Source organism: Lactococcus fujiensis JCM 16395 (assembly GCF_002441655.1).
Taxonomy (GTDB): Bacteria; Bacillota; Bacilli; order Lactobacillales; family Streptococcaceae; genus Lactococcus; species Lactococcus fujiensis.
In genome coordinates, this window is sequence record NZ_JXJU01000002.1 from 173014 (window position 1) to 214027 (window position 41014).

Below are 41014 nucleotides of genomic sequence, written 5' to 3' on the forward strand. Positions count from 1 at the left end.
ATGGCACATGGTTTCGATTGGAAATCAATAAGTTGGAAAGAATCTTTCAAAATGTTTAAAGCAGATTTCTGGAAAGCCAATGCTTTATTTCTAATCACCCTTTTCTTTTTCTTATTATTAAGTTATAGCCTCTTTTTGTCAGTACAGATCAAAGGTTTAATTTTTTTCATCATTGATTTCATGCTCATTTTTGCGATTTTCATTTTATTTGTTGCATACGAATATGCTCTCATTATAGGTAGTCAGTATAGGATTGAGTTGATTAATCTGGTTAAAATGAGTATTATTTCATGTTTCTCTAGTTTTTCAACATTTTGGAAAATGACGATCGGATCATTTTGTATTTTAGTTTTAACATGGCAGTTTAAAGGCTTGATTTTATTTGGCATAGTGGGCTTGATGCAAATTTATAATGCTCATGTAACAAAAAAATGGCGCAACAAGATCGATGAAAAGTTAGACTCAGATTCTTTAACATAAAAATCATTTCAATTGAAATGATTTTTATTTTTAAAAAATAGAAAAAGTTATTAGTTATAATAATATATTTCTTGTGTTTCAATTTACAATCTAATCAAATAAACAAATGTCAAAATTTGTGTTAAAATAGTATGCGTTTACAAAAATGATAAAGGAGAACTGGTTTTGAAATTAGAATCATTGTTAGAAAAAAAAGAACAAATACAAGTTGATATCATTCGAACAATAATTCTAGAAAATGGAACAACCAATCTCCAGAACTTACTCAGTCAAGTCAGTATCTCACGTCCTTCCCTCGAATCCTATCTAGAAGATATCCATTATTTGGGGAAATCACTTGGGAAAAATTTCGAGATAATTCGTTACGATAATCGAATTGAATTGAAAATGGACGAGAGCTTAAACTTCAATACAATTATTAGCCATTTGTTGTGAGAAAGTATAAAATATTCTTTACTGAAGCATATTTTAGAAGAGCCGAATTTGTCTATCCTCGAACTTTCAGAAGTACTTTTAATAAGCGAATCGAAATTGTTTCGCAAAATTAAGGAATTAAATATTCTGCTAAAAGAATTTGGATTAACAATCAAGAACACACAAATCTTGGGCAATGAGGAGCAAATTCGATACCTTTATTATTCAATTTTTTCACTTTTTCACCCAAGCGAACGACCAGATTACCTCAATTTGAATGAACGAAATCAATATTTTGTGAATCGACTTGAGGAAAGTTTACGCTTAAAGTTCAATTCATCAACAAGAGATAAGATCAGCTGTTGGATTGGTATTTCAGATAAAAGAAGAAAAATTGGTGATTTTAAGATTGATTTTTTACTTAGACAGAAAAAAATTTATCAAGACGATCATCTCTATCAACTTTTAGATTCACTTTTTTATCAAGTTGTTTATGCAAATCAAGATAAAAATAACTGCGAAACAATACTCTTTTATGGTTTCTTTGTGTCATTTTATATTCTAGATAAAGAAAGTTATTACAAATACGATATTTTCCGTTCTAAAAAGATACCAGCGGTTATGCTGAACATTCGTATTAGGGAGAAATTGTTGAATTTCTATCGACATTATCGACTTGCTATTGATGAAGAAAAATCACTACAGTATCAATTGTCACAAATCAACAATAAATTTTACTTTTTTACCGGCACTTTAAGTAATTTTCAACAGAAAGATCTCCTTTTTAGGCAGTCACAATTAATGGAAGAATCGGTAACGGATCTCCTTGCACAACTTTGTAATGAAGCAGAGGTAGATTTCCAGAAAGGCAAACTTGCTAAAACATCATTGGATGAGTTAATGTTTGGTTATGGAAATGCCATATTATTATTGGAAATGATTTTTGCACCAAATATCACTATTTTATATGATTTGTCTGAAACACCGCTTTATCAAATTCCACTTGAGCAATTCATTAAAAATCACCTCCGAGGAATCGAAAATATTAAAATTGAGCCCTACCAAGAAGATATTACTTATGATTTATTAATTACCAGTAAGCGAAATGACGAACGTAAGGCAATGTACTACCTATCAGAGGTTGCAACCAATTATGATATCATTAGAATTAGTCAAAAAATTGAATCATTAAAACAAGAAAAAGCCAGTTTATATTAATCTGGTTTTTTTATATTGTTAAAACCACTTTCAAAAATTTTAAATAATTAAAAAAAATTGAAAGTTGATTTATTTATTAACATGTTATAATTAATTTGTAAAGAAAACGATTACAAAAAGGAGCAAAGCTATGCAAGAAAAAGCTTATATCATGGCAATTGACCAAGGGACAACTAGTTCTCGTGCGATTATCTTCGATAAACAAGGTAAACATATTGGAAGTTCACAAAAAGAATTTACTCAATACTTTCCACAAGAGGGCTGGGTTGAACACGACGCAAACGAGATTTGGAATTCTGTGCAGTCAGTAATTGCCGGCGCTTTTATTGAATCAGGAGTTAAACCAGATGAAATTGCTGGGATTGGGATTACGAATCAACGTGAAACAACAATTATTTGGGACAAGAAAACAGGACATCCAATATATCATGCCATCGTTTGGCAATCAAGACAATCTTCAGGCATTGCCAATGATTTAAAAGAAAAAGGTCTTGAAGAAATGATTCATAACAAAACGGGATTGGTTGTGGATTCATACTTTTCAGCAACAAAAATTCGTTGGATCCTCGATCATGTTGAGGGAGCCCAAGAAAAAGCTGAAAAAGGGGACTTGATGTTCGGTACGATTGATACTTGGCTCCTTTGGAAACTGACGGATGGTCAAGTTCACGCAACGGACTATTCAAATGCAAGTCGGACCATGCTATACAATATTCATGATTTTGATTGGGACCAAGAAATTCTCGATCTATTGAACATCCCACGAATTCTTCTTCCAAAAGTTGTTTCTAATTCAGAAGTTTATGGAAAAACAAAAGGTTTCCATTTCTTCGGATCAGAAGTACCTATCTCAGGTATGGCTGGTGACCAACAAGCAGCTTTGTTCGGACAAATGGCCTTTGAACCTGGAATGATTAAGAATACTTATGGAACTGGTTCATTCATCGTCATGAACACAGGGGAAAAACCTCAGCTTTCTAAAAATAACTTGTTGACAACTATTGGTTACGGAATAAACGGAAAAGTATATTATGCGCTTGAAGGTTCTATTTTCGTAGCGGGTTCATCGATTCAATGGCTCCGAGATGGTCTTAAGATGTTGAATAAAGCAAGTGATTCTGAAGAAGCAGCTCGTTCTTCTAAAAATCAAGATGAAGTTTATGTGGTTCCTGCTTTTGTAGGTCTTGGTGCACCTTATTGGGACCAAGAAGCTCGTGGTGCTATGTTCGGTTTGACACGCGGAACGACGAAAGAAGATATCATCAAAGCAACTTTACAAGGGATTGCATATCAAGTCCGTGACGTTGTCAACACAATGCAAGAAGACACAGGGATTGATATTCCAGTTCTAAAAGTTGATGGTGGTGCGGCCAATAACGAATATTTAATGCAATTCCAAGCAGACATTCTTGATATTCCGCTTCAACGCGCCAGCGATTTGGAAACGACAGCACTAGGCGCAGCATTCTTGGCTGGTTTGGCTGTAGGTTTCTGGAAAGACACGGATGAAATCAAGGAAAATTATGAAGCAGGTAAAATTTTCCAAGTAGAAATGGAAGAAGAACATCGTGAGCATCTTTATAAAGGTTGGAAAAAAGCAGTTGATGCAACACGTGCTTTTAAATAAGGAGATTTAAAATGACTTTTTCAAAAAAGACAAGGGAAGAAAATATTGAGGAAATTAAGAGCAATGAATTAGATGTCCTCATTATTGGAGGCGGGATAACAGGTGCTGGACTAGCTTTGCAAACGGCCGCATCTGGAATGAAAACCGCTGTCCTTGAAATGCAAGACTTTGCTGAAGGGACATCATCTCGTTCAACAAAATTAGTTCATGGTGGGATTCGTTATTTAAAAAACTTTGACGTCGAGGTTGTGTCGGATACTGTATCAGAACGTGCGGTGGTACAAGGAATTGCGCCACATATTCCTAAACCAGATCCTATGCTATTGCCTATTTATGATGATGAGGGTCCAACTACATTTGATATGTTCTCTGTAAAAGTGGCGATGGATTTGTACGACCACTTGTCAGGTGTTGAGGGAACTGAATATGCCAATTATACGATTTCTCCTGAAGAAGTCTTACGACGTGAACCATTAATTAAAAAAGAAGGCTTACAAGGGGCAGGAATTTATCTAGATTATCGAAACAACGATGCCCGTTTGGTTATTGATAATATTAAAAAAGCAGTAGAAGATGGCGCTTTTGCGGTAAGTAAAGTGAAAGTGACAGGCTTTCTCTATGAAGGTAAGAAAATTGTCGGGGTGAAGGCAAAGGATCTTTTAACTGGTGAAACTTTTGATGTTAAAGCGAAATTCGTTGTTAACACAAGTGGTCCATGGGTAGACAAAATTCGTTCGCTCAACTTCAATCGTGCGGTTGTTCCAAAAATGCGTCCAACAAAGGGAGTTCATTTGGTTGTTGATGCTAAAAAACTTCCTGTCCCACAACCTACTTATTTTGACACAGGAAAGAAAGACAAGCGGATGGTCTTTGCGATTCCTCGTGAAAATAAAACTTACTTTGGGACAACAGATACAGATTACAAAGGCGATTATGCAAATCCAAAAGTAACGCAAGAAGATGTCGATTACCTGCTTGATGTCATTAACTTCCGTTATCCAGAAGCTCATCTTACGATTGATGATATTGAATCATCTTGGGCTGGTTTACGGCCGTTGCTTGATGGAAATTCGGGTTCTGATTATAATGGCGGCGACAATGGTGCCATTTCAGACGAGAGTTTCAAAAAACTCATTGACGTAGTTGTTCAATTCCAAAATAAAACCGCTACAAAAGTTGAAGTTGAGAATGTTTTAAATCATTTAGAAGCCAGTTTAGTTGAAAAAAACACGGAAGCACCATCTTCGGTTTCACGTGGAAGTTCACTTGAACAAGAAGAAGATGGCTTAATTACACTTGCAGGTGGAAAAATTACAGACTATCGTAAAATGGCTGAGGGTGCTGTAAGTTTGATACGTGATTTACTTAAGAATGAGTATGGCTTGATCTACAGAACCATCGACTCAAAGCAGTATCAAGTCTCTGGCGGTGAATTTGATCCAACAAAAGTGGAAGAAACGGTTGCCAAAAACATGAAAACTGGTATTGAAGCGGGCTTGACCGATGCTGAAGCCACATATATTGCTGATTTTTATGGAATGAATTCGTTAAAAGTGTTTGCCAATGCAAAAGAGATGGAAGCATATCCAGGACTTTCACTTGCTGAATCAGCTTGTTTAAAATATGGACTCGAAGACGAACTTGTTTTAACACCAGACGATTATTTACTCCGTCGAACGAACCATATTTTATTCCAACGTGAAAGCCTTGATGACATCAAGGATGCCGTTATTACAGTTATGGCTGATCAACTGGATTGGTCAAAAGAAGAAAAAGATGAAAACGTAGCTAAGTTAAATCAAGTTGTTGCAGCTTCTGATTTAAAAGATTTAAAAACAAAAGAATAAGAATATATATTTAAGAATAGAGGTTTTTTATGCATTCAGAAACTGTCCAATTATTAGGAGAATTTTTAGGAACATTCGTTCTGATTTTATTAGGAAACGGTGTTGTCAGCGGTGTCGTTTTGAAGAAAACGAAAGCAACGGGTGCAGGATGGATTGCAATCACACTTGGTTGGGGCTTTGCTGTTATGATGGGGGTTTATGTTTCAGGATTTATGTCACCCGCACATCTTAATCCGGCTGTTACAATTGCCATGGCTTTGATCGGGAGCTTTAGTTGGAGTCTTGTCATTCCTTATATCATTGCCCAATTCCTGGGCGCCATGGTTGCCAGTATCATTATTTATTTGATGTACCTCCCTCACTATGCAGAGACGGATGAACCAGCTGATATCTTGGGAACTTTCTCAACTGGTCCAGCGATTCGTCATACGTTTTCAAATATGGTAAGTGAAATTGTTGGCACCGCAATATTGGTTATTGCTATCTTAGCTTTTGGGCAATATGATGTGACTAAAACAAGTGGCTTCTCGCCATTGCTCGTAGGTGCAGTCATCACTGCCATCGGTCTTTCATTGGGCTCAACAACAGGATATGCACTGAATCCTGCGCGTGACCTTGGTCCACGTATCATGCATGCAATTTTGCCAATTAAAGGCAAAGGTGGTTCTGATTGGTCATATTCATGGATTCCCGTGGTAGGCCCAATCATTGGTGCTGGTCTTGGTGCCGTCCTTTATCATGCAGTGATTACTTTCGTTAGCAAATAGTTTAGAACATTAAAAAGAACCAATGGTTCTTTTTTATATTGACCGGTGCAAAAGCAATTATTTTTTCAATCCTTTTAGCTTAAGTAAGCGGATACTATTATGGCATATGTTATAATGGGAGGAGTTATTAAAAGATAAGAGGAAATAGTTTGAAATTATCCGATGTTTTAGTCGTGAAACAAGAAAAAGTAACAGGAGTTTTCCGTGCAAATGCGAAGGGGTTTGGCTTTGTAAAACCACTTGATGCAACGAACCGTAAACAAGATGTTTTTATTGGTTCACGTAACACGTTGAATGCACTCGACGGTGACGAAGTGCTCGTTGAAATTTTGCATACTGCTGAACAATCAAAAAAAGGTGCCGATGGAAAAATTGTTAAAATTACAAAACGCGCAACCGTTGACACAGTAGGAACTTACATTCCATTTGCAACCAAAAATGAAGCAGGCTTGCTTGGACAAGTCCTTTTGTACAATGATAAAATCACTGCAGCACTTTATATCACTTCGTCAAATGCACCATTACTCGCAAATGATGTCGTTCGTGTTCACATTGATCAATATCCAAACAAAAAAGATGCTCAATCATTCCGTGGAGTGATTACTGAAGTGATTGGTCACCAAGGCGATGTGGGGCTTGATATCCTGGAAGTCCTTTGTGCGATGGGAATCCCCGAGTCATTTCCTGATGAAGTAATGGAACAAGCCAATGCGATTTCTGAAGCAATAAGTGATGAGGAACGCATCGGACGAGTTGATTACCGAGACGAAATCACTTATACCATTGATGGAGCTGATTCGAAAGATTTGGATGATGCCATTCACATCAAAAAATTGGGCAATGGAAATTATGAACTCGGAGTTCACATCGCTGATGTGGCACACTATGTTACTGAGGGATCCCCGCTCGACGAAGAAGCATTATCAAGAGCAACTTCCGTTTATGTGGCTGACCGTGTTGTTCCTATGCTCCCAGAACGTCTTTCTAATGGCATTTGTTCATTAAATGAAGGCGTGGAGCGCTTAACGCAATCTTGTGTGATGGAAATTTCTCCTCAAGGTAAAATTTTATCAGCAAAAATTAATCCTTCAATTATTAGAACGACCTACCGCATGACCTACGACGATGTCAATTTGATGATTGATAAAAATGCTGAAAAGCGTGCTCAGTTTTCAAAAATAAAGGAATCTGTTGAAATTGCTACTGAACTTCATGATATTCTCTATAATATGCGCTTAACTCGAGGTGCTATTGAATTTGACGATGCTGAATCAAAAATTATTTTAGATGATAAAGGCGTTCCGATTAATATTGTGAAACGTGAACGTGGTGTTGCTGAACGTATGATTGAATCATTTATGTTGGCTGCGAATGAAACCGTTGCGCACCATTTTATTAGTCACAAATTACCTGCGATATATCGTGTCCATGATGAACCAAAAAAAGAAGCGTTTGCTAAATTGATTGAATTTGCTGGAGACTTAGGCTATTCTATTTCTTCACCAAGTCATCAATCTCTTGAATACTTTATGGAGAGTATTCAAGAGACTCCCGAAGAAGCAGTTCTATCCACTATGCTTTTGCATACCATGTCAACTGCACTTTATTCTGAAGAAAATACCCACCATTTTGGACTTGCCGCAAATGATTACACTCACTTTACAAGTCCAATTCGTCGCTACCCAGACCTTTTAGTCCATCGCTTACTTCATTTTTATGGTGAAATTGGAAGCAGTCCTGAACAGAAAAAAGAATGGGAAGAAAAAATTCCGCCGATTGCTAAGCAATCGAGTGAAATGGAACGCCGTGAAGTGGTGACAGAGCGAATTGTAGATGCCATGAAGAAAGCCGAATATATGACCCAATTTATAGGAGATAGCTTCTATGGAACCATCAACGGAATTCAGAAATTTGGTATTTTTGTTCAATTAGATAACTCAGTCGAAGGGTTAATTCGTTTGAATTTACTCAAAGGGGAACAAGGCGACCGCTTCGAATTTGATGAGGACAATCAGGTGGTTATTGGCTCCAAGTCTAAGACGACATTCAAAATGGGACAACCCATCAAAGTCAAGGTGATTGCAACGAACAAACGTAAGGGTGCAGTTGATTTTGAACATCTATTGACCAATGACAAAGTTGAACAAGCAGGAAAATAATATTACAAATTAAAAAAGACAAAATGTCTTTTTTTTTACTTTATCTAATTCTTGACTTTAATTATTTGGACATTTGTGAGCACTGACAAAAAGATGATGATTTCCATGATTCAAAACATTGGTATAGGATTCATGGTTAAACTATAATTATTGTAATATTCTGTAATTGAAAAGATTTTTGAACTTAATAATAAAGGCAGAATATTTTCACTAATATTTCATAAAAAAATGTATAATAGCATAAATATCATATTGTTTACATTATTTATACGATATAAAAAATCTTGATTTTGAATTGGAGAGGTTATGGACCAACGATTAAAAGCATACGAGGAAAAAGTCCTTAGTAGTTCGAAGATTCCAATCGAATATTATGAAAAATACGATGTTAAAAAAGGTCTACGCGATATTAATGGCGTAGGCGTTTTAGCAGGTTTAACAAATATCTCAGCTGTTCATGCCACGGATAAAAATGGACATCAGATACCAGGGGTTCTGGAGTACCGTGCTTTCAATGTCAAGGATATCGTTGCCCAATTGCGGGAAGACAATCGCTTTGGGTTTGAGGAAGTAACTTATTTACTCTTATTTGGAGTGCTCCCTAACCAAAAGGAATTAAAGGAATTCCAAGCGCTCCTTTCTGAAAAAAGGGAATTACCTGTTGGTTTTGTTCGAGATGTTATTTTATCCCACCCCTCAGAGGATGTTATGAATCTGATGAGTCAATGTATTTTATCCTTAGCTAGTTATGATGAGAATGTTTCGGATATTTCAATTGCTAATGTGCTGCTGCAATCGATACAATTAATCGCTAATTTTCCAGTTATTGCAATTTATTCCTATCAGGCACATCAGCATTATAATAAGCACGAAAGCTTACATATTCACTATCCAAGCTCAGATCTGACAACAGCAGAGAACATTCTCCGTCTTCTTCGTCCGGATCAAAAATACAGTGATACAGAAGCAAAGGTTCTTGATGTAGCTTTAATCCTCCATATGGAACATGGTGGAGGAAATAATTCAACGTTTACCACCCACGTTGTTACATCATCTGGCTCGGATACATATGCCACAATTGCTGCAGCTTTATCCAGTTTAAAAGGACCAAAACATGGCGGAGCCAATATCAAGGCCGCAAAGATGCTTGAAAATATTAAGAAAAATGTGAGCAATCCAAATGATGATGAAGAGATTTCCAATTATTTGAAGCAGATTTTAAATAAAGAAGCTTTTGATCATAAAGGGCTACTTTATGGAATTGGTCATGCGATCTACACCATTTCCGATCCAAGATTTGAAATTTTCAAGACTTACGTTGCGGAATTGGCAGCCGAAAAAGGTCGACTAGAAGATTTGGAACTTTACGAGAAAGTCGAAGTTTTAGCCCCTCAAGTCATAGTTGAAGAGCGCAAAACCTATAAGACGATTTCACCCAACATTGATTTTTACTCTGGTTTTGTATACGAAATGTTGGGTATCCCGCAGGAACTATACACACCACTGTTTGCGATTGCTCGCATCGTTGGCTGGTCTGCTCATCGAACAGAAGAACTTATCAACATGAATAAAATTATTCGTCCAGCATATGAAAGTGTCATGGACCCAAAAGAATATATTGATATGAAGGTCAGAGAATGAAAAAATTACGCTTGCATGATCAAATTTATAACTATTTTGATATAAGTGAACTTCCAAATATTGATCAATACCCATACAGTTTAAGGATGCTCATTGAAAGTATCATTAGGCAAGAAAACGGCTCAACAATTAGCAAAAAGCATTTGGAAGTTGTATTTGATTACTTAAAAGGAAAAACAGGGGCGGAAACTTCGTTTTTACCTAGCCGTGTCGTTTTACAAGACTTTACGGGCGTTCCTGCCATTGTTGATTTGGCAGCGATGCGTGATGCGATGGTAAAATTGGGTAAAAACCCAAGTTTGATTAATCCAGAAATCCCAGTTGATTTAGTGATTGACCACTCTGTACAGGTTGATGAACAAGGAAACGAATGGGCAATTTTACGTAATTCACAAAAAGAGTTTGAACGTAATCATGAACGTTATGCCTTTTTAAAATGGGCTGAACAAAGTTTTGATAATTTTCGCGTTGTTCCGCCAGCGACTGGAATTATTCATCAGGTAAATATTGAATATTTAAGTCCGGTCATTCAAGAAAAAAATGGCTGCATCTATCCAGATAGTGTTTTTGGAACGGATAGTCACACGACAATGATTAATGGGTTAGGCGTTTTAGGGTGGGGCGTTGGTGGAATCGAAGCAGAGGCTGTGATGTTGGGAGAGCCTAGTGCGATACCAGTACCTGAAGTTATTGGCGTCAAACTCATTGGTCAACTTGGTTCATTTGCTACGGCAACTGACCTTGCCTTAACAGTGACAAAGGTTTTGCGTGATGAAAAAGTGGTAGGCAAATTTGTCGAATTTTTTGGCGAAGGACTTGCCCATTTATCACTAGCTGATCGAACAACTATTGCGAATATGGCTCCTGAATATGGTGCGACCTGTGGTTATTTTCCTATAGACTCGGAAACCTTACGTTATTTGAGGAGTACCAATCGAAGTGAACATCAGGTTGAACTCGTTGAAGCATACGCGAGGGCAAATAAACTTTTTTACGATGCACAAGTTGAACCGCATTACACGAAAGTAATTGAGCTTGATTTGACGACTATTACCACTCGTTTATCTGGACCTTCGCGCCCACAGGACACGGTTGAATTAGACCAATTAGCGCGTAATTTTGAAGGGTTTGTCATACAGCAAAATGGAGAAATTAAAGCGGATGATGGCCGAATTGCAATTGCAGCGATTACATCCTGTACAAACACTAGTAATCCTCATGTCATGATGATGGCCGGTCTATTAGCCAAAAAAGCGGTAGAGCGTGGCTTGACAGTTCCTGATTACGTTAAAACATCACTAGCTCCAGGATCAAAAGTGGTCACGAGCTACTTAGAAAAAGCAGGTTTGTTGCCTTATTTAGAAAAATTAGGGTTTAATGTTGTTGGTTATGGCTGTACCACTTGTATTGGTAACTCGGGTCCATTATTGCCTGACATGACGAAAGAAATTGTAAATAAAGAAATTATTGTTGCCAGTGTTTTGAGCGGGAATAGGAACTTTGAAGGGCGAATTCATCCCTTAGTAAAAGCAAATTATTTGGCTAGTCCGCCTCTTGTTGTGGCTTATGCATTAGCTGGGAATGTTCGAAAAGATTTAACAAAAACTTGCCTTGGAGTTGATCAAAATGGACTTGAAGTATTTTTAAAGGACATCATGCCTGAGGCAGCGGAAGTAGATGCTCTGGTCAATCAATATGTCACTAGAGATTTATTTGCTGAAAATTATGCCAAGATATTTGATGAAAATGAAGCGTGGAATGCGATTGAAACGACTCATAGTGAAGTTTACAAATGGCGTGATGACTCGACTTACATTGCTAACCCACCTTATTTTGAGACGCTTAAACAAGAGTTACCTACTATTCCAAAGCTTGATCATCTGCGCGTGATTGGAAAATTTGCTGATTCGATTACCACTGATCATATCAGTCCTGCTGGAAACATTCCTTTGAAATCTCCAGCGGGCTCCTTTTTGTCAGCTGCAGGGATTGAATACAAAGACTTTAATTCCTATGGTGCTCGACGAGGAAATGATAAAGTGATGACCCGGGGAACATTTACAAATGTCCGAATAAAAAATCAATTGGCTTCTGGGACAGAAGGTGGATATAGTACTTATGAAGGAGATATCCTTCCATTTTACGATGTCGCGATGGCCTACAAAAATAAGGGAGTGGGAACACTCATTTTGGCTGGAAAAGATTACGGAATGGGGTCAAGTCGTGACTGGGCTGCAAAAGGAACAAAACTATTAGGAATTCAAGCTGTCATTGCTGAGAGTTTTGAACGAATCCATCGAAGTAATTTGGTTATGATGGGCCTACTTCCCTTACAATTTATTGATGGACAAAATGCTGAATCACTCGGTTTAACGGGAAATGAGTCGTTCAGGATTGAACTACCAAGTCACCCACAAATCCTTGATAAAATTACTGTACATGCGGACGAAAAAACATTTGAAGTCATCCTCCGGTTTGATTCGCAAGCAGATTTAAATTACTATGCTAACGGCGGAATCATGCCTTATGTGATTCGAAATAAATAAAAGAAAGTGTTCTGTTAATGAAAATTGAGAAGAAATATGGAAAATTAATTGTTCCTGATGCACCGACCATCAATTACATTTCTGGTGATGGTGTAGGACAGGACATTTTTCCTCAAGCCAAACGCTTGTTTGACGTAGCTGTTGAACAAGTTTATGGAAATCATAAGAAAATCGAATGGCATCAATGTTTTGCTGGCCAAGAAAGTTTTGAAATGAACGGTCAATATTTGTCAGATGAAACAGTAGCAGAGATTTCCGAAAATTTAGTTACTTTGAAAGGGCCTTTAATGACCCCTGTGGGCGAAGGATTTCGGTCACTCAACGTCACTTTGAGACAAAAACTAGACTTGTACGCTTGTGTACGTCCAGTTGAGTACTTTGATGGTATTGAGTCTCCTATCAAAAATCCTCAAAATGTTGACATAACCATTTTCCGAGAAAATACAGAAGACATTTATGCAGGAATCGAATTTGCCAGTCGCACACCTGAGGCTCAGAAACTGATTAAATTTATCTCAAATGAGCTACAGATAAATAAAATTCGCTTTCCTGAGTCGTCAGCAATTGGTGTAAAACCTGTAAGTCCTGAGGGGACAAAACGTTTGGTCAGAGCGGCATTTGACGAGGCACTTAAAAAAAGCAAGCAACGGGTGACTTTTGTCCATAAAGGAAATATTATGAAATTTACCGAAGGAGGTTTTCGAAAATGGGCCTATGAAATAGCCTCTGATTATCCAACTTTTACAAAACTTGAATTTGACCAAATAAAAGCTAAGTCAGGTATTGAGGCTGCTAAAGACGCTAAAGGATTGGCCTTGTCTGAAGGAAAGATTTTCGTAGATGATGTCATTGCTGACAACTTCTTGCAACAAATCATTATTCATCCAGAAAATTTTGAAATCGTTGCGACATTAAATTTGAATGGAGACTATATTTCGGATGCCCTAGCTGCCGAGGTTGGTGGGATTGGAATCGCTCCTGGGGCTAATATCAATTTTGAAACAGGTCACGCGATTTTTGAAGCGACACATGGCACGGCCCCCGATATTGCAGGCCAAGGTAAGGCGAATCCTTCAAGTTTAATCTTATCAGGTTTGATGATGTTTGACTATTTAGGGTGGACTGAAGTGTCAAAAATCATCAAAAAGGCCATGGTAGATGCCTTTAAAGAAGGACGATGCACTTCTGATTTAGGGGGGAGCATGTCGACTTCTGAATTTACTGATGTTCTCATTAGCCATATTCAAATGAAGCCCTACAAATAAAAAACGTGCACTTTGGAAGAAGTGCTTTTTTAATGAAAAAGAGGAGATTAAATCTCCTCTGATGGATGAATTTAATAGCCCTTAAATTTTTTTTAATAGTCAGCTGGAATTGAAAAGCTTAATTAAAAGGGTTATTAAATTTATTTTATTATAGCACGATAATCTTAAGAATACAAACAATATAATGATTATTTGAAGAAATCATATTAAATCGGACAAAATCAGGCCGATGTAACTTTCTTTGCTCAATGCCTGAGCAGATTTTTCTCAATTTGGAATGGTCAATTGATAAAATTCTTTTTTTGAAATCGACCAAATACATATGCAAATAGATGAGATTGGATGGCGTAAATGAAAAGATGATAATTTTCGGTGACATGGTCACCAACGACCCATCAATATTTTTCAGGATCTTCAAGCATGATGATCAATCTTTCGAGGTCCTAAATTAAAAATCAACTGATTAATCGAATTGATCTTAGGTTGGAAGTAGCTTTCTAAATTGCCATTCTCAACGGCTTCCGCCAATGAGGGAAGGCGATCTGAAAGATATTGCAAAGTCAAATTTTGTGTCTCCCGATCAAAAATAAAAACATTGACATGAGTCGGTAAATCACATGGGATGATCGCGAGCAAATAATGTTCCGTTTGATGATTGCCGACCATAAAGTGAAATTTCTGTTCCAATTTTGGTGAAGTAGTTGCTAACAAGTGATTTGTATAGTCCATTGTTATTGTTTGATTCATTTCCACATCCTCCATACATTCATTTTATCGAAAAATATAGAAAAAATCAATATTAATATAAAATAAAATTGATAAAAGCGATAATGTTGCGTCAGACAAAAAAGTGAAAAAAGTATGGAAAATCATTTAATATAAATAAAAATTGAGACTAAATCAGTCTTAGGTTGGATGTAATATATTTAATTGTGCATTATACTAGAAATATAAATAAAAATGATCATCAAGGAGAAAAAATGGAAGTTAACGATAGCAAGAGTGCCGAAGTTCTCAAAAGGATTGAAAGTAACGGTTTCTCGATTGAATTTGATGCAGATTCTTTGAAAAAAATTAAGTTAAACTTTACAAATATGGATATGGAAATTTCGAGTCACACGGGCAAGTCCATCATTTTTATCGGTGAAAGTGAGGCTGCAATCGCGCGTGATTTTAAAATTAAATCCGATGGAAATGAACTTCAAATTAAAGATCGAAAAAAGCTTGACCTTATAGGTTATATTGCACATAAACGTCAACGGGGGCGTTTGATATTGCCCAAACGATTTGAAGGAAGTTTGGAAATTAAAGTGACAAACTCGGATCTTATTATTAGCAAAAGTAATATTGAGCGCATCAAAATCAGCGCAACGGCAAACACGCTTCATCTGGAAAATGTGATGACAGATTATTTAGAAGTGAGTGCAACAGCCTACAATATGGAGATTGTAACCTCCGCTTTAGGAACGGTCAAGCTGTCTACAACTGCCTGTACAATGGTCTTTAAAGATGTCGATGCCACAACCTTGAAAAAAAGTACAACTTCATGTGAAATTAATGCTGTAGGTGGAACTTTAGAAACATTATTTTCTGACTTGAAAACCCACGGACGATATTCGAAAGTTGGGCAAGAAAAACAAGACACATTACCAAAATCTGAGCGATGGTCTGACTTTTGATTTCTTCCCTTTTATTAGCCTTCTAAAGCGTGATGTCAGGAAAATGAACGTTTAATTTTACATCTTAATGTGGTACAATGAGAATAAAGAAAGTAATGTGATATTGCTTTATCAAACGGAACAAAATTAGGCGTTCCGTTTTTTTTACAAGCCATCACGCTCGAAAGGATTTTCATTGAAGCATCTAACTTATTCACAAAAAATTGTGGCAGTAGTTTTATTCATTGCCATAATCGGTAGTATTTTACTATGCTTGCCCATAGCGGCAAAATCAGGGCAATGGACCCCCTTTGTCAATGCGGCATTTACCTCTGTTTCGGCACTTTGTGTCACGGGTTTAGTTGTTTATGATACTTATGCGCATTGGTCCTTATTTGGCCAAATTATCATTCTTATCCTAATTCAAATCGGTGGGATTGGTTTCATGACGATTATTACCAGTTTTTCATTGGTCATCAAGCGGAAAATGGGACTTCATGAGCGCCAATTGTTGATGGAATCTTCGGGACTCTTACATGCGACTAATTTACGTTCATTGATCAAACGGATCACGATTTTCGTTCTCCTAATTGAATTTGTTGGTGCAGCGCTTCTTTCCCTTCGTTTTGTTCCAGAATTTGGATGGGTGCAAGGAATTTATTACGGGATTTTTCATTCAATTTCTGCTTTTTGTAATGCAGGTTTTGATTTAATGGGACGTTTTGGTCAATATCGTTCATTGACCACATATGTTGCTGATCCGCTAGTGACTCTAACCATAAGTGTGCTTATTATTTTAGGTGGACTTGGTTTTATGGTCTGGGATGATATCTTACGTCATGGTAAAAAAATCCGGAAATACTCCTTACATACGAAAATCGTTTTGTTTATGACTTCGATTTTATTGTTTGGCGGATGGCTTGGTTTTTATCTTTTAGAATATAGGTATGGCTTGAAAGGGCTTTCTGAACCTACCAAAATATTGTCAAGCTTTTTCCTTGCAGTATCTCCAAGAACAGCAGGATTCAGCACGATCAGTTTGAGTCACTTATCAGATTCAGGGCAATTTTTGACGATGATATTGATGAATATTGGTGGGGCATCTGGGTCGACATCAGGGGGACTTAAAGTAACTACTTTCGCAGTTCTTTTATTTAGTGCCATCAGTAGTGCACAAAGAGTACCAACTACCGCAGTATTCAAGCGTCGTTTTGATGATGAAACGGTCAAACAGGCCAGTGCCTTGCTGACCTTTTACATCATCCTTGGCATGAGTGGTACACTAATTTTAAGTGCTTTAAACTCTTTCCGACTTGAAGCCATCTTTTTTGAAGTTTTTTCAGCTTTGGGAACTGCAGGACTTACACTGGGGATCACGCCACAATTAGACAGTCTCTCTAAAGTAGTTTTAATTTTATTCATGTTCGTTGGGCGAGTTGGTTGGATGATGCTCATATTCTCGCTTCTCGGTAAAAATCAAACACCACCGATCAGACGTGTTTCTGAAAAAATATTGGTTGGCTAGCTATTTAATTAATGCAAGGGAAAATTAAATGAAACAACATTGGAAAAGTAAATCAATTTTGGTCATTGGCCTTGGAAAATTCGGACGCTATTTGGCTTTAAAAATGCAAGAATTAGGCAACGAGGTGATGGTCGTTGATAAAGGGGAAGAAGAAGCCCAAAAAATGTCAGATCTCATTGACGACATCTTCATTGGAGATTGTACGAATGAATCGGTCCTTAAATCACTAGGGATTATGGATTTTGACATGTGTTTTGTTACAATTGGTGAAAACTTTGAGGCGTCGATTACAATTACCATGTTATTAAAAAAATTGGATGCCAAATATATTGTCGTTAAAACTGGATCCGATTTACAATCAGAGTTATTACGTAAAATTGGGGCAGATGAGATTATTTACCCCGAACGTGAACTTGCTGAAAAACTGGCGCTAAAATACCATGCAAATTATATGTTTAAATCCTACTTGGAATTGAGTGACGAGTATTCGATTGTCGAGATGGAAGTGCCAAAACAGTGGTGGGAGAAGTCCCTGATAGAATTGGATATTCGGAAAACGTTCAATTTGAATATTGTCGCAATTAAAAACGAAGAAAACATCACAGTTGTTCCTGAAGCGGATTATCGTTTCAAAGCAAATGACATCATGGTCGTTGTGGGGAAGCAATCTGCTATTGGTCACTCGGCAAAAGATATTTTAGACCAAATAAAGTAAACAAAGGTCTCAAGCTTAGGATGGACTAAAAATATATTATCAGCCCGTATCTAGATAAAAAAAGCTGTCATTAATGACAGCTTTTATTGTTTTGCAAGGCGTTTATTCCCTTGGTGGAGTTCCCAAATTGTCCAACTCAGGAGCAGAAGCACCCCAATAATGACTAAGATTGAAACAGTATTCGCCAACGTATTCAATTGGGCAGGAAAGAAGGACTGAATTTGTCCGGGCAAACTTATTAAATTGAGATATGTTAAGCCAATAACTGAGATCCAACCAAAAAATTTGACCAGGCTATTATTTTTAAAAGCGCCCATTTCTTCATTACTGTTGGTCAACATGAGTAATGGAATGATTGAGAAGGGAAGTGCAAAAGCCAAAAACACTTGAGAATCGTTCATTAGATTGTTGATCGCTTCATGTTGTTGTGTTAAACTATATCCCTTCGTCATAGTCACACATACAAGGACAGGAATGACAGAGAGTAAGCGGGTAATCAAGCGTCGAGCCCACATTGGCATTCTCATATGAATAAATCCTTCCATGATGATTTGACCGGTTAATGTTCCTGTAATTGTAGAATTTTGTCCTGATGCGAGTAGAGCCACTGCAAATAAGGTCGATAATGCACCTGTTTTAGCAACATCAGCCAATAAGCCATTGCTCAGCAAGGATGGGGTTGATAGGGCATCGTAAAGTCCAAAAAATGAAGGGTCATGAATGACACCCGTTTTGAAAACTGCAACCCCCATGATTAACAAGAGAGAGTTAACAACAAAGGCGACTGTCAATTGAATATTTGAATCCCAAGTTGTAAAACGAACCGCACGAGCAATTTCTTTTTTATCATCATGATTAATCATGCGACTTTGCGAAATTGATGAATGGAGATAAAGATTGTGTGGCATGACCGTAGCTCCAATAATTCCAAGGGCTCCAGTTAACGGGGTCATCCCAGCAATAGTTGGTGAATTTGCAAATGTATTCTGTGTCGGGATAAAGCCCTCAATCACATCTTTCCAGTTTGGGTCCGACAAAGCGACCTGATAAGAGAAAACCACCAGAATAACAATTATCAAACAGACAACAATAGCCTCAACCTTACGAAAACCTACGCGCGTGAGTAATAGGAGAATAAAAACATCAAAAACGGTAATAAAAACGGCGATGATTAGAGGAATATCGAAGAGCAAGTAGAGGGCAATTGCCGCTCCAATAACTTCAGCAATATCGGTCGCCATGATGGCTAATTCTGTTAAGATCCAAAGGACAATTCCCAAACTTTTGCTCGTCCTTGCTCGAATAGCTTGGGCCAAATCCATTTGACTCACTATTCCTAATTTGGCTGACATATATTGTAAAAGCATGGCAATCAGACTTGAGAAGAGAATGACCGAGATTAAGAGGTACTGAAAATTTTGACCACCAGTAATCGAAGTTGACCAGTTTCCTGGATCCATGTAGCCAACAGCAACGAGGGCACCGGGTCCTGAATAAGCAAGCAAGGTTTTGAAGAATTTACCATCTTCTGGAACCTTGACTGTCCCATTAATCTCTTCAAGCGATTTTCCATTCGCATGATGTATCAAATTTCGAGATTGATTTTTTTTATTCATTTGTTCCTTTTCTAAATTTTAAACGCGAGACATGAAAGCTTAATTTCGTTCCAGAAGTAAAATATCCCCTCCGATAAAATGAGGAATCAAGAAACAATTTGTTTCTTCAGATTTCACAATGATCGAGTGGTCTTCGAGTTCTTCGACGACTTTGATAAAATGTGGAGGAATAGTCTCTATTTTTTCAAAATAAGTTTGGGCAGCAAGTCCGATGTGACTGACATAATAATTTTTTCCACTGATGGCGCGATTGAGGGAGATTTCATTAACCTGAGAGGACCAAAATGATTCAGGTGGAATCACTGAACCATGAGGGTCTCGCTCAGGGTAATCCAAAAACGCATAAAGCTGCTCAACTAATTTTGGTGAAGAAGCATGTTCCAAATTCTCAGCTTCCGCATGAACTTCCTCGTTTAGGAAACTTAATTTTTCGACCAAAAAAGTCTCCCAAACCCGATGGGATTTGATGATAAATCGAGCTTGTCTCCGGCCCTCTGCTGATAAATTTACTCCTCTATATGGAAGGTAATCCACATAATCTTTTTTAGCCAACCTTTTAATCATTTCTGTTGCGCTGGGAGAAGAAACCATTAATTTTTTGGCAAGTGTATTCACTTGAACGGGCAAAAAATTTTCAGATGTCTTGTTTTCTAACATATAAATCGCTTTTAAATAATCTTGTTCATTTTTGGTCAGTTCAAGCATCTCTTGTTCTTTTTTCATATTTATAGTATAGCACTGCCTTTATATTTTTACAAATAATTTAGGTCATGCTAAAAAGCATCAAAATAAAAAAGCCTTTATTCAGGCTTCCTTCTAAATATTTTGAGAGCTCAATGTTTTTGTCGCCGAGCAAATTCTGTAAAACGGAACTTATCGACTTGGTGACGGCTCTCAGTGTATTGAAATGGAGTATTATCGGATAAATAAACGTGGGAACGAACAGAGACAACGTGATGATCTGTCGGATTCAAATCTAAAAGTTTTTGGTCGTCTTCATTGACAAAATCGAGGACAATTTCCTTTTGAGCATAAGCAATATCAAGTCCCAATTCATTTTCCAGATACTCATAAATTGAGTCAGCAGCTTGTGCTTTTGTTAAGTTCCTTGCAATGTCGAACCTAAAAAAATCCCGGTCTAATATCGAATATTTACCGTCTACAAGACGGCGGCGTAAGATATGAAAACATTCTACTCCAATTGGAAAATTCGTTATTGCCGCCAATTGGTCAGTAACGATCAAACGCTCAAAAACCAAAACATCTGTTTGACTTTCAAAATGTAAGGATTGCTGTAATTCCTTATAAGAAATCAATCCTGTCATTGGGAAAAGGATTTTTCGTTGGGCAATAACCGTACTTCCAAAACCGTGGCGTCGTTGGATTAACCCAGAATCTTCTAATATTTTTAAGGCCTGCCGAATGGTTGCTCGAGAGACTTCATAAATGCTTGCCAATTCATTTTCACTAGGAAGTAAAGTGTTCTCAATATAAGTCTGATTTAATATTTTTTTCTCTAAATCCTGTAATACAATCTCATATTTTTTCATAAATCTATTATAGCAAAAAAAAGTTCATTTAAAGGGTTGACTAAAACGCTTTCATAGTTTATAATGAAATTGTTAGATACTTGTACGTACAAGTGAACGAGTATTAATAAAATTTTAAGTTTCAATCAAATTATCATCTTAATCTTATTACCTATAGAATTAGAAAGAGGTATTACAATGTTTGGATTTGGGAAAAAAAAGGAACTCCAAGCTGATGAGGGACTGTATGCGCCATTAAGTGGCGAAGTCATTGGTATTGAAGACGTGAATGATCCCGTTTTTGCTAAAAAAATAATGGGCGATGGTTATGCCGTTCAGCCGACAGGAAATAAAATTGTAGCTCCTGTGACAGGACGTGTTGAATTAGTTCAAGGACATGCCATTGGTTTTGTCAGAGCTGACGGTCTTGAAATATTGCTTCACGTTGGAATTGATACCGTGAGCTTAAAAGGTGCGCCATTCCATTTCAAGGTTAAAGTTGGAGACATTCTCGATGGTGGAGATGATTGTGGTTCAGTGGACTGGACACAAGTCGAAGAAGCAGGTCTTGAGAAAACAACGATGGTTGTTTTTACAAATACAGCCGACAAACTCAATCACTTTGAGGTCAAAAAAGGTAATACTCAGGTTGGCGAAAAAGTCGGACAAGCAACGGCTTCATAATTAATTATGTTAGTTATTATTTATTATTATTAATTGTCATTATTGACAAAAGGAGAACTTATGGCAAATTATACGCAAATGGCAACCGAAATTATTGAGGCTGTCGGTGGCGCCAGTAACGTCACAAAGGTAATTCACTGTATCACACGCTTACGCTTTACATTGAAGGACAAAGATAAAGCTGATACAGCAAAAGTTGAAGCAATTCCCGGTGTTGCAGGCGCGGTCTATAATCAAGGACTCAATCAATATCAAGTCGTCATCGGACAAGCAGTAGAAGATGTTTATGACGAAGTTGTAGAGCAACTCGGTGATAGCGTTGTTGATCAAGAAGCAACGCAAGCAGCTCTTGCAGAAACTGGTGGTGGTAAAGGGGGAAGTAGAAACCCATTCGTCCATGCATTCCAAGTTGTGATTGGTACGATCACAGGTTCAATGATTCCGATCATTGGTCTCTTAGCTGCAGGTGGTATGATTAATGGACTTTTAAATATCTTTATCAAAGGAAATGGCTTACTGAATTGGATTGATCCGAATTCTCCAACTAAAGTGATTATTTCAACGATGGCAATGGCTCCATTCTATTTTCTCCCAGTTTTAGTTGGTTTCTCGGCCGCTAAACAATTGGCACCTAAAGATAACACATTACCATATATTGGAGCTGCTATTGGTGGATTTATGATTGACCCCAATCTTAATCCATTGACACAAGCCACTATTGCAACAAGTGCAAAAGGTGTGATGTCAGTCGTTCCGGCACCATCTGCAGTCGCACACTTATTCGGTGTTACATTCAATACGAGTTACTTTGGAATTCCTGTTAACTTACCAAGTTATGCCTATTCAATTTTCCCTGTAATTGTTGCCGTTGCAATCGCCAAACCACTCAATGCTTGGTTAAAGAAAAAATTGCCATTGGCTTTACGTCCAATATTCCAACCAATGATTACCTTTTTTGTGGCATCATCTATTGTTTTACTTCTAGTTGGCCCTGTTATTTCAACAATTTCATCTGCATTATCTAATGTTATCGACTTCGTTCTCGGATTAAACCTCGGAATTGCAGGAATCATTGTCGGTGGTTTCTATCAATGTTTGGTTATCTTTGGTCTTCACTGGTTGGTTGTGCCATTGATTTCACAACAACTTGCAGCAACAGGTACTTCATCTCTTAATATGATTGTCTCATTCACAATGCTTGCCCAAGGTACTGGTGCACTTGCTGTATTCTTCAAAACTCGCAAAACGGACATTAAAGGTTTGGCACTTCCTGCAGCAATTTCGGCATTCTGTGGTGTAACAGAACCTGCGATGTACGGGATTAACTTGAAATACTCACGTGTCTTTATCATGAGTTCAATAGGTGCCGCTGTTGGGGCGGGCGTTGCTGGATTTATGAATCTGCAAATGTTTGGTTTCTCAGGTTCTTTAATAGGCTTCCCTAACTTTATTTCGAATCCTCTAACTCATGCTCACCCTGCTGGCAACCTAGCAACATTTTGGATTGCATCAATCATTTGTATGGTTGTAGCATTTGCACTTGTTTGGATGTTTGGTTACAAAGATTCAGATGTTATGGGTGCTGGTGTTGAAAAGAAAAACGCTTTTAAAGATGCCGTTGCAAAATAAATTGAAAAAGAGAAGAAATTCTCTTTTTTTAGTGTTTTTACTTACAAATTCTGGTAAAATAGACTTGTACGTACAAGTCATCGACAAATTTTATGATCGGAAGGCTAATAAATGGAAGACAATGACTGGCTCATTACTTATGAGGAGCAAACTGAAGGCAAAAGAGCCTATGGTCAGGAATCCCTGATGACCTTAGGTAATGGGTATTTAGGTTGGCGTGGGGCACCTGTTTGGTCAACCTATTCAGAAAATCATTACCCTGGCCTGTATGTGGCAGGCATCTTTAATCGGACCCATACAATTGTCGAGGAAAGAGACATTGAAAATGAGGATATGGTAAACCTCCCCAATCCTCAGCTGATCAAAATCTATATAAATGGCCTGTGGGTCGAGTTTGAAAAATTTACTGAAAAAAGGCAAAGTCGCATCGACTTCAAAAATGGAATTCAATCAGATTTTTATCAAGTCAAATTAAATGAGGGAAATTTATTCATAAAGACACGGAAATATGTTGACCCGATTGATTTCCATTGTTTTGCTTTTGAAGCTGAACTTTCATGTGATTTTGCGGGCGAATTGAAATTGGAAAGTCTAATTGATGGACAAGTTCTAAATCAAAATGTCGAGCGGTATCGGGCCTTTGAAAGCAAGGAATTTCACGTAACAAGGATTGGCAAACGAAGTTTAACAGCACGGACGAGAACAACAGGTATTGACATTGTCTTATTTGCTAAAACAAAATTAATGGGTCAACTTTTAGAAAACACAGATCGAAATGAAGAAGAACGATTGATTGAACCAGGAACGATACAATTTAAGGCCAATCAAATCATCAGTTTTTCAAAAAGTATGGCTGTGGCAACTTCATATGAGATGGAGAACCCTTCTGAATATATAGAAAAAATTAGTCGGAACTTGGATATTGAACAGATCAAGTCCCATAATGCCGACTATTGGGAAAAATTATGGCAAGAGGCCGATATTCAATTGGAATCGGATGATAAAGATTTACAAAGGATGATCCGCATGAATATTTTCCATATTCGTCAAGCGGCACAGGCTCATGCCAACCCCAATTTAGATGCTTCAGTTGGCTCACGTGGTCTAACAGGTGAAGGTTATCGCGGACATATATTTTGGGATGAAATCTTCGTATTGCCCTATTATGCTTCAAATGAACCAGAAACGGCTAAAGCTTTATTGAATTATCGCATCAAACGAACCATAGCCGCTAAGGAAAATGCGAAACGTGACCAAGAAGAAGGGGCCATGTTTCCATGGCAATCAGCTTCAATAGGGGATGAGCAGTCACAATTTGTGCATTTGAATACAGTCAATAATGAATGGGAACCCGACAATAGCCGACGTCAACGTCATGTTTCATTAGCGATAGTTTATAATATGTGGGTCTATTTTCAAGTAACGAATGATTTGTCTTTCTTCGATGAGGGGGCCGTTGAGCTAATTTTAGAAACAACAAAATTCTGGCTCAACAAAGCACATTTAGGCAAGGATGGACGTTACCATATTGAAGGGGTCATGGGCCCAGATGAATTTCACGAAGCATATCCTGGTAAAGAAGGTGGAATTCAAGATAATGCTTACACCAACATTATGCTCATTTGGCAACTTAATTGGGTAAAAGAACTTTTAGAAAAAAATATTATTGATCAACAAAAAATTTCGTCTGAATTCCTAAATAAACTGGATTTGGTTTCTCAAAAATTAGCGTTGGAGATTAGTAAGGACGGAATAATTGCTCAATATGCTGGCTATTTTGACTTGAAAAAAGTTGATTTTGCAATGTATGAAGCGAAATATGGAGATATCCATCGGATTGATCGTCTGATGAAAGCACAAGGGATATCCCCAGACGAATACCAAGTCGCAAAGCAGGCTGATGTTTTGATGTTGCTCTATAACCTTGGTGAAAGTCTTACCGAAAGATTAATTCTTCAACTCGGTTATGAATTACCCCAAAATTGGTTGCAACTCAATCGTGATTATTATCTTGCAAGAACTGTACACGGTTCAACAACGTCAAGGCCAGTTTTCGCTGGAATTGATGTGACTTTGGGAAATTTAGAGAACGCCCTCGATTTTCTCAAAACGGCTATTGGTTCAGATTATCATGATATTCAGGGCGGAACAACGGCTGAAGGAATTCATATTGGTGTGATGGGCGAGACTTTGGAGGTGATTCAAAATGAATTCGGTGGTGTGAACTTACTCAACGAAACGTTTGAGATAGCTCCTCATTTACCACATCATTGGACAAGGTTAAGTTTTTCCCAAAAATTTAAAGGGGCAACTCTCAATATCGAAATAAGCGATAAAACGATAAAACTAATGACAAATCAGCCTATCGATGTTAAGATTTATGGACGTTCATCAAAACTAGAGGCTCGTCGAACATATGAATTTCCTCTCCACTAAGTTAATAAAAAAGTTCTTGTGAATAGCAAGGACTTTTTTATATTTGGAAATATAGTATTTTTCGATTAAAACGATTGACAAACAAAACAAAATAGAATATAATATAGAAAAAATCGATAAAATATAATTAATCAAAGGAGCTTGCCATGAAATTACAGGATGTTAAAATAAAAAAACGATTCAAATTTGAAAATTTAGGTTTGCTTTTATTATTGGCGGCAATTGTCTCTGCAATTACATCCATGTATTTATTCACTACTGGTGAAAGCATCATTTCAAATTTATTAGCAAAATTATGTATTGTATTATTTGTCACTGCCTGGCTAATGATTACTTATGGTCAGCACGCTAAAAATCATAAAAAAATTATTATTAAAGTTGTAAATGCAAGTGTATATTCCGACACAATGAGACCGAAACGCTCATTTTAATTGGCCACTCGGGCCACTGTTTTTTACCTTAAAATATGATAAAATAAGTTCATGAATGAATTAAAAAAGAATATGGTCTTTACTAGTGATGTAGTGGACTTGACTCATGAAGGTCAAGGAGTCGTCAAAATTGGTGGCTTCCCTTTATTTGTGGAGAATGCTCTACCTGGCGAACAAATCGAAGTTCGCGTTACTAAGGTTGGTAAAAACTTTGGTTTTGGTCGATTAGAACGTTTGATTAAACAGTCTCCATTTCGAATGAATGAAATTAACCTTGATTATTTGCGGACAGGAATTGCGGATTTCGGGCATCTCCAATATGAACAGCAACTTGAGTACAAACAAAAACAAGTTGTGGAATTACTCCATAAGACAGCTCACAAGGAAAATTTTCCTGTTGAGCCTATTCTTCCTGCTGAGCAAACGAAAGCTTATCGAAATAAAGCACAAGTTCCCGTTCGTGAAATTAACGGTCAAATCGAAACGGGTTTTTATCGAAAGAATTCCCATCAACTCGTTCCAATTTCTGATTTCTATATTCAAGACCCAATTATTGATAACTTGGTTAACACTATTCGTGATGGGTTGAGAGCTTTTGGACAAGCGAGTAAAATTGCCTACAATGAACAAACGCGTAAGGGGTGGCTTCGAAACTTAGTGATTCGTCGGGCTTACCATAGCCATGAGATAATGCTTGTTTTTGTTGTTACAAATGCCAAGTTTCCGTTCCCTCAAAAAGAATTTTTGGCGGAACTGATTGAAAAGTTTCCTGAATTAAAGTCAATTCAACTTAACATCAATAAAACAGATGGCTCTTTCATTCTGGGAAAGAAATATGTCACGATTTATGGCTCAGACACAATTAAAGATACAATGTTGGGTAAGACTTACGAAATATCAGCTCCTTCATTCTATCAAGTAAATACATCCCAAGCTGAAAAGCTCTATCAAACGGCCTATGAATTTGCAGAATTGAAGCAAGAAGATACAATCATTGATGCATATTCTGGTATTGGGACGATTGGTTTGTCGGTTGCTGATCAAGTTGCTCGCGTCTATGGGATGGAAGTTATTCCCGCGGCTGTGACAAATGCAATAAGAAATGCTGATTTAAACCACTTCAATAATGTAAAATATGAAGTTGGCGCGGCCGAGGAAATTATGCCACAATGGCTTGAAGATGGAATAAAACCAGATGTGATTTTCGTTGATCCCCCTCGAAAAGGTCTCGATGAACGTTTCATTGAAACTGCGACAAAAGTTGGGGCAAGATCAGTCATTTATATTTCCTGCAACCCAGCAACTTTTGCTCGAGATGTTATTCGTTTTGAACAAAATGGTTATCAATTGGAACGTGTCCGTCCTGTAGATTTATTTCCGCAAACGCATCACATTGAATTGGTTGGTAAGTTTACAAATGTCGAAAAGAATAATATAATGTAAAATAGTATACTAAATTGTGAGGTTATTAAATGAGTCATAATCATGAACTTGAATCGAAGAAATATTATGATAAGATTGCGAATCGTTTTGACCATTCTTGGGACGGATTTTTATCGAGTTTTTTCAAGAAGTATATTGGGACGAATTTATCAATTGAAAATAATGCAAAGGTCCTTGATATCGGTTGTGCCAACGGCACACTTCTTGATCAGTTGAATAAAAAGTCAACGATTCAAGGAACTGGTCTCGATATTTCGCCTGAGATGGTGAACATTGCCCGTAAAAGACACCCTGAATTCGATTTTATTGTAGGATCAGCCCAACATCTTCCATTTCCAAGTCAATCATTTGATGTGATTATATGCTCAGCGAGTTTTCATCACTTCCCTGATCCAGAGTTATTCCTACGTGAAGCTAAACGTGCTTTGAAGGAAAATGGTCGGTTAGTGATTGCTGAAATTAGAATCCCTTTTTATGATGTTCGAAAAATCTATAATCGTTACATTGAGAAAAAGTCAACTGAAGGGGATGTCAAAGTATACGGTCAAAAAGAATTGCTCGATTTATTTAGAGCTACAAATTTTGAAGTTGTCGTTCACAAAAATCAACTTCAAATCCAATATTATGAACTTAAAAAACTACGTTGAAACGTGGCTTTTTCATTTCATAGTGTTTTGTTCGATCGATTAATTGAGCATTGTAATATTATAAAAAAACTTGTGAACATTATACTTGAAGCTTAAGAGTAAGAATTACTTTTATAGCATGCCCCAAATCTGAAAAGTCAGAAGTGAAATCTTAACATGGAAATCATAAATTAAAATTATAACTCAGCAGGTCATTGACTTCTGTATTTTGATGCTCTAATTCTTAATGGTTTCCCATGTGCTAGAGCCATTAAAAGACTAAAGATATTATTCAATAATGGTAAGTTAAAAAATTTAAAAAAGGAAACATGAAAGTTTTGAATGTCATGCAATAGATCAATGTTTGTAAAGCTTGAAGTTTTATATTATGAAGCATCAATCCTCGTCATTAAAGCATGAAACTTTGGATTTCGAAATGTCATGCTATTGTGATTGAATCTTGAACTTATATTGCGAAGCAGTAGTGATCATGATTCCAGTCAAAAAATTTTAGATTAACAGGCATAAGATTTTTTGTTTATAAAGCATGATAGGATTGGTAAAATAAACGATTTTTGAGAAACTCGCTGCAAGAAATTTTGAATTGATGATCATAGTGTCTCGTGAATTTGTGTAGAGAAACTAGAATTTAATGAGTTAGACTTTTTTTGTTAGATTAATTCCAATCCTTATTTTTTCAGACTTGAGAGAGTAAACGATGATTGATACTAAATCCAAAGGTGTTAACATATAAAAAAATTGATGAACAGCTGAAAGGAAACCTAAAATCGGTTTCAGAATATGTTATAATGAAAAAGTCAATCGTTTATGAAATGATGAATTTCAAGAGAGGATTTACCCTATGAAAAATGAACCAAAACCATTTTACGCGACCATTTTCGCAAAATGGTTTATTAACAATAAAATAGTCACATTTCTATCGATTATTTTGTTGCTCTTGCTCAATGTTTTTTTACTAAGTCAAGTCAGTTTTATCTTTAAACCAATCAATGACTTTTTGGCGATTATTGGTCTGCCATTAGTTTTGGCTGCTGTCTTTTACTATCTATTAAACCCTATTGTTGACTATGCTGAAAAGTATCACATCTCAAGAATTACCTCAATCATTATTCTTTTCGTGATAATTGCAGCGCTGATTGTTTGGGGACTTGTGGTCGCAATTCCAAATATTGCAAATGGAATTGAATCATTTGCTACAGCGGTACCTTCTTATGTCAATGACGCTCAAAATGAAGTGAATTCCATACTTAGAAACCCAAGGTTTGACCAATTTAAACCCCAAGTCGACAAATTTGCTGATTCTATCGGGAATCAGTTAATTGACTGGTCGAAAAACTTTTCAGCGAGTGCGGTGAATTCACTTACTGACTTTATTGGTAAAACGACTGGTTTCATCATCAGTATCATTATTTTTCCTTTTGTTCTCTTCTACCTTTTAAAAGATGGGCAACAATTGAATGGTTACGTAACTCGTTTATTACCTAACGATTGGCGGAAAGATACAGCTAAAATTTTACATGAAATTAACAGCCAATTATCAAACTATGTTCGTGGGCAAGTAATCGTTGCATTTTCTGTAGGTGTGATGTTCATTATTGGACTGCCCTTGATTGGTTTAAAATATGCAGTGGCATTAGCAATTATGGCGGGGTTCTTCAATTTGATTCCTTTCTTAGGATTCTATTTAGCACTTGTTCCAGCTTTGGTTATTGCAATAGCAACAGGTGGTCCCCTTATGTTGGTTAAGGTCATCATTGTCTTTACCATTGAACAAACGATTGAAGGAAGGTTGATTTCTCCTTTAGTTTTAGGGAAGTCACTATCCATTCATCCGATTACTGTTCTGTTTGTTCTGTTGACATCAGGTAAAATTTGGGGCATTTGGGGTGTTTTATTAGGAATCCCGCTCTATGCCGCAGTAAAAGTTGTAGTCGTTCATATATATGATTGGTATCGTCAAATTTCAGAACTTTATCCCGACCAAAAACTGTCTGAGGTAATTGAAAACGATGAAGTGAAATAAGAGTTAGAAGAATTAGAAAAAGGTAAACATGTCATATTCACAAGAAACAGTAGATTTTCTTCATCAAGGTGATTTTATTCGCATGCAAGAAAGTCTTAAAAATGCCCTGAAGTTTGATTCAGAAGAGTTGTTGGTTGACTTGGCTGAATATTTGCAAATGATGGGCTTTGATGGTGAGAGCCGTCAAGTTTATGAACAAATCTTAGCAAAAAACCCAGAATCTACGGCAATATTGATTAACTTGGCTGAAATTGCAGAAGATGATGGGGAGATAGAAAAAGCCCTCGATTACCTTTACCGGATCCCCACTGATGATGATAATTATGTGGCTGCTTTGGTTAAAATTGCTGACCTCTACCAATTTGATAATGATTTTGAAACTGCAATATCTAAATTAGAAGAAGCAGTGGACTTATCGGATGACCCGTTGGTCACTTTTGCTTTGGCAGAAAGTCTGTTTGCAAATGCAGATTATCAACGTGCCATTACGGAGTATGCAAAATTATCTGAGCGGAAAATCTTACATCACACAAAAGTCTCAATTTATGAACGGATTGGTGAATCATACGCTCAACTCGGTAATTTTGAAAATGCCATTTCGTTTTTAGAAAAATCTTATGGGTTTGATGCAAAAGCAGATACCCAATATAAGATTGCGATTCTTTATGCTGAAATTGGTAATTTATCGCGTGCCATTTCTGCTTTTAAAAAGTTGGATAAGGCAGATGATGACTATTTAAATTATGAACTGGCCTATGCACAAGCCCTCCATGAAGATGGACAAAATCAGGAAGCACTAAAAATTGCTCAACAAGGGAAGAAAAAAAATCCCCATTCGGTCCCTTTGCTCCATTTTATTTCCCGCTTAAAATATCAATTAAAAGACGTCGAAGGAGCTGAGCAAGAATTAATGGAAGCTCTTGATTTACCTGAACTCCACGATGAAACAGTCTTTTTACTCGCCAATCTTTATTATAATGACGAAGATTTTGAAGCAGTTGTAAATCTGAAACCACTTTTGGAGGACGAACATTTATTAGCCCAGTGGCTTTTCGCCCAGTCTTATCGTGAATTGGAAAATGACGATCAGGCCAGTGAAGAATACCAAGCACTTTTAGAATCAACCTTGTCAGAAAATCCTGAATTCTTAAAGGATTATTCAGAATATTTGCGGGAGATTGGCCATATCAAAGCTGCACGACCAATTATTGAACAATATCTACTTTTAGTTCCTGATGATGAAGAAATGAGAAACTTACTCCAAGAGTAAGTTTTTTTGAAAAATATTTTTTTATAGTAAAACTGCTAATTTATGTTAATTTCTAGGAAATTAGTTCTTATATTTAGGAAAGTTTAAGGTTGTAAGGATAGAATGTAAGCGAAAACGAGACGTTTTTAAAAAGGAGAAAGACATGGTTACCTTGCACAAAAAAGGACTGCCTGCATGGGTAGAAGTTGCAGCTGATGATACTCGCGCAGCAATCAAATTTTATACTGAATTATTCGGTTGGACAAGTCAATCGATTGGTGGATTATCAGGGAAAATGAACCCTTATCAGCCAACACAATGGCTGACCTATATAGAAACAGACCGAATTGAGCAAACCATCGAAGATGTGAAAGCCCATGGCGGGCAGATTTATATGCCCGCGACAGAAATGCCAGGAGGTCTTTTTACAGTCGCAAGTGACCCTGCGGGGACTCCTTTTGGCATTGTCGAGGGTACAGGTATGAATGATGCTTTAAATGAAGTAGGCGGAATTTGTTGGTATGAACTTGAAATAAACAAAGCATTCGATGAAACAGTAGAATTTTATACCAGGGTTTTTGGCTGGGAACCACATAAAGAAGTCGAATCTCCAGAAATGACTTATTTGACTGTTGATCAAATGATCGGCGTTTTTACGGGACCTGATTTTCCTTCTTATTTCAATAATCAATCACAGTGGTCAGTTACATTTGATGTTGAGGATGTAGAAGCATTTGCAAAAAAAGCAGAAGGGTTGGGTGCCAAAATAGAAGCTGTAACTCAGAATACCCCATATGGGGATTTTGCCATGTTACGCGATCCTCAAGGTGCATTTTTTGTTGTGATGAAACCAAATCGTTCAACAAAATGATTTTTAAAAAGTCCTGTCACTAGTGACAGGACTTTTTATTTAGGTGCAATTTGTAGATGAGAAATTAAATCTTCAATTCTCCTGAACAGTTCAAATGACCGTTCAGCGCAAACCATGTATTTTTGGGTATAGAAGGGAATTAATATGTTTATATATTTCATTAATAAGAGGTAAACATTAAGTAGGAATAAATTCGAATCATATACTAATAAACTTGGATCGAGTAAAATGAGTGCATAGTTAAAGGAGCGATGGAACTTTGATAAGAAAAGTGCAGTTAGTAAAATAGTGGAAACGACTAAATAGCGCATGAGAATAAATGAATTAGGATGCAGATATTTATGGTCAATCGGTAAAACAGAATGAAGAATTAACCAAGATAAAAGCTATGAAATCATGAGTAAACCGAGCAAAAAATATTTGTATGATTATAATATTTGTATGAGAATAAAGTAAAATGAGGATATTGCATTTATCTCCTATAGTGCAGTAACTTTTTGACAGCCTTTAACTTTGTGTTTATCGGAATTAAATATAGGAGTGAAAGATTACTTGATATATCATATAATAGCGCAAGAATTAATAAAAATAAATTAAAAGGTTTGCTCTTTTTAATTATTTAAACGCATCATGATTTATTTATATTTAGATCGAATATGGGGCAATAAAAGACTGCGCAGTTGGCCATTCTTAAATTCATTATTTTTATATTCATAAAAACAGAATGGTAAATTAATAATAATTACTTAAAATTAAACCTTTTCTCAAGTTATTGCTTGTCATCCTGACAAATTTCAAGGAAATAAGTTAACTAAACTCACATATTAGAAGTGAAGCATAACCAAACATATTGTCAAACACTTATCGATTTTCATGAAATTTGGAAAAAAGTAACTTAAACAAGATATTAGACTTGCAATAGCAAAATCATTATGCTATAATTGTCAATGTTCGTAATGAACAGACCGAAGACAGTGGGGGACCTTGAGTCATAATTATCCTACCGAGGGCAAACATTTTAAGAAATGATTGAACTCTCTATGTCTTTTGGCCGTAGGGTTTTTTATTTGAAAATTCTACGACAAAATAAAATGGAGGTAAAAAAAATGAGCGAATACAAAGTAAATGAATCAACAATTGCTGCTAAAGCTGAGTTGGTTGATGTTTATGCTAAGAAATTTTCTGATGCTGCATCTGTTGTTGTTGCCGATTCTCGTGGATTGACAGTAGAACAAGATACTCAACTTCGTAAGAACTTGCGTGAAGCTGGTGTTGAATTTAAAGTAGTTAAAAATTCAATATTGCGTCGTGCAGCTGAAAAAGCTGGTTTTGAAGGAATGGAATTTTCTGGTCCTTCAGCAGTGGCTTTCTCAAACGAAGATGTAGTAGCACCTGCAAAAATTTTGAGCGACTTTGCTAAAACAGCAGAAAACCTTGAAGTTAAAGGTGGTATCATCGAAGGTAAAGTATCTTCACAAGCAGAAATTGCCGCAATTGCCGCACTTCCAAGCCGCGAAGGACTTCTATCTATGCTTCTCTCAGTGCTTCAAGCACCTGTCCGCAACGTGGCTCTCGCAGTCAAAGCTGTTGCAGAAAAAGAAGAATCAGCAGCATAATTCAGTTTACGCTGTCTAATGTAGAATTGATTCAAAAGTGGATTTTTCCACTGCAATTAAATCGGCGGATTTACGCAAACTAAATTTCTAATAGGAGAATATCAAAATGGCATTGAACATTGAAAACATCGTTGCTGAACTTGAAACAGCAACAATCCTTGAACTTTCTGAACTTGTAAAAGCAATCGAAGAAAAATTTGACGTAACAGCAGCAGCTCCAGTAGCAGTAGCAGCAGCAGGTGCTGGTGAAGCAGCAGCTAAAGATAGCTTTGACGTTATCCTTACATCAGCTGGCGACAAGAAAATCGGCGTTATCAAAGTCGTTCGCGAAATCACTGGTCTTGGACTTAAAGAAGCTAAAGCAGTCGTTGATGGTGCTCCAGCTCCAATCAAAGAAGGCGTTGCAACTGCAGAAGCTGAAGAAATCAAAGCTAAATTGGAAGAAGCTGGCGCTTCAGTAGAACTTAAGTGATTATTTAAGTCCAATTAAGAAGTGAAAGGAAAGTGGAAACAATTTTCTTTCGCAAAAAACCTACCAAACTATTTGGTAGGTTTTTTATATATTTCTCAGTTTGATTCACTAAATTGGACAATTTTGAGTGAATGGATTTATGGGCTCAGTGACTTATCAATTTCTCGAGCGGTTGCTCAATCTTTACTCCATTGATCATTAGAATTTGTAAATTGGAAATTTTGAAAGTCTTATTGCGACATTTATGCAATGAGACAATACCAACGCACTGTAATTTTAATTATCCTACAAATCTCACTAAATATTTTAATGCTAACTTTTGATATTACTGCATCATATATTCCCTAAGGTTTGCTCGCTTATTAAAGGAGGTTCACTCACATAAACGATCAATAAAATAATAAAACATGCGATTGCAAAATTCAAAGATAACTGGATGAAATGAACAAAATAGGAAAAGTAAGCTTGGGAAGTTTAAAAGGTAACTTTAATTGTCATAGATTTCATTCTTCATTTTTTTACTTTTTAACTTCGTTTTCCAATAAGTGATGCTTCACTTGTGGGATTGATAACTTTAGTTGTGATCCTATCACATCTTGCAGTAAAGATTAGCGAATTGGTTTTTTTGATTCAAAACTATTAATTTTTGTAATGAAAGTTAAGTGATCCCAATGGAATTTAAAAACAAACAGAAAAAATAGTCAACGTTTATGGCTAAATTTAGTTTTCGAACAGTTCAATGTATTAAATAAACACCATCTTATGAAATCTGTGTTATGATATACTCATGATGAAATCTGAAAAATTTATGGAAATAGATGTCAGAGCAAAAAGAAAAATGAATATAACATTCATCTTTTCTTCTTTGGCGTATATTGGATTGTTTGCTGCATCCGTGAGTATGGTTCCACTTTATAATATTTACGAAAAACTCATAGGACTGACTACGGCAGAAATAACGCTGGCCACTGTTTTTTATTTCTTAGGCTGTGCAGTTGCTTTGCTTTTCCTTTCTCGTGAAGCGAATATTATCGGGAGAAAACCTATTGGATATTTAGCCATATTTTTAGGTTCTGCAGCCATGATATTAATGTTAAACATTAAAACATCAGGGTTTATTATCTTGGCGCGTTTTATTCTTGGCCTGGCTTGTGGTTTAGCGGCTAATGTTTTATCATTGTTAGTCATCGAAAGCGGAATATACCAGAAAAAAGGGCTTGTAAATATCATAACAGGTTCGATGATGTATTTAGGAATTGCTGTTGGGGCATTACTTTCGGGTAGTTTAGAACAAATCAACGCCTCACAAGCCCATAATGTTTATTGGATCATGCTTATTTTCTTGTTCTTTAGTGTGATTGGTTTGATTTTTGGCGCTGAAACGCTTCATCATAGGACGAAAGGTTTTTGGGATGTCTTAAAACCTCGAATACTCATCCCCCAAAAAACACGTCCTATTGCACTTGCTTCAAGTATAATATTAATCATGAGCTGGGCAATGGGTGGTTATTTCCAATCTTATAGCTCATTAATTGCAGGTGAAATTTACCATCAATCGGGGTCATTGACCGCTGCATTGATTTTACTCACTTATATGGTTTGCAATGCGGTTGGAATTAGTCTAGGAGAGCGTTTTGAAAATCGAAATTTAGGAGAACTTGTTGGTGTCTTAATGTATGTGGGATTTGTCGGAAGTTTGGTTCTATCATTATATATTAAATCAATCCCCCTTTGCTCTATTTCTATTGTAGGTGCTGGGATTGGACAAGGGATCGGTTATTCAAGTGCTCTTCAAAAGTTTCTAAAAAAAGCAAAACCCTTTGAAAGAGCAGGATTACTTTCTTTCATTTTTCTAATTGCTTATGGAGGAGCGGGGCTCGTGACATTTGTTTCAGGTCGTCTAACTCGTTTGCTTAGTTTTACACAAATTACGTTTTGTTTTTTTGCTTGGCTAGCGATTTTGGGTCTTGCCTCATTAATAATTTTATTTTTAGAAAATAGAAAACTGAAGCATTATAAAGTTTGAGATTAATAACCAGTCAACATAAGAATTTTATAATGAGTGGTTCATTATTAGCAAGGTACAGAGATAATGAGTATGAGTTTACCTTCATTCTTATTGAAGATCTTTTGTAGGATCATTTATGAAAAGATACTTACATGAGTTTCATAAATAGAAATCAGTAGAAAAATACTAAGTTGTCATTCGTAAGGCTTAGTATTTTTTTATTTGATCTGACTTGCCTTAAATCCCTTTACCAAATATTTTTCAATTAGTAATGGGGGATGAAATAAAGCCTGATCATTGATTGTCTAATAAAATGAATAAATAGGCTCCTAAATTTACTTATAAACCATAAGCATCATTAAGTTTGATTAATTGAAAAAATACCCCATATGGTATATAATGATTAAAGGAGTAATGAATGAGATCAATTAGTGCAGAAGAACTTTCTAAAATTACGGCGTTGAATGGTAGAATCATTGATATTCGAGAAAACTTCGAATATTCAAAAGGACATGTTCCAAATGCCATCAATATACCAATGAGTGAACTGATGGAACGAATGGCCGAAGTTAATCATGGAGATTATATAATATGTCAATCGGGCGAGCGGTCGATGAATGCGTGTACTTTATTCGATCTCTTGGGAATCGATGTCATCAATGTTGAAGATGGAACCGATGCATTTCCACTGGAATTAAAAAAATAATATTAAATATGAATATACCGATGAGGGTATTAAGGAGAAGAAATGGAATATACACTTACAGATCAAAATTTTGATGTTGAAACAAGCAACGGACTTGTAATAATTGACTTCTGGGCAGCTTGGTGTGGTCCATGTCGTATGCAAGCACCAGTTTTAAAGGAACTGTCAGAATTATTGCCAGAGAGCCAATTAAAAGTATGCAAACTCAATGTTGATGAGAACCAAGCAACTGCTTTTAAATATAATATTATGAGCATCCCAACTTTAATGTTCAAAAAAGATGGAAAAGTTGTTAAAGAAGTTGTCGGTGTTCGCTCAAAAGGTCAACTATTAGAAATCATTAAAGAACTAAACAAATAAAAAAAGCCAGCTGCATGTGCTGGCTTTTTTTAAAATCAATAAACAGATTGCTGATAAGAATTTTTTTGCCAGAAACTAAGTGGTATGAAACTTCGTCCCCTCTAAAAACTAATTCATAACGGTTAATTATTTAGGTCCTTTTATCCTTGAAAGATCGAGTGATGAAGACGTTAGGCTCATTAGTCAAGGGGGATGTAAAACAAGAAGAAATTGAGTTTTGATCGTTTTTTTAAGAGCGATAAATTAAACGAGATTCATCAGAGTCCTTGAATTATTATTTTAATTCCTTTTTAAGTTGATTGAAGTGGAAAATGAATAGGAGGGAATATTTTCTAAGGGCAAAAAAGTTAAGTGAGTGACCATTAATGAGCAATATTAATCAATTGTTGTTCAAAAAGATTTCCAATTATATTTCGAGTAAATCTGAAATCGTCCCTCAGTATTTGGATAATGAAAGTCAATACCAAGAATCAAAAAGTCTTTTTAGCTCCGATATTGAAATGAATCAGAGAACAATTAATTGGACTTTAATAATTTCATCGAGCCTATTAAAAAGAAAAAATCGTTCTCAATTAGTGAGGCATTTATTTACCGCTTATTGCCCTCTAACTTCAGGAATAAAGCATCATTTATTGTTCACTTGAGAAATCAACCATACCCAATACAATGAATAACGGTCCAAATATATTTATAAAAAAAGAGCTGATGGATATCTAACTATTGGCTTTTTGCTATGAAAAATTTTAGTATTAAAGAAAAAAGAACTTATTAATTTCAAAATGAAATATTTAATTTTATATAAGACGTAAAAGAACGTACTGATCATTATGACTTGAGCAATAGGGCCACTTTTTATACTATGACAGGCAGGAATTCATGAGGAATATACTGCGTAGCCCTCACAAAACTAAAAGGGTAAATGTTTTCAGTGAATCAAGCAGGGTCTCACATAATGAATTTTCGCCTTTGATCCTAATGTTCAAAGATGGGGATAATAATAAAGATTTCTTCCCTGAAAATCTGATTGCAATATTAAGTAATTAAGTTGGCTCCAATTTGTAAAAAAGTTACTGGAACTGACTGCAAGCTCCCCTTTCTCTCGCTCTTTTAATAGACTTTATCAGAAATAAAAAATAAGTGGTATTTAATTTGAATCATCGGTCGTGCTTTTGACTTGGAATATTCATATGATTTCAAGCTAACTAGCTAGTCTTTGAAGCACGATTAGTGGATTTGTACAAGGCCATTCAGTGTCTGATTATTACAAGTTCTGTGTTTCATCGGCATCGTAAAATCCCACAAAGGTAAGCTGAAAATACCCATTCATTGAAGAGAAAAAGCAAGTGAAACAAGTCAAGTCAACACTTCGTATTTCATTGAACACGTGAGCGCCGAAATCAAAGGCTCAAGAAATTTTCACTAAATGTCGTTACAGATTTAAATGATTTATGAAGGAAATGTATCAGATGTACGCCATTAAGAATAAGGAATTTAATTTATGGGAATTCTATTAAAAAAGTAAGAGTTGTAAATTCTTGCATCAAAGAGTAAAATGAAAAATAGTGAAATAAACGAATAGGGTTACACATTATGAAAATTTATCTGCAATTATTACTTATCTTGGGCTTTTCCTACATAGGAAATCTGATCTCTAGCCTCTTTAATCTGCCTTTTCCGGGCTCAATTATTGGAATGATTTTTTTATTTTTAGCACTGCAATTTAAACTGTTAAAAATTCAAGACATCGATACGGTTGGGAGTTTTTTAATCAACAACATGACCATTTTATTTTTGCCTGCAGGCGTAGGTATAATGGCAAAATGGGGGCTTATTTCTCATTTTTGGATTCAAATTTTACTGATCGTCGTTTGTGCTCTAATTGTTAACATTTTTGTTCTCGGCACCCTCGTTCAATGGCTGAAAGTCAAATTTGAAGGGGATTATATTTCTCCTGATTTGATTTCTCAAAAAATTGCCCTTGATGTCATCAATCAGCATTCAAGAAACAAGAATAAATGGCAAACTCAAGCTAAGAAAGGAGATAAGATTCATGTGGAATGAAATCACAGCAGATCCCTTATTTGGCCTCGTTTTAACGCTACTTGTCTTCATGGTTACAGTAAGGATCAATGAAAACGTCCAAAAACCTTGGACCAATCCTTTACTATTATCAACGGTTATTATTATTTTAGTCTTATCTTTTACTCATGTTCCTTATAAAAATTATTATGGAGGAGGCTCGATTCTGAATGATTTGATTGGGCCGAGTACTGTTGCCCTTGCGCTTCCCTTATATAAAACTTTTCATCTGATGAAACATCATGCACGGAGTATTATCATTTCTATCACCTGTGCCACAATCATCAACACCACTCTTACGGCTCTTGCAGCCAAATTTTTTGGTCTGAGTCGATTGGCAAGTTTATCAATTTTCCCAAAATCAGTTACAACAGCAATGGCAATGGGCATTTCTGATAAAATGCATGGTGTCGAACAAATCACCGTCGTAGTGGTTGTAGCAACTGGAATTTTAACAAGTGTCATTGGTGCCCAATTACTGGCTTTGTTTAAAATAAAAGACCCTGTTGCACAAGGGATTGCCTTAGGTGGAACAGGTCACGCAATTGGAACTGGAACTGCGATTGGACTGGGGAAAGTTCAAGGCGCAATGGCTGCACTTAGTATCGGGATTACGGGGGTCATGTACGTCATCATTGTCCCCCTTGTTGCAAAAATAATTCTAGGTTATTAAAAAGCTGAGTCTTTGCTCAGCTTTTTTATTTGTCCAACATTGATAGAGAAGGAATTAAGAATGAACGCTCGGTTGAACAATTTTTAATCGTGTGATTTGGGAAGTACTTCAAATATGCTTGGAAGAACAAGAAAAATACACAGTACATTCAGAGCTTGGAATTTACAATTATCAAATCTTCTATTGAAAAAATAAAGAGAAAAAAGATGATAATACTTTTTAGCTAGTAGTACCAAGTGTTTGGATCCTTCGAGGTGTTGCATTTTATTTGATTTTTGTAGTTTGATTTTTTGATTAAATCACCGTGAAATAGCAAATATGAGCGATAATTTTCATTTTCTACCCACATTTTCACCCACACTTTTTGAAAATTTGAGTAATGTTACGTAGTGCGTAGAACAGATAAGGATCACAAATATTTTGAAAAAAAGAATGAAGTAGTAGTGATTTATTTCATTCAAATTTGGAAAAATAATTAAACGATGTTGTAACAGTGCATATGAATGGATCAAGAAATTTAGTGGGCAGTAATAAAATACAAAAAATTTATAAAATAAAGAGCCGATTGAAAAAAACTATCGACTTTTTGTTTTGTATTGTTTTAGAAAATTGCTTAATCAATATCAAAATGATTTATTTGATAATGATAAATAGGATTGATGTTATCCTTAAATCTTAGA

At 36.3% G+C, this 41014-nt stretch carries 32 protein-coding genes, 1 pseudogene and 1 other annotated feature (1 of these 34 cut by a window edge); of the genes and pseudogenes, 29 read left to right on the top strand and 4 right to left on the bottom strand.

Going from position 1 to position 41014, the window contains the following annotated elements:
• The 10 genes from RT41_RS02695 to icd form a co-directional block, all read left to right on the top strand.
• Positions 1-480, top strand: the 3' portion of a protein-coding gene (locus RT41_RS02695; protein ID WP_054639206.1) for a DUF624 domain-containing protein. 141 nt of this gene lie to the left of the window's left edge; the window shows 480 of its 621 coding nt (coding positions 142-621); its start codon lies beyond the left edge, outside the window; the stop codon is at positions 478-480.
• A 165-nt stretch (positions 481-645) separates the two neighbouring features.
• Complete coding sequence (locus RT41_RS10610) at positions 646-915, top strand: hypothetical protein (RefSeq protein ID WP_245811576.1); 270 nt, start codon at positions 646-648, stop codon at positions 913-915.
• Between the two features lie 6 nt (positions 916-921).
• A complete protein-coding gene (locus tag RT41_RS02700) occupies positions 922-2112 on the top strand; it encodes an AcpB/EbpR/MafR family transcriptional regulator (protein WP_281251367.1) in 1191 nt (396 codons plus the stop codon).
• Positions 2113-2242: 130 nt separating this feature from the next.
• A complete protein-coding gene (gene glpK, locus RT41_RS02705) occupies positions 2243-3739 on the top strand; it encodes a glycerol kinase GlpK (protein WP_096817263.1) in 1497 nt (498 codons plus the stop codon).
• A gap of 11 nt (positions 3740-3750) precedes the next feature.
• Positions 3751-5586, top strand: a complete 1836-nt coding sequence (gene glpO / locus RT41_RS02710) for a type 1 glycerol-3-phosphate oxidase (protein ID WP_096817265.1) — start codon at positions 3751-3753, stop codon at positions 5584-5586.
• A gap of 29 nt (positions 5587-5615) precedes the next feature.
• Positions 5616-6353 carry an MIP/aquaporin family protein gene (locus tag RT41_RS02715; RefSeq protein WP_096817267.1) on the top strand — a complete coding sequence of 246 codons (738 nt, stop codon included), beginning with the start codon at positions 5616-5618 and terminating at the stop codon, positions 6351-6353.
• 149 nt (positions 6354-6502) lie between these two features.
• Positions 6503-8512: a ribonuclease R gene (gene rnr, locus RT41_RS02720; protein ID WP_096817270.1), complete on the top strand. Its 2010-nt coding sequence runs from the start codon at positions 6503-6505 to the stop codon at positions 8510-8512.
• 306 nt (positions 8513-8818) lie between these two features.
• Positions 8819-10153, top strand: a complete 1335-nt coding sequence (locus RT41_RS02725; RefSeq protein ID WP_096817272.1) for a citrate/2-methylcitrate synthase — start codon at positions 8819-8821, stop codon at positions 10151-10153.
• Complete coding sequence (acnA, locus tag RT41_RS02730; protein WP_096817274.1) at positions 10150-12699, top strand: aconitate hydratase AcnA; 2550 nt, start codon at positions 10150-10152, stop codon at positions 12697-12699. Before RT41_RS02725 ends, acnA begins: the two co-directional genes overlap by 4 nt.
• 17 nt (positions 12700-12716) lie before the next feature.
• Complete coding sequence (gene icd, locus RT41_RS02735; protein ID WP_054639205.1) at positions 12717-13964, top strand: NADP-dependent isocitrate dehydrogenase; 1248 nt, start codon at positions 12717-12719, stop codon at positions 13962-13964.
• A gap of 414 nt (positions 13965-14378) precedes the next feature.
• On the opposite strand, the gene RT41_RS02740 is transcribed toward icd, so the two are convergent.
• Positions 14379-14711, bottom strand: a complete 333-nt coding sequence (locus tag RT41_RS02740) for a hypothetical protein (protein ID WP_054639204.1) — start codon at positions 14709-14711, stop codon at positions 14379-14381.
• Between the two features lie 233 nt (positions 14712-14944).
• Between RT41_RS02740 and RT41_RS02745 the strand changes: the two genes are divergently transcribed.
• From RT41_RS02745 to RT41_RS02755, 3 genes are all read left to right on the top strand, one after another.
• Complete coding sequence (locus tag RT41_RS02745; RefSeq protein ID WP_096817276.1) at positions 14945-15643, top strand: DUF4097 family beta strand repeat-containing protein; 699 nt, start codon at positions 14945-14947, stop codon at positions 15641-15643.
• Between the two features lie 175 nt (positions 15644-15818).
• A complete protein-coding gene (locus RT41_RS02750; RefSeq protein WP_096817278.1) occupies positions 15819-17147 on the top strand; it encodes a TrkH family potassium uptake protein in 1329 nt (442 codons plus the stop codon).
• Positions 17148-17175: 28 nt separating this feature from the next.
• Positions 17176-17862, top strand: coding sequence for a potassium channel family protein (locus RT41_RS02755; RefSeq protein WP_096817280.1), 687 nt, complete (start codon positions 17176-17178; stop codon positions 17860-17862).
• Between the two features lie 83 nt (positions 17863-17945).
• On the opposite strand, the gene RT41_RS02760 is transcribed toward RT41_RS02755, so the two are convergent.
• The 3 genes from RT41_RS02760 to treR all read right to left on the bottom strand — a co-directional run bounded on the left by RT41_RS02760 (position 17946) and on the right by treR (position 21028).
• Entirely contained in the window at positions 17946-19478 is a 1533-nt protein-coding gene (locus RT41_RS02760; protein WP_096817282.1) for an Nramp family divalent metal transporter, read from the bottom strand.
• A 39-nt stretch (positions 19479-19517) separates the two neighbouring features.
• Positions 19518-20183 (bottom strand): metal-dependent transcriptional regulator, encoded by a 666-nt coding sequence (locus tag RT41_RS02765; protein ID WP_096817326.1) that lies wholly within the window; start codon positions 20181-20183, stop codon positions 19518-19520.
• A 128-nt stretch (positions 20184-20311) separates the two neighbouring features.
• Positions 20312-21028 (bottom strand): trehalose operon repressor, encoded by a 717-nt coding sequence (treR, locus tag RT41_RS02770; protein ID WP_096817284.1) that lies wholly within the window; start codon positions 21026-21028, stop codon positions 20312-20314.
• Between the two features lie 177 nt (positions 21029-21205).
• Between treR and RT41_RS02775 the strand changes: the two genes are divergently transcribed.
• The 16 genes and pseudogenes from RT41_RS02775 to RT41_RS02850 all read left to right on the top strand — a co-directional run bounded on the left by RT41_RS02775 (position 21206) and on the right by RT41_RS02850 (position 40334).
• A complete protein-coding gene (locus tag RT41_RS02775; protein WP_096817286.1) occupies positions 21206-21691 on the top strand; it encodes a PTS sugar transporter subunit IIA in 486 nt (161 codons plus the stop codon).
• A 60-nt stretch (positions 21692-21751) separates the two neighbouring features.
• Positions 21752-23320, top strand: coding sequence for a PTS transporter subunit EIIC (locus RT41_RS02780; protein ID WP_096817288.1), 1569 nt, complete (start codon positions 21752-21754; stop codon positions 23318-23320).
• 111 nt (positions 23321-23431) lie between these two features.
• Positions 23432-25756, top strand: a complete 2325-nt coding sequence (locus tag RT41_RS02785) for a glycoside hydrolase family 65 protein (RefSeq protein ID WP_096817290.1) — start codon at positions 23432-23434, stop codon at positions 25754-25756.
• A 146-nt stretch (positions 25757-25902) separates the two neighbouring features.
• Positions 25903-26187 carry a hypothetical protein gene (locus tag RT41_RS02790; protein WP_054639200.1) on the top strand — a complete coding sequence of 95 codons (285 nt, stop codon included), beginning with the start codon at positions 25903-25905 and terminating at the stop codon, positions 26185-26187.
• 51 nt (positions 26188-26238) lie between these two features.
• Positions 26239-27630: a 23S rRNA (uracil(1939)-C(5))-methyltransferase RlmD gene (gene rlmD / locus RT41_RS02795; RefSeq protein ID WP_096817291.1), complete on the top strand. Its 1392-nt coding sequence runs from the start codon at positions 26239-26241 to the stop codon at positions 27628-27630.
• Between the two features lie 29 nt (positions 27631-27659).
• Positions 27660-28277, top strand: a complete 618-nt coding sequence (locus RT41_RS02800) for a class I SAM-dependent methyltransferase (protein WP_054639198.1) — start codon at positions 27660-27662, stop codon at positions 28275-28277.
• 841 nt (positions 28278-29118) lie between these two features.
• The gene (locus RT41_RS02805; protein ID WP_054639197.1) at positions 29119-30300 is read left to right on the top strand and encodes an AI-2E family transporter; all 1182 of its coding nucleotides are present in this window, start codon (positions 29119-29121) and stop codon (positions 30298-30300) included.
• 28 nt (positions 30301-30328) lie between these two features.
• On the top strand, positions 30329-31570 hold the full coding sequence (locus RT41_RS02810) for a tetratricopeptide repeat protein (RefSeq protein WP_096817294.1): 1242 nt from the start codon (positions 30329-30331) through the stop codon (positions 31568-31570).
• A gap of 142 nt (positions 31571-31712) precedes the next feature.
• Entirely contained in the window at positions 31713-32420 is a 708-nt protein-coding gene (locus RT41_RS02815) for a VOC family protein (RefSeq protein WP_096817296.1), read from the top strand.
• A gap of 947 nt (positions 32421-33367) precedes the next feature.
• Positions 33368-33495: a sequence feature (ribosomal protein L10 leader region), on the top strand.
• Between the two features lie 31 nt (positions 33496-33526).
• Complete coding sequence (rplJ, locus tag RT41_RS02820; RefSeq protein ID WP_054639194.1) at positions 33527-34036, top strand: 50S ribosomal protein L10; 510 nt, start codon at positions 33527-33529, stop codon at positions 34034-34036.
• Positions 34037-34142: 106 nt separating this feature from the next.
• Positions 34143-34508 (top strand): 50S ribosomal protein L7/L12, encoded by a 366-nt coding sequence (gene rplL, locus RT41_RS02825; protein ID WP_054639193.1) that lies wholly within the window; start codon positions 34143-34145, stop codon positions 34506-34508.
• A 787-nt stretch (positions 34509-35295) separates the two neighbouring features.
• Positions 35296-36534 carry an MFS transporter gene (locus RT41_RS02830; protein ID WP_096817298.1) on the top strand — a complete coding sequence of 413 codons (1239 nt, stop codon included), beginning with the start codon at positions 35296-35298 and terminating at the stop codon, positions 36532-36534.
• 400 nt (positions 36535-36934) lie between these two features.
• Positions 36935-37222, top strand: coding sequence for a rhodanese-like domain-containing protein (locus RT41_RS02835; protein ID WP_054639190.1), 288 nt, complete (start codon positions 36935-36937; stop codon positions 37220-37222).
• 42 nt (positions 37223-37264) lie between these two features.
• Positions 37265-37582 (top strand): thioredoxin, encoded by a 318-nt coding sequence (trxA, locus tag RT41_RS02840; RefSeq protein WP_096817300.1) that lies wholly within the window; start codon positions 37265-37267, stop codon positions 37580-37582.
• Between the two features lie 1590 nt (positions 37583-39172).
• Positions 39173-39532 (top strand): annotated as a pseudogene (locus RT41_RS02845) (CidA/LrgA family protein); the annotation flags it as partial.
• 100 nt (positions 39533-39632) lie between these two features.
• Positions 39633-40334, top strand: coding sequence for an LrgB family protein (locus RT41_RS02850; protein ID WP_096817304.1), 702 nt, complete (start codon positions 39633-39635; stop codon positions 40332-40334).
• Positions 40335-41014: the final 680 nt, after the last annotated feature.

Coding starts and splice junctions, on each gene's coding strand:
- glpK (WP_096817263.1), top strand. CDS start 2,243: ATGCAAGAAAAAGCTTATATCATGGCAATTGACCAAGGGACAACTAGT.
- glpO (WP_096817265.1), top strand. CDS start 3,751: ATGACTTTTTCAAAAAAGACAAGGGAAGAAAATATTGAGGAAATTAAG.
- RT41_RS02715 (WP_096817267.1), top strand. CDS start 5,616: ATGCATTCAGAAACTGTCCAATTATTAGGAGAATTTTTAGGAACATTC.
- RT41_RS02725 (WP_096817272.1), top strand. CDS start 8,819: ATGGACCAACGATTAAAAGCATACGAGGAAAAAGTCCTTAGTAGTTCG.
- acnA (WP_096817274.1), top strand. CDS start 10,150: ATGAAAAAATTACGCTTGCATGATCAAATTTATAACTATTTTGATATA.
- icd (WP_054639205.1), top strand. CDS start 12,717: ATGAAAATTGAGAAGAAATATGGAAAATTAATTGTTCCTGATGCACCG.
- RT41_RS02740 (WP_054639204.1), bottom strand. CDS start 14,711: ATGAATCAAACAATAACAATGGACTATACAAATCACTTGTTAGCAACT.
- RT41_RS02745 (WP_096817276.1), top strand. CDS start 14,945: ATGGAAGTTAACGATAGCAAGAGTGCCGAAGTTCTCAAAAGGATTGAA.
- RT41_RS02755 (WP_096817280.1), top strand. CDS start 17,176: ATGAAACAACATTGGAAAAGTAAATCAATTTTGGTCATTGGCCTTGGA.
- RT41_RS02760 (WP_096817282.1), bottom strand. CDS start 19,478: ATGAATAAAAAAAATCAATCTCGAAATTTGATACATCATGCGAATGGA.
- RT41_RS02765 (WP_096817326.1), bottom strand. CDS start 20,183: ATGCTTGAACTGACCAAAAATGAACAAGATTATTTAAAAGCGATTTAT.
- treR (WP_096817284.1), bottom strand. CDS start 21,028: ATGAAAAAATATGAGATTGTATTACAGGATTTAGAGAAAAAAATATTA.
- RT41_RS02775 (WP_096817286.1), top strand. CDS start 21,206: ATGTTTGGATTTGGGAAAAAAAAGGAACTCCAAGCTGATGAGGGACTG.
- RT41_RS02780 (WP_096817288.1), top strand. CDS start 21,752: ATGGCAAATTATACGCAAATGGCAACCGAAATTATTGAGGCTGTCGGT.
- RT41_RS02785 (WP_096817290.1), top strand. CDS start 23,432: ATGGAAGACAATGACTGGCTCATTACTTATGAGGAGCAAACTGAAGGC.
- RT41_RS02790 (WP_054639200.1), top strand. CDS start 25,903: ATGAAATTACAGGATGTTAAAATAAAAAAACGATTCAAATTTGAAAAT.
- rlmD (WP_096817291.1), top strand. CDS start 26,239: ATGAATGAATTAAAAAAGAATATGGTCTTTACTAGTGATGTAGTGGAC.
- RT41_RS02800 (WP_054639198.1), top strand. CDS start 27,660: ATGAGTCATAATCATGAACTTGAATCGAAGAAATATTATGATAAGATT.
- RT41_RS02805 (WP_054639197.1), top strand. CDS start 29,119: ATGAAAAATGAACCAAAACCATTTTACGCGACCATTTTCGCAAAATGG.
- RT41_RS02810 (WP_096817294.1), top strand. CDS start 30,329: ATGTCATATTCACAAGAAACAGTAGATTTTCTTCATCAAGGTGATTTT.
- RT41_RS02815 (WP_096817296.1), top strand. CDS start 31,713: ATGGTTACCTTGCACAAAAAAGGACTGCCTGCATGGGTAGAAGTTGCA.
- rplJ (WP_054639194.1), top strand. CDS start 33,527: ATGAGCGAATACAAAGTAAATGAATCAACAATTGCTGCTAAAGCTGAG.
- rplL (WP_054639193.1), top strand. CDS start 34,143: ATGGCATTGAACATTGAAAACATCGTTGCTGAACTTGAAACAGCAACA.
- RT41_RS02830 (WP_096817298.1), top strand. CDS start 35,296: ATGATGAAATCTGAAAAATTTATGGAAATAGATGTCAGAGCAAAAAGA.
- RT41_RS02835 (WP_054639190.1), top strand. CDS start 36,935: ATGAGATCAATTAGTGCAGAAGAACTTTCTAAAATTACGGCGTTGAAT.
- trxA (WP_096817300.1), top strand. CDS start 37,265: ATGGAATATACACTTACAGATCAAAATTTTGATGTTGAAACAAGCAAC.
- RT41_RS02850 (WP_096817304.1), top strand. CDS start 39,633: ATGTGGAATGAAATCACAGCAGATCCCTTATTTGGCCTCGTTTTAACG.